At 66.5% G+C, this 57,671-nt stretch carries 45 protein-coding genes (1 of these 45 running past the window's edge); 14 read left to right on the plus strand and 31 right to left on the minus strand.

Translation table 11 applies throughout. The features are described from left to right. The first annotated feature begins 5 nt into the window (after nucleotides 1-5). From ACPUER_RS09320 to sctC, 6 genes are all read left to right on the plus strand, one after another. Nucleotides 6-1,568, plus strand: coding sequence for a GspE/PulE family protein (locus ACPUER_RS09320; protein WP_425130966.1), 1,563 nt, complete (start codon nucleotides 6-8; stop codon nucleotides 1,566-1,568). Continuing rightward, nucleotides 1,558-2,634 carry a type II secretion system F family protein gene (locus ACPUER_RS09325; protein WP_425130917.1) on the plus strand — a complete coding sequence of 359 codons (1,077 nt, stop codon included), beginning with the start codon at nucleotides 1,558-1,560 and terminating at the stop codon, nucleotides 2,632-2,634. Before ACPUER_RS09320 ends, ACPUER_RS09325 begins: the two co-directional genes overlap by 11 nt. 32 nt (nucleotides 2,635-2,666) lie before the next feature. Continuing rightward, complete coding sequence (locus tag ACPUER_RS09330) at nucleotides 2,667-3,218, plus strand: type 4 pilus major pilin (RefSeq protein ID WP_425130918.1); 552 nt, start codon at nucleotides 2,667-2,669, stop codon at nucleotides 3,216-3,218. Nucleotides 3,219-3,254: 36 nt separating this feature from the next. Next, the gene (gene pilM, locus ACPUER_RS09335) at nucleotides 3,255-3,734 is read left to right on the plus strand and encodes a type IV pilus biogenesis protein PilM (protein ID WP_072436839.1); all 480 of its coding nucleotides are present in this window, start codon (nucleotides 3,255-3,257) and stop codon (nucleotides 3,732-3,734) included. Continuing rightward, the gene (locus tag ACPUER_RS09340) at nucleotides 3,734-5,416 is read left to right on the plus strand and encodes a type II secretion system protein (RefSeq protein ID WP_425130919.1); all 1,683 of its coding nucleotides are present in this window, start codon (nucleotides 3,734-3,736) and stop codon (nucleotides 5,414-5,416) included. Before pilM ends, ACPUER_RS09340 begins: the two co-directional genes overlap by 1 nt. A gap of 117 nt (nucleotides 5,417-5,533) precedes the next feature. After that, the gene (gene sctC, locus ACPUER_RS09345; RefSeq protein WP_425130920.1) at nucleotides 5,534-7,354 is read left to right on the plus strand and encodes a type III secretion system outer membrane ring subunit SctC; all 1,821 of its coding nucleotides are present in this window, start codon (nucleotides 5,534-5,536) and stop codon (nucleotides 7,352-7,354) included. A gap of 72 nt (nucleotides 7,355-7,426) precedes the next feature. On the opposite strand, the gene ACPUER_RS09350 is transcribed toward sctC, so the two are convergent. From ACPUER_RS09350 to tssJ, 20 genes are all read right to left on the minus strand, one after another. After that, nucleotides 7,427-7,567, minus strand: a complete 141-nt coding sequence (locus ACPUER_RS09350) for a hypothetical protein (protein ID WP_208457402.1) — start codon at nucleotides 7,565-7,567, stop codon at nucleotides 7,427-7,429. A 295-nt stretch (nucleotides 7,568-7,862) separates the two neighbouring features. Continuing rightward, a complete protein-coding gene (locus tag ACPUER_RS09355) occupies nucleotides 7,863-8,360 on the minus strand; it encodes an Imm6 family immunity protein (RefSeq protein ID WP_425130921.1) in 498 nt (165 codons plus the stop codon). A gap of 10 nt (nucleotides 8,361-8,370) precedes the next feature. Further along, the gene (locus ACPUER_RS09360; RefSeq protein ID WP_425130922.1) at nucleotides 8,371-12,861 is read right to left on the minus strand and encodes an RHS repeat-associated core domain-containing protein; all 4,491 of its coding nucleotides are present in this window, start codon (nucleotides 12,859-12,861) and stop codon (nucleotides 8,371-8,373) included. Next, nucleotides 12,858-14,156: a hypothetical protein gene (locus tag ACPUER_RS09365; RefSeq protein ID WP_425130923.1), complete on the minus strand. Its 1,299-nt coding sequence runs from the start codon at nucleotides 14,154-14,156 to the stop codon at nucleotides 12,858-12,860. The genes ACPUER_RS09360 and ACPUER_RS09365 overlap by 4 nt, the downstream gene beginning before the upstream one ends. Before the next feature lie 17 nt (nucleotides 14,157-14,173). Then, a complete protein-coding gene (locus ACPUER_RS09370) occupies nucleotides 14,174-14,797 on the minus strand; it encodes a hypothetical protein (RefSeq protein ID WP_425130924.1) in 624 nt (207 codons plus the stop codon). Between the two features lie 55 nt (nucleotides 14,798-14,852). Next, complete coding sequence (gene tssI / locus ACPUER_RS09375; protein ID WP_425130925.1) at nucleotides 14,853-17,126, minus strand: type VI secretion system tip protein TssI/VgrG; 2,274 nt, start codon at nucleotides 17,124-17,126, stop codon at nucleotides 14,853-14,855. After that, complete coding sequence (gene tssH, locus ACPUER_RS09380) at nucleotides 17,123-19,774, minus strand: type VI secretion system ATPase TssH (RefSeq protein ID WP_425130926.1); 2,652 nt, start codon at nucleotides 19,772-19,774, stop codon at nucleotides 17,123-17,125. Before tssH ends, tssI begins: the two co-directional genes overlap by 4 nt. A 12-nt stretch (nucleotides 19,775-19,786) precedes the next feature. Beyond that, nucleotides 19,787-20,893, minus strand: coding sequence for a type VI secretion system baseplate subunit TssG (gene tssG / locus ACPUER_RS09385; RefSeq protein ID WP_425130927.1), 1,107 nt, complete (start codon nucleotides 20,891-20,893; stop codon nucleotides 19,787-19,789). Next, the gene (gene tssF / locus ACPUER_RS09390; protein ID WP_425130928.1) at nucleotides 20,890-22,761 is read right to left on the minus strand and encodes a type VI secretion system baseplate subunit TssF; all 1,872 of its coding nucleotides are present in this window, start codon (nucleotides 22,759-22,761) and stop codon (nucleotides 20,890-20,892) included. Before tssF ends, tssG begins: the two co-directional genes overlap by 4 nt. A gap of 4 nt (nucleotides 22,762-22,765) precedes the next feature. Next, a complete protein-coding gene (gene tssE / locus ACPUER_RS09395) occupies nucleotides 22,766-23,323 on the minus strand; it encodes a type VI secretion system baseplate subunit TssE (protein WP_310140073.1) in 558 nt (185 codons plus the stop codon). 26 nt (nucleotides 23,324-23,349) lie between these two features. After that, nucleotides 23,350-23,841, minus strand: coding sequence for an Hcp family type VI secretion system effector (locus tag ACPUER_RS09400; protein ID WP_425130929.1), 492 nt, complete (start codon nucleotides 23,839-23,841; stop codon nucleotides 23,350-23,352). A gap of 82 nt (nucleotides 23,842-23,923) precedes the next feature. Further along, nucleotides 23,924-25,432, minus strand: a complete 1,509-nt coding sequence (tssC, locus tag ACPUER_RS09405; protein WP_425130930.1) for a type VI secretion system contractile sheath large subunit — start codon at nucleotides 25,430-25,432, stop codon at nucleotides 23,924-23,926. Further along, entirely contained in the window at nucleotides 25,425-25,979 is a 555-nt protein-coding gene (tssB, locus tag ACPUER_RS09410) for a type VI secretion system contractile sheath small subunit (RefSeq protein ID WP_425130931.1), read from the minus strand. Before tssB ends, tssC begins: the two co-directional genes overlap by 8 nt. 91 nt (nucleotides 25,980-26,070) lie before the next feature. Then, nucleotides 26,071-27,186: a type VI secretion system protein TssA gene (gene tssA / locus ACPUER_RS09415; protein ID WP_425130932.1), complete on the minus strand. Its 1,116-nt coding sequence runs from the start codon at nucleotides 27,184-27,186 to the stop codon at nucleotides 26,071-26,073. After that, a complete protein-coding gene (locus tag ACPUER_RS09420; RefSeq protein ID WP_425130933.1) occupies nucleotides 27,173-29,512 on the minus strand; it encodes a protein kinase domain-containing protein in 2,340 nt (779 codons plus the stop codon). Before ACPUER_RS09420 ends, tssA begins: the two co-directional genes overlap by 14 nt. Before the next feature lie 40 nt (nucleotides 29,513-29,552). Next, nucleotides 29,553-30,245, minus strand: a complete 693-nt coding sequence (gene tagF, locus ACPUER_RS09425; protein WP_072436812.1) for a type VI secretion system-associated protein TagF — start codon at nucleotides 30,243-30,245, stop codon at nucleotides 29,553-29,555. Beyond that, complete coding sequence (gene tssM, locus ACPUER_RS09430; RefSeq protein ID WP_425130934.1) at nucleotides 30,242-33,868, minus strand: type VI secretion system membrane subunit TssM; 3,627 nt, start codon at nucleotides 33,866-33,868, stop codon at nucleotides 30,242-30,244. The genes tagF and tssM overlap by 4 nt, the downstream gene beginning before the upstream one ends. A gap of 1 nt (nucleotide 33,869) precedes the next feature. Further along, nucleotides 33,870-35,204, minus strand: a complete 1,335-nt coding sequence (locus ACPUER_RS09435) for a DotU family type VI secretion system protein (RefSeq protein ID WP_175959129.1) — start codon at nucleotides 35,202-35,204, stop codon at nucleotides 33,870-33,872. A 14-nt stretch (nucleotides 35,205-35,218) separates the two neighbouring features. Continuing rightward, the gene (gene tssK, locus ACPUER_RS09440) at nucleotides 35,219-36,652 is read right to left on the minus strand and encodes a type VI secretion system baseplate subunit TssK (RefSeq protein WP_425130935.1); all 1,434 of its coding nucleotides are present in this window, start codon (nucleotides 36,650-36,652) and stop codon (nucleotides 35,219-35,221) included. Further along, nucleotides 36,649-37,164 (minus strand): type VI secretion system lipoprotein TssJ, encoded by a 516-nt coding sequence (gene tssJ / locus ACPUER_RS09445; protein WP_034179516.1) that lies wholly within the window; start codon nucleotides 37,162-37,164, stop codon nucleotides 36,649-36,651. Before tssJ ends, tssK begins: the two co-directional genes overlap by 4 nt. A 628-nt stretch (nucleotides 37,165-37,792) precedes the next feature. On the opposite strand from tssJ, the gene ACPUER_RS09450 reads away from it, so the two are divergent. The 3 genes from ACPUER_RS09450 to ACPUER_RS09460 all read left to right on the plus strand — a co-directional run bounded on the left by ACPUER_RS09450 (nucleotide 37,793) and on the right by ACPUER_RS09460 (nucleotide 41,014). Further along, a complete protein-coding gene (locus ACPUER_RS09450) occupies nucleotides 37,793-38,179 on the plus strand; it encodes a TssQ family T6SS-associated lipoprotein (protein WP_425130967.1) in 387 nt (128 codons plus the stop codon). A gap of 48 nt (nucleotides 38,180-38,227) precedes the next feature. After that, nucleotides 38,228-39,694 (plus strand): type VI secretion system-associated FHA domain protein TagH, encoded by a 1,467-nt coding sequence (tagH, locus tag ACPUER_RS09455; RefSeq protein WP_425130936.1) that lies wholly within the window; start codon nucleotides 38,228-38,230, stop codon nucleotides 39,692-39,694. A 99-nt stretch (nucleotides 39,695-39,793) separates the two neighbouring features. After that, on the plus strand, nucleotides 39,794-41,014 hold the full coding sequence (locus tag ACPUER_RS09460; RefSeq protein ID WP_425130937.1) for a phosphotransferase: 1,221 nt from the start codon (nucleotides 39,794-39,796) through the stop codon (nucleotides 41,012-41,014). A 157-nt stretch (nucleotides 41,015-41,171) separates the two neighbouring features. On the opposite strand, the gene ACPUER_RS09465 is transcribed toward ACPUER_RS09460, so the two are convergent. The 8 genes from ACPUER_RS09465 to ACPUER_RS09500 form a co-directional block, all read right to left on the minus strand. Further along, nucleotides 41,172-42,617 (minus strand): NAD-dependent succinate-semialdehyde dehydrogenase, encoded by a 1,446-nt coding sequence (locus tag ACPUER_RS09465; RefSeq protein ID WP_425130938.1) that lies wholly within the window; start codon nucleotides 42,615-42,617, stop codon nucleotides 41,172-41,174. A gap of 156 nt (nucleotides 42,618-42,773) precedes the next feature. Beyond that, nucleotides 42,774-44,072, minus strand: coding sequence for a cytochrome c (locus ACPUER_RS09470; RefSeq protein WP_310140044.1), 1,299 nt, complete (start codon nucleotides 44,070-44,072; stop codon nucleotides 42,774-42,776). 12 nt (nucleotides 44,073-44,084) lie between these two features. Beyond that, complete coding sequence (locus tag ACPUER_RS09475; protein ID WP_425130939.1) at nucleotides 44,085-46,319, minus strand: molybdopterin cofactor-binding domain-containing protein; 2,235 nt, start codon at nucleotides 46,317-46,319, stop codon at nucleotides 44,085-44,087. Between the two features lies 1 nt (nucleotide 46,320). Continuing rightward, a complete protein-coding gene (locus ACPUER_RS09480; RefSeq protein ID WP_175959122.1) occupies nucleotides 46,321-46,776 on the minus strand; it encodes a (2Fe-2S)-binding protein in 456 nt (151 codons plus the stop codon). Nucleotides 46,777-46,915: 139 nt separating this feature from the next. Further along, on the minus strand, nucleotides 46,916-47,215 hold the full coding sequence (locus ACPUER_RS09485; RefSeq protein ID WP_072436800.1) for a putative quinol monooxygenase: 300 nt from the start codon (nucleotides 47,213-47,215) through the stop codon (nucleotides 46,916-46,918). 99 nt (nucleotides 47,216-47,314) lie between these two features. Next, complete coding sequence (locus ACPUER_RS09490) at nucleotides 47,315-48,373, minus strand: NADP-dependent oxidoreductase (RefSeq protein WP_310140037.1); 1,059 nt, start codon at nucleotides 48,371-48,373, stop codon at nucleotides 47,315-47,317. A gap of 236 nt (nucleotides 48,374-48,609) precedes the next feature. Then, nucleotides 48,610-49,230 (minus strand): TetR/AcrR family transcriptional regulator, encoded by a 621-nt coding sequence (locus ACPUER_RS09495; protein ID WP_425130940.1) that lies wholly within the window; start codon nucleotides 49,228-49,230, stop codon nucleotides 48,610-48,612. Between the two features lie 100 nt (nucleotides 49,231-49,330). Next, nucleotides 49,331-50,350, minus strand: coding sequence for a DNA-binding protein (locus ACPUER_RS09500; protein WP_425130941.1), 1,020 nt, complete (start codon nucleotides 50,348-50,350; stop codon nucleotides 49,331-49,333). A 402-nt stretch (nucleotides 50,351-50,752) separates the two neighbouring features. Here ACPUER_RS09500 and ACPUER_RS09505 point away from each other — a divergent pair, with 402 nt between their 5' ends. From ACPUER_RS09505 to ACPUER_RS09515, 3 genes are read left to right on the plus strand one after another with little or no spacing between them, the layout of a single operon-like run. Then, nucleotides 50,753-51,169: a helix-turn-helix domain-containing protein gene (locus tag ACPUER_RS09505; protein ID WP_072436796.1), complete on the plus strand. Its 417-nt coding sequence runs from the start codon at nucleotides 50,753-50,755 to the stop codon at nucleotides 51,167-51,169. 2 nt (nucleotides 51,170-51,171) lie between these two features. Further along, on the plus strand, nucleotides 51,172-52,512 hold the full coding sequence (locus tag ACPUER_RS09510) for a type II toxin-antitoxin system HipA family toxin (protein WP_425130942.1): 1,341 nt from the start codon (nucleotides 51,172-51,174) through the stop codon (nucleotides 52,510-52,512). Then, nucleotides 52,512-52,667: a hypothetical protein gene (locus tag ACPUER_RS09515; protein WP_310140029.1), complete on the plus strand. Its 156-nt coding sequence runs from the start codon at nucleotides 52,512-52,514 to the stop codon at nucleotides 52,665-52,667. The genes ACPUER_RS09510 and ACPUER_RS09515 overlap by 1 nt, the downstream gene beginning before the upstream one ends. A gap of 4 nt (nucleotides 52,668-52,671) precedes the next feature. Here ACPUER_RS09515 and ACPUER_RS09520 read toward each other — a convergent pair whose 3' ends face one another. Then, nucleotides 52,672-53,799, minus strand: a complete 1,128-nt coding sequence (locus tag ACPUER_RS09520; protein WP_175959116.1) for a 4-hydroxyphenylpyruvate dioxygenase family protein — start codon at nucleotides 53,797-53,799, stop codon at nucleotides 52,672-52,674. A 356-nt stretch (nucleotides 53,800-54,155) separates the two neighbouring features. Between ACPUER_RS09520 and shiA the strand changes: the two genes are divergently transcribed. Next, nucleotides 54,156-55,463 (plus strand): shikimate transporter, encoded by a 1,308-nt coding sequence (gene shiA, locus ACPUER_RS09525; RefSeq protein ID WP_425130943.1) that lies wholly within the window; start codon nucleotides 54,156-54,158, stop codon nucleotides 55,461-55,463. Between the two features lie 204 nt (nucleotides 55,464-55,667). After that, nucleotides 55,668-56,969: a UDP-N-acetylglucosamine 1-carboxyvinyltransferase gene (locus ACPUER_RS09530; RefSeq protein WP_047903294.1), complete on the plus strand. Its 1,302-nt coding sequence runs from the start codon at nucleotides 55,668-55,670 to the stop codon at nucleotides 56,967-56,969. A gap of 257 nt (nucleotides 56,970-57,226) precedes the next feature. On the opposite strand, the gene ACPUER_RS09535 is transcribed toward ACPUER_RS09530, so the two are convergent. After that, complete coding sequence (locus ACPUER_RS09535) at nucleotides 57,227-57,640, minus strand: PIN domain-containing protein (RefSeq protein WP_425130944.1); 414 nt, start codon at nucleotides 57,638-57,640, stop codon at nucleotides 57,227-57,229. After that, nucleotides 57,627-57,671: the 3' end of an AbrB/MazE/SpoVT family DNA-binding domain-containing protein gene (locus ACPUER_RS09540; RefSeq protein ID WP_175959113.1), read on the minus strand. The gene runs 189 nt beyond the window's last position; 45 of the gene's 234 nt are visible here — the last part of the coding sequence; its start codon lies off the right edge, out of view; it ends in the stop codon at nucleotides 57,627-57,629. Before ACPUER_RS09540 ends, ACPUER_RS09535 begins: the two co-directional genes overlap by 14 nt.

Here is a 57,671-nt window from a genome sequence, read left to right on the forward strand (position 1 = left end):
CGCCGCTGCCCGCCAGCGGCGATGCCGCGCCGCCGCGCGGCCCGCGCGCCGTCAGCGAAGCGGGCGACTTCGCCGCGAGCGTCGAGGAACGCAAGTTCGTCTGCCTGTTCGACGACGGGCGTCTCCTGATTGCAGACGGCCACGAGATGAATCCGTTCGTGCTGTCGTATCGCGCGCGGCTTGACCGGATGGGCCGGCCGTACCGGCCGACGCCCGCGACGCTGATGCAGGTGCGCGAGGCGTACCGGCAGAACGCCGCGGGCGGCGGCGAGCGGCTCGATCACACGGTGATGCAGGTGCTCGCGAAGGAGCTGATCGGCCGCGCGTGCCGCGAGCGCGCATCGGACATCCATATCCGCGTGCGCCGCTTCAGCACCGAGGTCTACTTCCGGATCCACAACGAGCTCATGCGCGTGAACGAGCACACGCGCGAGCACGGCGAGCGGTTGCTCGCGACGCTGTACGGCGCGATGACGACCGTGTCGGACAACAGCTACCGGCCGAGCGAACGTCAGGACGCGAGCATTGGCGACCGCGACAAGCTGCCGGACGATCTGTACGGCGTGCGGATCGCGACGACGCCGACCAACGAAGGCAGCCTGATGGTGCTGCGGCTCCTGTACAACGATGCAGGCGACGCGACCGATCTCGCGGCGCTCGGCTTCGCGCCCGAGCACGTCGCGGCGTTCCGTGCGCTACGCGCACAGCCGCACGGGATGAACATCATCAGCGGCCCGACGGGTTCCGGCAAATCGACGACGCTGCAGCGGATGCTCGCCGCGCAGATCGACGAGTCGCGCGGCAGCCTGCACGTGATCACGGTCGAGGACCCGATCGAATATCCGATCGACGGCGCGGTACAGACGCCCGTCGCGAACGCGCCGACCGAGGACGCGCGCGCGCTCGCGTTCGCGGCGGCGATCACGAACGCGATGCGGCTCGATCCGGACACGATCATGATCGGCGAGGTCCGCGACCGCGCGTCCGGGCAGACGGCGCTGCGCGCGTCGATGACGGGCCACCAGGTGTGGACGACGGTGCACGCGAACAGCGCACTCGCAATCGCCGACCGCCTGATCGATCTCGGCCTGCACGCGCGGATGGTCACCGATCACACGGTGATCTCCGGGCTCATCAGCCAGCGTCTCGTGAAGCTGCTGTGTCCGCATTGCAAGCTGCGGCTCGTCGATCATCCGGACCGGATCGAGCCGGGCCTGTTTGCGCGGCTGCGGCTCGCGCTCGACAGCCGGATGCACGACGTGTGCATCGCAGGCGACGGCTGCGAGCACTGCCGCACGGTCGGCACGATCGGCCGCACCGTCGTCGCCGAAGTGATCCTGCCCGATGCGCGGCTGTTCGAATTCCTGCGCGACGGCGACAAGGTCGGCGCGCTCGAGTACTGGACCGGCACGCGCGGCGGGATGACGCTTGGCGAGCACGCGCTGCGCAAGGTCGCGGCGGGGCTCGTCGATCCGCGCGGCGTCGAGCGCGTCGTCGGCACGCTCGCGCCGGTTGCGGGCGAAGCGCGACAGCAACTGTCGCTCGTCGGATTCAGCTATGGCACTTGAGCTGAATCGCCGCTGGGCGAAGTTCTGCCTGAATGCCGACGAGCGGCTGCGCGTCTACCGGAAGATCGCGAAGATGCTCGGCAACGGGCTGCCGCTCCTCAAGGTGCTGGAGGAACTCGAATGGCGCGCGTCGCGCGAAGGGCGCAAGCCGCGCGAGCCGCTCGCGATCGTGCTGTCCGACTGGCGGCTCGCCGTGCAGAACGGCCGGATGCTGTCGGAGGCGATGGAGGCATGGGTACCCGCGACGGAGCAGATGATCGTCGCGGCGGGCGAGCAGGCGGGGCGCATCGAGGACGCGCTCGTATCGGTTGCCGACATCGTGCAGTCGAGCCGCAAGATCCGCCGCGCGGTCACGGGCGGCGTAGCGTATCCGGTCGGGCTCGTCGTGATGGTGATCGGCTATCTGTACCTGTTCGGCACGCACGTGATCCCGAAGTTCGCGCTGATCGCCGATCCGACGCACTGGCGCGGCGCCGCTCGCTCGCTGTACCTGATGTCGCTGTTCGTGCAGGGCTGGATGTTCGTCGTCGTCGCGGCGCTCGTCGCGGTGCTCGCCGCGCTCGCGTGGTCGCTGCCGCGCTGGCGTGGGCCGCTGCGCATCTATGCGGATCGCGTGCCGCCTTATTCGATCTACCGGCTCGTCACGGGCAGCGGCTTCCTGATCGCGTTCTCGGCGCTGCAGGCGTCGGGCGTCACGGTCGAGAGGGCGCTGCTCAAGATCGGCGCGGTCGCGGAGCCGTGGCTGCGCGAGCGGATCGACGACACGCTGGTCGGCGTGAAGTCGGGCCTCAACGCCGGCGAGGCGCTGCTCAACGCCGGTTATCAGTTTCCGTCGCGCGAGATCGTCGAGGATTTGTGCATCTACGCCGAATACGGCGGCTTCGACGCGGCACTCAAGATGCTCGCCGATGAATGGCTCGAAGAGGGCGTCGCGCGGATTACCGCGCAGATGCGCGTGCTGAACGGCGTCGCGATCGTCGCGCTCGCGATGGTGATCGGCTGGCTCGTGACGGGCTTCTTCGGCATCCAGCAGGAAATCGCCACGATGACGCGCGCGATGCATTGACGTCGCGCATTTTCAATTCAGGAGAACACACTATGAAACCACTCGCCAACCCTCCCGCCTATCGACATGCACCGGCGTTCTGCCGGAGGCACCGCAAGGAGCGCGGTGCGTCGCTGCTCGAGAGCATCGCGTATCTGGGCGTCGCAGCGATCGTGATCGTCGGCGCGATCGCGCTGCTCGGGTCGGCGTTCTCGAGCGCGAATACGAATCGGCTGACTGAGGATCTGAATGCGATTCAGACGGGCACAAAAAAGCTTTACATGGGGCAGGTGAACAACTATGGCTCGGATTCGATGAACGCGAATTTGAGTGCGGCGAAGGTGTTTCCGGGGACGCTGACACCGGACGGCAACGGCGGTGTTTCGAATACGTGGGGAGGGACTGTGACCGTGACCGGTGCGAACCAGACTTTCACAGTCACTTACACGCAGGTGCCGAGAGAAGTCTGCGTCAACACGTTGACGGCCGGCGGAAACTGGAAATCGGCGAAGATTGGCCAAAAGTCCGTCGATTATCCAGTCTCGCCGAGCGACGCGACGGGCGCTTGCACCGATGACGCCACCATTATCTGGACGTCGAACTGACGCCACCAGACTCATTCGTCATCACCCACTTCACTTATGTACGCCCTCGCCGCCGCACTGGCCTTCGCATCGATCGCCGCTGTCTATGCGACGCTGCAAGACCCGTCCGCCATTCCCGCGCTGCAACCGGCGCGCACCGCGCAGGCGCTCGCCGAAAACCTCGCCATCTACCGGCAGGCGACGCTCGACTACGCGCGCGTGCATCCCGGCACGCGCGGCGCGGTGCCGAATACGCGGCTGCCGTTTCCGACGTGGTATCCGGGCGCGAACCCGCTATGGCGCAACTACGTCATGGACGGCACCGTTGTCGCGTATGCGTCGGCGGCGCCGTCCGTCAATATCACCGGCGAAATCACGACGCTCGCCGACGGTTCGCTGTTCGCGGGCGTCGCGTATCGCAATGCGGTCGTGCGCCCCGGCAACGCGAATCCGAACGCGCCGGTGAGCGGCGTGCCGCTGCCAGCCGGGTTGAAGATTGCGAACGGCATGCCGGTCTGGATGGGGCAAGCGTACTGATGCATTTCAAGTCTTCCCGTCGCCGCGCGCGCGGCATCGCGCTGATCGAGGTGCTCGGCGCGCTGGCGATCGCTGCAGTGATGCTCGCCGGCATCGCGATGATGATGGATTCGTCGCTGGACGACGTGCGTGCGGAGCAGGCCGCGCAATACCAGGCGCAGGTGACGGCCGCCGCCACGCGGGCGTTGAAGCGCGATTACGATACCTGGCTGCAGCGCGCGAACAAGCAAACGCCCATCGTGATGAAGCTTGCCGATCTGCAGGCGACGAATGATCTGCCTGCAGCACTTCGGCCAACGAATGCATACGGCCAGAACACGTGCGTACTCGTCAAGCGGAGCGCGCTCGGCACCGGGCTCGACGCGCTGGTCGTGACGACCGGCGGCGAGACGATCGGCGACAAGGAACTCGGGCTCGTCGCCGCGAGTGCGGGGCCGGGCGGCGGTTCGATCAGCAGGGCGTTTCCGAATGAAGTGCGCGGCGCATTCGACGCGTGGCGGATGCCGCTCGGCACGTTTCTCGGCGGCAGCTCGCCAACCTGCGGTCCGAACGGCGCCACGCCGCCGAATGTGGGACACCTCGCGAACGAGATCTTCTTCAACGGCCCGGGCCAGCAGATCAACAGCGATTACCTGTACCGCGTTGGCGTCGGCGGCCATCCGGAGGCGAACGCGATGCAGGTGCCGATCTGGCTCACGCACACGTTCACGGACGGCAACCCCGACGCGGCGAACTGCGGAACGGCCGGCAACTTCACGAACGGCAAGCTTGGCGCGGACGCACTCGGCAATCTGCTGAGCTGCAAGAGTGGCGTGTGGCGCGGCGCGGGCGGTCACTGGAAGGATCCTGTCAAAAGGACCAACGATCTGCCCACCGATGCATCGAACGAAGTCGGCGACGTGCGCCTCACGCTCGACACATTCCGCGCCTATGCGTGGACGGGCGCCGCCTGGCAGGCACTCGCGGTCGATCAGAACGACAACCTGATCGTGCCCGGTGTCGTCTCCGCGAACCAGTACGAGATTACCGGGCGCGTCGTCGTCAACACGCCGTGCGCGCCCGGTAACGATCGTCCAACTGCCGGCCTCATATCGATGGGCCAGGACGGACAAGTGTTGTCATGCCAGGACGGCAAGTGGCTGCCGCAGTCAGGGATCAAGATCGGCGGCACCGAAACGGCATGCGCGATCCTGATGGAGACGCCTGGCGCGAGTGATTTTTCGTGCGGGTTCACCTACCGTGGCGGGTATCCGAATCCGCCGCTCATCACCTACGAACGGGACGGCACGTACACGTACACGATCGACCGGCCGGTGAAGCTCGACAACAACGGGCTGATCGCGGTGAGCGCATACATGCACATGAGCTATGCGACCTGCGACCTGAAGGGACGGGAAGGGCAGATGCGCCTGGTCGTCGAAGTCATCGACCGTCAGGGCGACAAGGTGATCGCGCACAACGAGGCGCAGTCGCCGAAATTGCGCGAAGACGCCGCGACGATCAACGTCACGCTGAACGTGGCCGCCGAGCCGCGCAGCGGATACACGGTCAGGCTTTCGAGCAAATGGGCGACGTACGACAGCTACGCGAAGACGCCGTGGACGTCCTCTTATTGCGGCGGCGGCCAGACCTTCCTCCAGACGCCGCTCGCAACCGGCTGGACCATCAATTCGTTCTATTGAACGGACCTTCGCCGCGCGCGGCCGCCGCCGCGGCCGGATGCGGTTAACTGCACGGGTCTCCCATTCGCGGCGCGCGCCTGTCCGACCGACGGCCGCGCGTCCTCACCGGACGGACCCATGAAGGCCAAGATTTCCATTTTGCTGTCCCTGATGTGCTCGCTTGCGAGCCTTTCCGTCGATGCCGCGCCGATCCGCTGGCGCAGCACCGAAATCCAGTACGCGGCGGAAGGCAAGGACGTGAAGGACGTCCTGCGCGACCTCTCCGCGAGCCAGAACATCGCGGCGAACGTCGCGCCCGGCGTGAGCGGCGCCGTCAGCGGCAAGATGAAGATGTCGCCTCAGCGCTTCCTCGACACGCTCTCCGCGTCGTTCGGCTTCGTCTGGTACTACGACGGCACCGTGCTGTACGTGACGCCCGCGAGCGACATGAAGAGCACGCTCGTCAAGCTCGATCACGCGAACATGGGCGACCTGCGGGACCTGCTCGAGCAGATGAAGGTCGCCGATCCGCGCTATCCGGTCACCTACAACGCGCAGCAGCGCACCGCGCTCGTCGCGGGGCCGCCGCGCTACGTCGAGCTCGTGACGAGCGTCGCCGCGCGGCTCGACGAGAATTCCGCGCGCACGGGCGGCACGACGATCCGCGTGTTCTCGCTGAAGCACGCGTGGGCCGCCGACCGCGACGTCAACGTCGACGGCACGACGGTGACGATGCCGGGCGTCGCGTCGCTGCTGAACCGGATGTATCACCCGGGCGACGGCAAGCGCGCGTCGCAGACGACCGTCGGCAAGCCGATCAGCCGCGCTGCACCGATGACGGATCTCGGCGGCGGGCGCGGCGGCGTGCCGCAATTGCCGCCGCTGCCGCCGTACATGCAGGGCGCGCAGTCGGGCGATGGCGCGGGCATGCCGGCCGGCGGCCTCGGCGGTCAGGGCGGCGATCCGCGTCCGAGCGGCATGGTTGCCGCCGCGATCGCCAATCCGGGCGCGGCGCGCGTGTCGGGCGCCGGCTGGCCCGACGCGAGCGGCGGTGCGAACGGCGTACCGGTGGGCGCGAGCGATTCGACCGACCTGCCGGTGATCCAGGCCGATCCGCGCACGAACTCGATTCTCGTGCGCGACGTGCCGGAACACATGGCGCAGTATCCGGACCTGATCGCGCTCCTCGACGTGAAGCCGCGCTTGATCGAGATCGAGGCGCGCATCATCCAGATCGACGAAGGCGCGCTCAAGCAGCTCGGCGTCGACTGGCGCGCGCACAACAGCCATATCGATCTGCAGACGGGCACGGGGCTCACGTCGCAGAACTCGTATGCGAACGGTTCGCTGAATCCGACATTCGGTTCGATCACGCTGCCTGGCAACGATTCGGTTGGCCTGCCGGCGAGCCCGCTCGGTTTGTCGCTGACGGCCGTGCTCGGCGACGCGGGCCGCTATCTGCTCGCGCGGATCAACGCGCTCGAATCGTCGAACCAGGCGCGCACCGACGCGAGCCCGAAAGTCACGACGCTCGACAACGTCGAAGCGGTGATGGACAACAAGAAGCAGTTCTTCGTGCGCGTCGCGGGCTACACGTCGGCCGACCTGTACAGCATCTCGACGGGCGTGTCGCTGCGCGTGCTGCCGATGGTCGTCGAGGAGGGCGGGCGCACGCAGATCAAGCTCGACGTGCGGATCGTCGACGGCGAGCTGTCGCAGCAAACGGTCGACAACATTCCGGTGATCGTATCGAACGAGATCAGCACGCAGGCGTTCATCGAGCAGGGGCAGGCGTTGCTGATCGCCGGCTACAAGGTGGATGCGCGCTCGAGCACGCAATCGGGCATACCGGTGCTGTCGAAGCTGCCGCTCGTCGGCGCGCTGTTCCGCTCGACCGACAGGCAGGACGGCCATAGTGAGCGGCTCTTTCTCGTGACGCCGCGTGTGATCGAGCCTTGAACGGGCGGCGGCCGGCTGCTTCGTGGCGGTCGGCGAGCGTGCGCGTGGGCGGGGTGCCGGCGCGCAATGCGTTCACCGGTCGATCTGCCGGACCGTCAGGCCCAGCCGTTCGGCCGCGCGGCCAGGCTTCAGGCCCAAATCCACTACAGCCTGGATTACCTTCAGACGGTCGAGTTCTCGCATGTTCAATGTCACCAGTGCTGTTCGGTGCATCGCAGGCTCCATGATCTGACGGGGAGCCGGCAAGCTTACCGAGGTCCAAACACGACATTTCTAAAAAGCTACTACACCATGAAAGTTCGATAATTCACGTTATGTAAAATAAGATGTGCGCGTTACGATTGCTCGTCACGTCTCGAGATTCCTCGACTGATGCATGGTTTTGCTTGAAGCGAGCCAATCGTCGTGGATCACTCGTCCCGATGATCACCTTCTGTGCCTGGGCTTACATCGATTCGGGCGTTGAGGAAGGCGGCGAAACTTGGCATCCGAAAAACTTTAGGTCTGATCAAGCACTCGTAAGATCCGACCTTGCAAGCGGACGCCCAAATTGTCCAGCCTCTGATGCAGTTTGATCGATTAGATACCATCCGACCTGGGCCACGCGTGCTTGGTCTTCTGGGTTGAGTAGATCCGTCATGTCCATCAAGCAGTCGAACTCATCATCTCCAAAATTATCAACACTTTCTGATGGGGGGGCATTGGCCTCATTGCAACTGTAATTTGCAGCAATTCCGATCGATAAGTATGATGCAATCATTGCGTTTCGCTCTGCGGTATTTTCTACATAAAGCGTTGATCGATATGGCAAACATATATCCCCATCGATGTAATTGCAGATCGTCTCCGAGTCCACCATTTTGCCCTCTACCCACGCCCACCCTATTTCGATGCCGTTTTTCGCAAGAAGGCGATCCTCCTCTGAAATTTTAGAGTTTTTCAAAAAAACCTCTGCTATTAGAAGGCATAAAGCGGCCTCTGCTCTCGAAGAAAGATCGCGGGTCATATCTGTTCTCCTAGCTTAAAATCTTCCCGCCCAAGACGGTGATTGTTTTTCCTGGGTGTCCGTCTGTTTCGAATATAAATTTCACATTCGGAACCTTTTGACTCAACTGCTTTACCACACCTACATTCTTTCCGGAAGACCGAAGATCAAGCAAGCATATGCTGCAACAGCCTACTGGAGATGCATTCATAAGAAGTCTCGCGGTTCCGATAGGGTCGTGAAAAATTCCGTTTTTATCTTCAGTATATCCGACTTCTTTTAGAGCGGCAATGAATTGATTCCCAAACTCCTCTTCTGCATGCTCCTTAAATGGGTGGCTGTAAGGTGAGTGGATGGGGCCAGGCGTCGTCGTCATGCCGAGTGCACGGCGAACTCGAGGTGACCAAACTTCAAATACCCAACGCTGCAAGCCAGGCACATCTGAAATTGCCTCAAAACCCGGTACGTCAGATACTCCTACGCCTGCAGTCCTTATTTCCTTGTTTATTTTGCGCTTGAGTCTGTCTCTCAGTGCCTGGAGACCACGCTCCAGATCGACAGGTGGTTTAGTCTTTGGGGTTTCGGCCTCGGGATCAGGGATTGAGTCGTGTGTTCCACAGGACTCCTTCAAACCCAGTACGTCGACCACTACCACAGGGTTCGTTGGATATGCGTAGAGATTGATTCCGCCTGATTGGCCGATGGGATCCGATTGCAAGTAACGACCGAACTCAGGACAGTATGAGCGAAATCGGTTGTAGTGCAATCCCGTCACGGCGTCGAAATAGTGGCCAGGAAACCGAAGGTTGTAATCGACCGAATTTCCTTCGGCCACCTGCACCTTTCCGTATGGATCGATGTCTGCCGCAACCCAAGCCACAGATCCCGAGCAGTCTTCGATCCATTGCGGTAGCCCCACCTGGTTGGAGCAAACAAGGTACGCTAAGCCCTCGTCGGGAGGTGCATCGGCCGATGGATAGTCGATGAAGAGAAACGGTACGAGAGACGATTCGTTCGGATAGATGTAGAGTCGCAACGATCCATTGATTCCGAGTTCGGCGGCAAGCCTGTCGCCATCCCAGTAGTAATTTGTTTTCTTCCCGTCATATTCTTGACGAATACGCCGACACAAACCATCATAGCTCGCTGTCCATTCTTCAGACCGATCGCTCCAGCTAACCTTCGTTAGAAGGTCCTTACTGTTGTATTTGTACGTAGTGCGAATACCACTAATGCTAGTGAATTCAGTGAGATGATTTCGTCTGCTATAGCGAAAAGTACCTACGGACGAACTGGCCAGTCTGTTCCCTTCGCAGTAACGCATCCATGGTACTGCCGGCGTCGATAACAAGTTGCCGCCGCGGTCGTATTCGTACTTCCTTACAGGCCAGTCGTTGTGGTATTCCCCAATCAGCCGGTGAGCTGCATCGTACTGATATTCCTTCGTGTCACCAATATCGCTTATAACTCTGCGTAACTCCCCGGTAGCACTATATTTGTATCGAACACAGCGAGCCTGCTCTTCACGTTGCCGGATCCATACGATTTGTCCAATGCATCGTTTCGCGCCGTCGAAACCACTTAGGATGGTCGTGCCGTTTGCGGCTTCGAGCAGCACTTTTTTATCCGCACTCCATTGCAATCGGTGGCAGTGCCCTTCTGGTGTATGAATTCTTACTTCACTGGGACTAACGGTTTCGTAGCGCACGGTAAAGCGCCCGAAGTAAGTCGTGCGTGTTAGGTGCTCACCTGAAAATGCATGCTCCACACCTAAGCCGGATCGCTTATCGCTAGTGCGTCGATTCGTGAGGTCATACGTTAATGTGACATCATCCGTTTCGGTTGAGGCCCTGATCGTATTTCCTCGTGTGTCGTAGTCGTAGGTATGAGTCTCCCCGCTGGCGAGTATTCTCCGGCGGTACAGGCCATTGTTTCCGGCCTCGTATCTGATCAATAGGTTGCCAGTGCCATCGCGTTTTTCGGTCAACAGGTTTGCTGCGTCATAGGTGTATGTTTCACGCACGACACCGTGACGTACGACGCTTGTGATTCGCCCCTTATGATCGTACGCGTACAGACTTTCGTTTCCATTGGGATCAACGATTGCCTCAATCTGTTCCTTGGATGTGTAGCGATGACGAGTTACATTGCCTAAGGGATCCGTCTCAGCCACTGGGATGTTCCACGATGCAATTTCGTAGCTGTAGTCATGTCCATCTCCATCTCGCCAAGCTATAACATTTCCCACTGCATCGCGATGGAAGAGTTCCGTGTGACCGTCTTTCCCCGTGCGTTCGACGATTCGCCCGGCAGCATCGCGCTTTTCGACAGGTCCGGCCGTCGTCGTGACGACATGGCCAAACACTGTCGCCGCGACAGTCTCAATTTGAGGGGGAAGCAATATTTCACTGACTGCGCCTGGTAAATCGATTTCTCCCCAGAGCAAGTCCATAGGCGCGCCAGGCACGGTATGAAGAGGTCGGTCTGGCAGAATCGGTGTCACGTCTTTTATCGGCCAGAGGTTGCCCCATCTGTCCATGCGCCCAGTGTTACGCCCACTTCCGTCGTAGAGCCACCGGATGATTCGCGCGCTCGAATCTATTTCGCTCTCTATGCGTCCATCCGCGCCAAGCACGTATTCTGCGGCGTCGCCAAAAGGATCGACAACGCGGGTAATCGTTCGTGCCTCGTTGTAAAGCACGGTCCATTTGCCTGAATCGGCTTCGGTGACGATCGTCCGTCCCGGGTAGTACTGGAGTTGTATGTGCCATAGGCCGTCCTGTCCCCGGCTTTCTACGCAGCGCCCTTCTGAGTCATAGCGGTAGAAGAACGAATAGTCGTTCGCATTGGCAAGTTGCACCATGCGCCGCTGGACATCGTATTTACAGGCCGATAACGCGTCGAGCGCATTGCGATGGCCTATTAGGCAACCCTTCAAATCGTATTCATACCGAGAGATCGGGGCATCGCGCCCGTCTACGTTCGTCAGTACAACCTCGACGATTCGCCCAAACTGGTCGTACCGCAGCGCGATCAAACGGCGAATCTGACCACTTCGATCGAACTGCGTGATCTTTCCGATGCGGTCGTTGGGATGCCAATGCAGACGGCTGCGTATGCCGTTACGCATGTGGCTAACGCAACGAGCTATCGAATTGGATCTTTCGTCACGCTCGAATTCAGCGTCGCCTTCGACGCCATGGTGTACGATGAATTGCAGACTGTTCTGCTGCCCGAGTACGTAGCCCTGACAAGATCCACCGTAAGTGCCATCCTCGAGCCTGGGGAACGTGTACTCCGTACCTCGTGGATCGATATACACTGCGCGTGTCCGGAGCAACTGCAACTCATGCTGCCATGTATGCCGGAATCCATACCCCATCACTCCGTCGCGGTCGTGCCAACCACTGCTGTAATGACGCCCCCACCGGAATGGCACTACGTCATCGGTTTCGTAGTCCGTGAAATCGTTCTCGACCTCTCCAGTGACCGCGCTAACCGGCTCACCAAACATCTCACAGGCCAGTTTCTGCGCCCACTTCGGCAACTTCGGCCTTACCTTCTTCCCGATCCCATGCTTCGCCCCATGCCACATCATCTGCGAGTCCGGCATCGGAAACCCGCCGATCAGCACCGACGGATCACCCACGAGCAGCGTGCCCATACTCGGCTCGATACCCGGATCCTTGCCCATCAGATTGCTGAGCATCATGAACGCGAGATCCGCAGCCGTCTGCGCGGCCATCATCGCCGCCGCGGCGATCTCCCCTTGCGATACGTCATCGGCAGCAGTCGCCACCCCTGACGCCGGCCCGAGCGCCGCATTACCAGCTCGCCACGCCTTCCCCGCCCGCCCCAACAATTTGGCTCGCCCCGTCACCTGCGCCGCCTCACTCGCCACCTCCTCGCTTTTCTCTGCGGCGCTCGCCGCTTCGCCGCCAGACTTCCCCACATGCCCCATCGGATTGCAATGCCGTGTGATGTCGACACCCATGCGCGCGGCACGCATCCCGCCGATGAACGTATTGCTCGAACCCGTCTGAATATCGAAGTAAGGCGTCAACCCGCCACAAGTAGGAGCGATGCCGATGTCGAGTACGCGAGCCGCCGGAATCCCGCCGATCAACACGCTCAAACATCCGCTGCCGATCGTCGCGCCGACACTCGGCAGCGGAAAGCCATTGCTCGGCGGATGACTATGCGCATGGGGCGTGCCGAGATGAGGAACGCCGATGGTGGCCGCCGGCATCCCGGGCATCTTGTCGAGCAGCGGGATCTGCGCAATGCCGGTGTTGAGCAACTGAGACGGCATGCTCTGCAGCGACGCAAGTGAATTGACGGCCTCGCTGACGTGATGAACCACGCTGCCGTCCGACGAGAATGTCTGCTTGAACGGATCGAAAGTCGACTTGACCGTACCGAGCAGCGAATCGCACGCGGTGTCCGACTTCGATTCCGATTGCGCTGGATGGCTTTCGGCGGGCTCGGATGCGCGTGTCAAACGGTTTGCCGTTTCACTCATTGGCGCGCCCGTTCATATCCGGCCATCGGAGCATGTGTGATCGGCAGTGCGTCTCTACGCAGGCGAGCCATGTAGAGCGGGTCCTTTTCCAGCTCATACGCCCTCGCCTCGGTTTTCAGGCCGGCGTTTCCGTAAAGCGACACGAGCCGATCGAGAATGCTGATGCGTTGTCGTTCGCAGCCAAATTGCTCGCACAGCCCCTTCGCTGCAATCCAGCTTTTCGCGGCTTCCGCCGCCTTGCCGCACGCCAGCAGTGCGACACCGCCCTTCTCCATCGCCTCGATCTTCGTATGCACGAGCACCAGCCTGCCAGCCGCGCCGCTCGCGAGATCGAAATACACCGCCGCCTTCGCATGGTCACCGAGCGCGTTGCAGCAGCTACCCGTCGCCATCAGCGCATTGAGCACGACCAGCAGATTGCGGCCATCGAGCGCCGCCGGCAGAGCGCGCACGTACCAGTCCTTTGCATCCCGCGGCGACCCGTGGCGCAATGCCACATCGCCCAGGCCATGCAACGCGACTGCGCAACCCGTGGAATCCTTCCGCTCCGCATGAAACGCAAAGAGCGCGTAGTACTTGCGCTGCGCGTCGGGCAGCCTGCCGTGCGCAAGGTCGATTCCGGCGATCTGCATCAAGGCCCCCATGCGTTGCTCGATCGGATGCGCCGCATCGTTTGCGATGTCGACCAGATTGCGGGTCGACTTTTCCGACGAGAAATCGACCGGAAGAATCAACACATGCTCTGCTTTTTTCTCGCGAGCGAGCGGAATCAGGCAGGGCTGCTTCCGGTCATCGCGGATGCAGAACCGATGCCCTTCCATCCAGTCTTCAAAGCCGTTCAGTGCCAGGCATTGCAGAACGATCTTTGCGAAGCCGCCGAAGTCACCCATCGGCGAAGGCAACCATGCCCAAACGACTTTCACACCCTCCGGAACCAGCGTACGCGTATGAGCGACGGCGTCACGCAACCGTTGCGCAGGCGCGCGCCTCGGATCGGTACACGTCAGCGGCAACGGCGGCCAGCGTTCTTCACCACGCGCGACGCGCGCCGTGCTTTCATCGTCGATCTGACGAGCAAGCACCTCCATGCACGTCTGCAGATACGCGTCGGCCGAGTCGCAGGGAAACGGAAAGATCAGGAAAATCGCATCGCCAACACGTTCGTCGAGCGATTGCATCATTTTCAGAACCGGCACGAGGTCGTTGTCGGTTGCTTCGAGCAACAGCGTCGGATCGTCGGGCTGATCGATGAACGCTTCGATCGACGATTCGATGGCAGAGAATTCACGATGCATGACGTCGGTCCGCCTTCTCAGTTCAGACGAACGTACCGGCTGCGCACGACGGTGTCCGCTTCGGTCCGGATGTCGACACCACCTCGCCCGCCTTCCAGTTCGAGCGTCTGCGCGCTCAACCGCAACTTGCCGGCGACTTCGATGTTCACGTTCCGGTTCAGCAGCGTCACAACAGGTCCGTCAGGCGATGCACGCACCTGCAGTAGCGGGCAGCCCGACGCATCCGCTATCTGAACGCACTTGTCGGCTTCAAGCGAAAGCGCCATCGCGGGTTCGACAACCGGCTCGGCCGGTTCACCGTGCCCTTTCCGCGTCAGCAGCCCGGCGATCAGGTACTCGGGCCAGTTCGCTGGCGATTGCAGCAGCACGCGATCGCCAATGCGCGGCTTCACGCCGTCCACGCATTCGAGCCAGCGTTCGCACGTGGTGTCATCCTGCAATGTCCACTTCACGCGAATGAGTCCCATCGCGTCGGGATGGTGCGTATCGGTCACTTCGCCGATCAACGTCGATGATTCGCGGCGTTCGTCTGGCGGCGTGCGATCCGGCGTTGCATCATTGGCAAACAACCGGCGCAACGCCTCGACCGTTTCCGCTTCGAGAACTTCGTCGACCATCATCTGATCCGATTCGTTTTCCATCGAATGTCTCCCATGCTTCGAATGCAACCAGGCAACCAACAGGCGCCGGTCGAAGTCAATTGATGTGGGCAATCGTTCCCTGGATCGTCACGCCCGAACCGTCGAGCGTGATGGAGCCGCCACCGGTCGCCAGGACGATCTTCGTCGCATTGACATTGACGGTGCAGCTACTCTTGCCGTTGTCGATGTTGACCGTCGGCGCCTGAAGATTGGCTGTCGACTTGCCGGAAAGATTGAGATCGTTCTCGCCGTAAATCGTCACGCCCGGTGCATAGCCTGCAATGTTGACGCCCTTGCCGTATCCGGCGATGACCACACCGCCATCCTGGCCGCTGATCCCGACACCGGTATCGCTCGCGGTTCCGCCGATGGAGACGCCGATGTTGTTCTTGTTGATCGACACACCGCTTTTTCCTGCACCCATGTCGATGTATTTGCCGGCTGCCAATGAAGCGACTTTGTTAACGTCCACGGAATGGTCTCCGGCATTGACCTTTGTCACATACGACCCGGTACCGACGACATGCGTGCTGTCTCCCTTCACGAAAACGTCATGCGTGCCGGTTATCACCGCGAGGCTATGATTACCTTTCGCGACGGTATGCGAACTGTCGCCCTCGACGGATACGCTGCGATTCCCCCCCACCCCATGCGTCTCATCCACCCCGATCTGCGCGACCCGGTTCTTGCCGATATTCACCGTCTCGTTCTGCCCGACACTCCGTTGCCGGTTGTTCTTCACCTGCATCGTTTCGTCGTTGCCGACCGTATGCGTATGGTTGTTCCCGACGGAAAGCGTGTGATCGGCCTCCGTCTCCGCATCGAAATTCCGTTCCGCGTGCATCCAGAGTTGCTCCGCGCCCTTCTTGTCCTCGAACCGGAACGCATTCGCATGCTCGGTCGTCCCGCCCGGCGACGACCGCGACAGCAGCCCGCTCTGCGTCGCACTCCCCGGCAGCCCCCACGGCGGCATCTTCTCGCCGTTATAAACGCGTCCCGTCACGATCGGCTCATCCGGATCGCCGTTCAGGAAATCCACCACGACCTCATCGCCCACACGCGGAATCTGCACGCCTCCGAACCCGCCACCGGCCCACGGGCTCGACACACGCACCCAGCACGACGAATCCTGATTGCTCTGCCCATACCTGTCCCAGCGGAACTGCAACTTCACGCGCCCATACTGATCGGTCCAGATTTCCTCACCCGGCGGCCCGACGACAGTCGCCGTCTGCGGCCCGTTGGTGCGCGGCCGCGGCGTCTCACGCGGCGACCGGTAAGGCAGACTCGACGGCTGCACGAGCATCATCGTCTGATGCACCACAGCCTCCGCACCCTGATCGCTCGCATAAGCGTTCTCCTGAAAACGGTACTGACACCGCACGATCAGGTACTCGCGGTTCTGATCGGCCCGCGGGCAATGCGCGAGCGTGAACAGATACCCCGGCGCGGCACCGCGCACATCCGTATCGGCACTCGCACGCTCGTGCTCGGCCTGCTGCTCCTCGAGCCTTACGCGGCTGTAATGCGCGCCCGGCGCATCGTCGCGATAGCCGCCCGGCCATTCGAACGACGCGAAGCCGTCGTGATCATGCCCGCGCGGATCGACCTTCTGCGCCGAAAGATCGGCGCGCGGCTTCGTATAGTCGTAGTCGCTGGTCTGGTGCTTGCCGACGCTCACCTCCTGCGCAGGCAGCCAGCCGTCGATGTGCTCTTCGTCGGCGATCGCGGTGCGGTCGCGCGCGATGTACGGAATCGTCTCGTAGCCGGGCAGCGCCGTGTGCGACGACATCGCGTCGCTCAGCGTCAGCGTATGCGTGTCCTCGGCATGCCGGAACCAGTAATAGATGCCCTCGAACTCCATCAGCCGCGACACGAACGCGGCATCGGTCTCGTTGTACTGCACGCAGTACTCGCGCGGCACATACGATTCGGCGAGGTGGTTCTCGATCGGAAAGCCGTACGTCGACAGCACCTCCTGCACGATCTCGGGCACGGTCTTGTTCTGGAAGATCCGGCAATCGGAGCGGCGCGTCGCGAGCCACAGCCACGGGCGCACGACCAGCTCGTAGCCGTAGTACCGCTCGGCACGCCGGCCGGAAAGCGATGCGCGCGCAACGATGCCGTTCAGGTAGCGCGTCGACTGGTCCTGCTGTTCGATCCGGACGGTCACCGGCTTGCCGAGCATGTCCTTCAGCGACAGGCTGTGACTGTCCGCAAGCGCCTCGATCCGGAATTCGAACAGCCGGCCGAGTTCGTCGCTGCCGTCGAGCGTGTGGAATTTCAGGTCGTCGCCGTGCGGGCTGTCGAGGGTGAATACGCGATTCACGTCGTTGCCTCCTCGTCGAACCGGTAAGCGAATTCCCCATCGGCCGCGCTCACTTCGATCGACGACAGCGCGCGGCCTTCGAGCGTGGCCTGCAGGATCGCGCGGCTGATGCGCGGCATCACGGTGTGCGTGAGGATCGCGTCGACCATCCGGCCGCCGGATTCGATCGTCCTGCAGCGCTCGACGATCAGCGCGGTCGCCGCGTCGGTGCAGCGCAGCCGGATGCCGTGATGCGCGTCGATCCGCTTCTCGATCCGCCGCAACTGCAACGCGACGATCCGCGCGAGCGTCGCATCGGTGAGCGGGTAATACGGCACGACGGTCAGCCGACCGAGCAGCGCGGCCGGGAACACGTCGAGCAGCGGCGCGCGCAGCGCATCGGCAAGCGTCTGCGTGTCGGGCAGGTGCTCGGAGTCGCGGCAGAGCTGCATCACGCGATCGGCGCCGACGTTCGACGTCAGCAGGATCACGGTGTGCCGGAAATCGATGTCGCGCCCCTCGCCGTCCTCCATCCAGCCCTTGTCGAACACCTGGAAGAAAATCTCGTGCACGTCGCGGTGCGCCTTCTCGATCTCGTCGAGCAGCACGACGCTGTACGGCCGGCGGCGCACGGCTTCGGTGAGTACGCCGCCCTGCCCGTAGCCGACATAACCGGGCGGCGCGCCCTTCAGCGTCGATACGGTATGCGCTTCCTGGAACTCGCTCATGTTGATCGTGATCGCGTTGTGCTCGCCGCCGTACAGCGTGTCGGCCAGCGCGAGCGCGGTCTCGGTCTTGCCGACGCCGGACGGGCCGCACAGCAGGAACACGCCGTGCGGTTTCGTCGGGTCATCGAGCTTCGCGCGAGCGGTCTGGATCCGCTGCGCGATCAGTTCGACCGCATGCCGCTGGCCGACGACGCGTTCGCCGAGCGTATCGGCTAGCTTCAGCACGGCCTGCGTCTCGTCGCGCACCATCCGGCCGAGCGGAATGCCGGTCCAGTCGGCGACTACGGCCGCCACCGCGTGCGTGTCGACGGCGGGCAGCACGAGCGGCGCATCGCCCTGCACGTCGGCCAGCGCCTGTTGCGCGGTCGCGAGGTGCGCCTGGATTTCGGCGCGCGTGGCGGCATCGAGTTCGCGCGACGGATCGTCGTCGAGCAACGCGGCGCGTGATTCGACGATCGCCGCCAATGCGTTGCGTTCGGTTTGCCAGCGCACGTCGAGCTGGTCGAGCGCGGCTTGCGCGGCGGCAATGTCGGTGTCGATCGCGTCGCGTCGCGCGGCGTCGCCGGTGCCGAGCGCGCACTCGCGCGCGATCCGCTCCTGTTCGACGCGCAGGCTGTCGATGCGACGGCGCGCGTCCTCGATCGGCGCGGGCACCGCGTGCTGGCTGACGGCGACGCGCGCACAGGCCGTATCGAGCAGGCTGATCGCCTTGTCCGGCAACTGCCGGGCGGGGATATACCGGTGCGACAGCGTGACGGCGGCCTGCAGCGCGTCGTCGAGCACGAGCACGCGGTGATGGGCCTCGAGCTTCGCGGCCAGGCCGCGCAGCATCGTCAGCGCGGCCTCTTCTTCCGGCTCGAGCACGTGGACGAGCTGGAAGCGCCGCGTCAACGCGGGGTCCTTCTCGATGTACTGCTTGTACTCGGACCACGTGGTCGCGCCGACCGTGCGCAGCAGGCCGCGCGCGAGCGCGGGCTTCAGCAGGTTCGCGGCGTCGCCGGTGCCGGCCGCCCCGCCCGCGCCGACGAGCGTATGCACTTCATCGATGAACAGGATCGCCGGCCGCTCGGACGACATCGCTTCGTCGATCACGCCGCGCAGCCGGCTCTCGAACTCGCCTTTCACGCTCGCGCCGGCCTGCAGCAGCCCGATGTCGAGCAGGTACAGCGCGACGTCGCGCAGCGACGGCGGTACGTCGCCGGCGGCGATCCGCAGCGCGAAGCCTTCCGCGACGGCTGTCTTGCCGACACCGGCCTCGCCGACCAGCAGCGGGTTGTTCTGGCGGCGCCGCAGCAGGATGTCGACGATCTGGCGGATCTCGGCGTCGCGCCCGACGACGGGATCGATCTCGCCGGCCCGCGCGCGCTCGGTCAGGTCGACAGCGAAGCGCGCAAGCGCCGAGCCGTCGGCGGGCGCGGCGCGCAATGCGTTGCCAGCCTTCGTAGCCTGCGCGGCCGGTTGCGCCTCGGGCGAGCCGGCGACGATCGATTCGAGTTCGTCGGCGAGCAGATCAGGCACGATGCGCTCGAATTCGCGCGTGATCGCAATCAGCACGTTGCGCAACTGCGGCGTCTTCAGGATCGCGAGCAGCAGCACCGCGCCGCGAATCCGTGTCGCGTCGTACTTCAGCGTCGCATAGACCCACGCGCGTTCGACGGCGTCGTCGATGTGCACGGACAGGTCCGACACCGAGCCCGCGCCACGCGGCAGCCGGTCGAGCGCGGTGACCAGCGCGCGGTCGATCACATCCGTGTCGATGTCGAAGCGGCGCAGCACGCGCTGCAGGTCGCCGTCGGGCCGCTGCAGCATCTGCTTGAACCAGTGCGCGAGTTCGACGTACGGATTGCCGCGCAGCCGGCAGAACCCGGTCGCCTGCTCGAGCGTCTCGTAGAGGAACGGATTCAGTTTTCCGAACAGGTTGACGCGGCCGATATCGGACATGACGGCTCCCGTTTAGGCGGTTTCGCGATGAAGGGGGGCACCGCCACGCCGCACGTCGTAGCGGACGACGAGGTCGCGCGCGGGGCCCGGTTCGAGACGCTGCCCGAGCCACGCGGTGCGGCCGATTCCCTGCCGCCCGCCGAGCGCGATCGCCGGCACCGCGTCGGCGGCCAGTTCGAGCTGCAAGTCCCAGTCGAACTCGATGCCGACGTATTCGCGCACCCATTGCGCAAGCTGCCGCGCATGCGGGCCGCCCGGCAGGAAACGGCGGTAGGCGTCGAGCGACAGCGGGCCGAGCACGATCCGGAAGCGCGACTGCGCGTCGCGCACCGCGACGCCGAGCGCGACGGCGCCGACACGCAACGTCGGCCGCGTCGCGCGGATCGTGCAACGCTGCGAGCGTTCGATCGCGACCCACTGCGGCACGTGCTCGACGATGCGCGCATCGACGCCGAAATGTTGGCGCAGGATCTGCACGAGCCCTTCCGGGTTGCGTGTGTGCCGCACGAGATGGCCGGCATGGAAATAGCGTGCATGCGGCGCGAGCGTGTCGGCGGTTGCCGTGGCCAAGGCACCGGCTTGAGCGGCCGGCCTGTCGCCGCGCGCCGCGCGCCCGATCAGGCTCGCGATATAGCCGTCGAACCGTGCGCGTTCCGGGCGATCGAGGCTCACCGTCGGCTGCGCGTCGGCCCACGCGCGGTAGAACAGCAGGATCAGCCGGTGATGGAACAGGTCCGCGAACGCGGCGAACGTCGGGTCGTCGTGCTGGGCCGCGCGCTCGTGCGCGTATTCGGTCAGGTGCGTCGGCAGCGGCCCGTTCGGCCCGAACAACCCGAAACCGTGGATCGCGATGCGCGGCGGCGCGGTGCCGTTCTCGTGCACGCCGGCCAGCATCGACGCCGCGAATGCGAGCGACGGCTGCTGCCCGAGCCGCACCGGCTCGTCGCGCGGTCGCGCGGCATGGCCGAGCGGCGCGCGGCCGGGCGACAGCGCGTCGAGCCAGCGCAGCGCCTGGAACAGGTCGTAGCCGTGCGGCGCGGCCCGCAAGCGAGCCCACCACGCATCGCGGCGGGCGTCGGCGGTGGTCGGCTGCACGCCGGGAGTCGTATCGCGTTTCATATCGCGGGCCGCCTGCCGATGCGCGCGGGCCAGTGCGCGAGCGTGCCGCGCTGCGCACTGGTCAGCACGCATTCGGCGAACGCGTTGATCGACACATGGCGCGCGAAGAACTGTTCGAGCACCGCGCCGAGCAGGAACGGGCTGTCGCCGGAGAACGCATGGTCGTCGACGGTCACGTCGACCTGCACGCCGCGCCCAAACATCAGCGGCCCGAGCGCCGGCAGCCGGCGGAACACCGGCGAGAACGCGACGCGCTGCACGCCGTCGATCTGCCGACGCATCGCGGCGTCGGCCGGGTCGGCATGCAGGCCGAGCAACTCGCGCAGCGCATGCGCGCCCTCGTCGTCGTCGAGATCGGTCAGCGTGTGGCGTGCGAGTCCGAGATGGCGGATCAATCGCCAGGCCGTCTGCGCATCGGCGATCGGCGGGCGCGGCCGTGACGGGCCGCGGATCGCGACGATGCGCTCGACCGGGGCCGATACACGCAACGTGAACGTGTTCGCGTCGCCGGGCGGCTGCAGCAGCACGAGATCGCGGTTCGTGCACAGCGTATCGGCGGACAGGTAGCGCATCGTTTCGTCGTACGGCGCGCACTGGCTGTCGACCAGCGATACATAGGTCTCGCTGCCGACATAGCCGGTGCGCGTGCCGTTCGCGCGCGCCTGCGCGGACACCAGCCGCGGCTCGCGCCGCACCGTGTAGTACGCGCCGTGGTTGCCGTCATCGCCGGCGAACGATGCGTGAAACGGCCGGAATTCGCGCGACTGGCCGTCGTCGCGCTGCTCGCTTGCGAGCCGCTGCACCGCATAGACCTCGTAGTCGAGCGGCCGGCTGCGGTCGACGACGACATGATGCTCGCGCGCGCCCGGCTGCAGCGGAATCCGATCGGCGCGGCGTGCGAACAGGTTCACGGCCGGCGTGCAGTTCAGCGCGAGATGGCGCGCATCGACGGCCGCTTCGAGCGCCGCGTCGTGGCGATCGAACAGCACGGTCAGCTCGCACTCGTCGCCGGTCGCGCGCGCCAGCGCGGCACGCAGCCCGCCGATGCTGAAGAACAGGAAGCGCGCCGGAAACGCGAAATACTCGCGCAGCAGCCGGTAGCCGTGGAAGCTGCGGCCGTCGTCGGGCAGGATCGCCTGCGCCGGATCGAAACCCTCGTGGACGATCGCGTCGGCGTCGAGCGTATGCAGCCAGCGCGGCGGCTGCGCCGGGTCGTGACACACGACACCGAGCGCATGCGCGGCGATCAGTTCGAGCAGATGCAGCGCGTCGCGCTCGGGGCCCGCGAGATGGAACGTCAGCCGGTCGAGCGGCAACTGCGATAGTTTGGCGCCGCCGCGCGCCTTCAGCCGGATGCGCAGCGCGCCGCGCACGTCCTGTCGCGCCGCGACGGCACCGCGCGGCAGCCACGACGGCGCGCCGGTGACGGTCGCATCGGTCAGTTCGAGCGGCCACAGCGTCAGGTCGTGCGCGGTACGGAATTCGCACGCGGTCTGCTCGGACGCGGCCGGCCGCGCGCGCAGCGCGGTGCCGGTCGGCAGCCGCCAGCCCTGCGCAAGGCTGCCTTCGTTCATCAGCGGCGCGAACCGGACGATCGCCATCGACGGTAACGGCGAGATGTAACCGGGATACACGGCATCGAGCAGCGCCTGCGTGAAGCGCGGGAATTCGGCGTCCATCTTCAGCTGCACGCGCGCGGTGAGGAAGCTGAAACCCTCGAGCAGCCGTTCGACGTACGGGTCGGGCGGCCCCGATTCATGCAGCCGCAGCCGCGCGGCAACCTTCGGGAACTGCTGCGCGAATTCGCCGCCGAGCTCGCGCAGATACGCGAGTTCGCGATTGTAGTAGTCGAGCAGGCGCGTATCCATTGCGTCAGGCCCCCGCCACGGATTGCAGCGACATCGCGCCCGTTTCCAGATCGAGGTCGGAGCGCAGCACGAATTCGAGCGGATGCGGGATCGACCACAGCGTGCCGCGGATCTCGAACAGCAGCACGTTGTGGCGTCGCTCGCCGGCCCGGCCGCCCGGCGCGTCGATCACGCTGCGCACCTCGACGCTGTCGGGTGCGATGCGCGGCTCGAAGCGAACGATCGCATCGCGGATCGACGCCTCGACCGACATCCGCTCGACGCCCGACATCGGCTTGCCGACGAGCGGCCGCATCCCGTAGTTGAGCACCGACGCCTGCGCGTGCGCGAACGCCGACCAGTCGACGAAACCGTCCTCGGCGTTGCGCGTGTTGAGCAGCCACGCGAGATCGCGCAGCACGGCCGCGCGCAACCGCTCGGTGCCGATCCATTGCGCGCCGGGCGCTTCGGTCGCGCGCTGCGGCGCGTCGTCGGTGAGGCGGTCGAGCAAGGCGGGCTGCAGCCGGTCGCGCAGGCTGCCGTCCCGGCCCTCGCGTCCGTCACGGGTTCGCGGGTCGTCCATCGTCGTCTCCGTGCCTGCCCGGCCCGTCACATCTCGGTGTTTTCCTTGATGTTCCAGCCGACCGTCACCTCGGCGCCCTTGCCGCCGTTGTCGTTCTGCTGCCAGTACTGCTTCTTCACCTTCGCAGCCTGGAAGGCGTAATGCATCATCAGCCGGTCCGCGACGTCGCCCGGATCGACGCCCGCCACCTGCGCGGACGTGACGAGCACCTCCTGCAGCGTCACGCGCATGAACTCGACCTGCGTGCCGCCCGTCTTGCACGCGGAAATCTCGACCGACGAAAGGTGCTTGCCGTTCGCGCAGTTCTTGATGATCGCGGGCGCGCCCTTGTCCATGTACGCGGCGACGACGAGATCGTTGAAGCTCGCCTTGCCCGCGTTGCCGCCGCTGCCGCTCGCCATCGCGCCCGGCTGGCTCGCGCCCCACGTGAACGACTGGATGTCGGTCCAGCCCTTGTGCTGCGCGTCCGCCGATTCGCCGGTCACGCCGTCCACCTTCATAAACATTGCTACGCCCATTGCCGTCTCCGTTTCGGTTCGAGGTCAGGTTGAATGCCGTGTTGAAAGCCGGTTGCTGCTCATTTGTTGCTCACTTCTTCGCTCATTCGTTCGCCGCTTTCGCGGTCGGCAGCCGCGAGATCAGCCGCAGCGATACCGTGAGCCCTTCGAGCTGGTAGTGCGGCCGCAGGAAGAATTTCGACGTGTAGTAGCCGGGGTTGTCCTCGACCTCGTCGACGACAACCTGCGCGGCCGCGAGCGGCTTGCGCGCCTTGGTTTCCTGCGACGAGTTCACGGGGTCGCCGTCGACGTAGTTCATGATCCAGTCGTTCAGCCAGCGCTCCATGTCGTCGCGCTCGCGGAACGAGCCGATCTTGTCGCGCACGATGCACTTCAGGTAATGCGCGAAGCGGCAGCACGCGAACAGGTACGGCAGGCGGCCGGACAGCCGTGCGTTCGCGGTCGCGTCGGGATCGTGGTATTCGGCCGGCTGGTACAGCGACTGCGCGCCGATGAACGCCGCGAAATCCGAGTTCTTCCGGTGTACGAACGGCATGAAGCCGTTCTTCGCGAGCTCGGCCTCGCGGCGGTCGCTGATCGCGATCTCGGTCGGGCACTTCTGGTCGACGCCGCCGTCGTCGGTCGGGAACGTGTGGCTCGGCAGCCCTTCGACCGCCCCGCCCGATTCGACGCCGCGGATCGACGAGCACCAGCCGTACTGCTTGAACGAGCGGTTGATGTTCGCGGCCATCGCGTATGCCGAGTTTGCCCACGTGTAGCGGTCGTGGTTCGCGGCGTCGGTGTCTTCCTCGAAGTCGAATTCGTCGACCGGATTGGTGCGCGCGCCGTACGGCAGCCGCGCGAGAAACCGCGGCATCGCGAGGCCGACGTAGCGCGAATCCTCCGACTGCCGCAGGCTGCGCCACGCCGCGTATTCGGTGTTCTGGAAGATCTTCGTCAGGTCGCGCGGGTTCGACAGCTCCTGCCACGAATCCATCTGCATCAGCTCCGGCGACGCGCCGGCGATGAACGGCGCGTGCGCGGCCGCCGCGATCTTCGACAGCTCGCCGAGCATCTCGACGTCGGGCGGGCTGTGGTTGAAATGGAAATCGCCGACGAGGCAGCCGAACGGCTCGCCGCCGAACTGCCCGTATTCCTCCTCGTAGATCTTGCGGAACAGCGGGCTTTGATCCCACGCGACGCCCTTGTAGCGCTTCAGCATCCGCGCGACCTCGTTGCGCGACGCCGGCAGCGCCTTGATCTTCAGCAGCTCGTCGGTCTCGGTATGCGTGACGAGGTAATGCAGGCCGCGCCACGCGCCTTCGAGCGTCTGGAACTCCTCGTGATGCAGGATCTGGTTGATCTGGTCGGACAGCTTCCGGTCGATCTCCGCGATGATCTGCTTCACGCTGCCGTACGCGTCGGTCGTCATGCCGACCGTATGTTCGAGCGCCTGCTGCGCGAGCGTGCGCACCGCGCGCTCGACCGATTCGCGCGCCTCGGCCGTCTTCGGCTTGAATTCTTTTTGCAGCAGCGCGGCGAACTCGTCGTGCGCGACGGCCGGCTGCGCGGCGTCGCGCGTGTCGGCGCGGGTTTGGACGGGGTCATTCATCGCGGGCCTCCGATTGGGTCGCATCGCCGCGCTGCGCGGATTCGTGCGGATTGCGCACGAGCGTCTTCAGCAGGTCGGGATCGTTGATCGCGCGCTCGATCAGTTGTTCGGCACCGTGCTTGCCGTCCATGTACGACAGCAGGTTCGACAGCTCGGTGCGCGCTTCCAGCAGCCGGCGCAGCGCGTCGACGTTGCGCGCGATCGCGGCCGGCGAGAAATCGTCGATCTGCTCGAACGTCATGTCGACGTTGAGCATCCCTTCGCCCGTCAGCGTGTTCGGCACCTGGAACGCGACGCGCGGCGCGACCGACTTCATCCGCTCGTCGAAGTTGTCGACGTCGATCTCGAGGAACTTGCGCTCCGGCAGATCCGGCAGCGGCTCGGCGCGCTTGCCCGCCAGGTCCGAAATCACGCCCATCACGAACGGCAGCTGCACCTTGCGCTCGGCGCCGTAGGTTTCGACGTCGTACTCGATCTGCACGCGCGGCGCCCGATTGCGCGCGATGAACTTCTGTCCGCTGCCCGCTGCCTTGGTTCTGTCAGTCATCGTCCACTCCTTCACGTCGATCAGGTTGCGCGGTACGTTGCCGCCGCCCGCGTGGCGGCTTCCCTCGTTCGCTTCGTTCGCTTCGTTCGGTTCATTCGCTTCGCTCTCCGCTCAGCAGGTCCAGCTTCGGCAGGCTCTCCGGCGCGAGATCGCGGATGATTTCGTAGAAGTCGAGCGCGAGCAGCCGCTGCGCGCGCCGCAGCAGCAGCGGCGCCGGATGGCTCGGCTCGTGCAGCTCGAAATAGCGGCACATCTTGTCGAGGCCGAGCCGGACGTCGTCGCGGCTCGTTAGCTCGGCATCGCGCCATGCGTGCGCGTTCGGCATCGCAGCGGGCGCGGCCGGCACGGTGCCGGCCTGCGATGCGTCACCGGATGCGGCCTGCGGCGTGGAGTTCGCTCCATCCGACGCGCCCGGCTGCGATTCGGGCACCGGCACTTCGCGCACGATCCGCTGCAACGCCTTCTCCGCATCGCCCGGATCGGGTGCCCACTCGCGGCCGAGCTTGTCGATCACGCACGCGCGGATCGTGTCCAGCGCTTGCAACGCGGCGCGCGCAGCGTCGAGCGGCGTCGTGCCGTCGCCGCGCACGGCCGACAGCGCGGCAATCAGGCTTGCGCGGCCGCCGGCTTCATCGCGGCCGTCGAGCAGCCGTTCGGCATCGCGCACGCTCGGCCCGCCGTCGAACAGCGGCTGGCGGCGCGCCGCACGTGCGCAGTCGTGCGCGCCGGCCAAGTCGGCGAGCGCGTTCATCCGCGGTGTCGGGTCCGGTTCGTCGTCGGCGTCGAGCCTTGGATGCAGGTCGTCCCACCGGCGCTCGAGCAGGTTCGCGACGACCGCGAGCGCGTCCGCATAGCCGGGCAGGCCGTGTTGCTCGATCCAGCTGCGCGCGAGGTGCGCAACGACGCGCAGGTCCTTCGTGCGTGCGGACAGCGCCAACGCCAGCCGCTCGACCGTGCCCCAGTCGGGCGCCTCGGCCGGGATCACGGTGTCGCCGTACTGCTGCTCGGCGCGCGGCGTCGCGCGCTCCTGCAACTGCAGGAACTCGGCGTCGTATTCGAGATTCGCGCCGCACGGCGCATCGGGCGCGACGTCCGCGAGCAGCCGGCCGATCAGGTCGGCGCGCGGCGACGCCGCCGGCAGACCAGGCGACCCAGGGGAAAGCACGGCGACAGCGAGTGCCGCCTGGCTGATGTCATTCGAATGCATAGTCGATGTTGATCGGTTTGCTGCCGAAATCGACCGCCACGGTGCGGTGCAACGGCGGCAGTGAGCCGTTGCGGATCTCGATCTGGTAGACGCCCGGCGTCAGCGACACGGAGCGCAGCGGCGGGCTCGCGCCGCGCCGCGCGCCGTTCACGTACACGTCGCCCCACGGCCGCACGTTGAAGCGCACCTGGACGGTTTCCTGCGTCTTCGGCGGACGTTGCTCGGCAGGCAGCACGTTTACGGCGGCGACGGCCGTCTCGGCTTCCGACGGCAGCTTCGGGGCCGGCGTCGTCGCCGGTCGCGCGGCCGCTTCCGACGGCGGCACGCTGACGACGCGCTCCGACGTGTCGAGGCTGCCGGCGGGCGCGATGGCGGAACTGGAGCCGGATTGCGACGGGGCCGGGTTCGTGACGGTGGTCGCGACCTGCGGTGTGGGGACGGTGGCCTCGACGGCCGGTGTGCTGGCCGGCGCGGCGGCAACGGGCGGCGGCGGAACCTGAGCCGACGATCCGGCCGGCAGGCTCGACGGCGGCACGACGATCGGCGTCGGTCCGTGCTGGGCCAGCGTGGTGTCCGGCGTACTGGCGGGCGACGACGTGCCGGCCTGCGGCTGGCTCGCGCCCGGTGCGGCCTCGTCGGCGACACGCGCGGGACGCGACAGATAGCTCGCGGCGAGGCCGACGGCGATCAGCGCGACGAGCGCGCCACCGACGTAGACCGGTATGCGGCGGCTGCGCGATCCGGTCGGCACGGGGCTGCGTTGGGTGCCGGACGGCGCGGATGCCCGACTCGATGCCGATGCGGCGGGATGCGGTGCAGTCGTATCGGCGGCACCGGCAGCCGCATACGCGTTCCCGTTCGTGTTCCCGGAATCCGCTGCGCTGCGCTTGCCGATGTCTGCGTCGGCACGCGTGGATCGTGTATCCGCTTCGTGGTGCGTATCGGTTCTGGCAGCGGCTGGCTCCGTTGCACGCTCGGCGTTTCCATTCGGCGCACCGGATTCAACCGGCTTCGCCGCGGGCTGCGAAGCATGCGAGGCCGACGATGCCAGCGCGCCCGTTGCCGCAATCGCGGCGCCCTGCGCAGGGGTCTTCGACGTTGAAGGCGCACCCACCTCCGGCTTGGCACCGAACACGGCAGATGCAGCAGATGCGGTGTCCGTCGGTGTCGACATACCGTCCTGACGCTCAGGCGTTGACGACTGCACATCCGACACAGTCTTGCCAGAAGCCGTCCCGCCCTCGCCGATCGCAGCAGCAGCAGCCGACGCGATGCCCGCCGCAGCGGAACCCACCGAAGCCTCCGTCTTCCCTTCCCCGCCGCTGCCCGCGTCACCCGTCGGCGGCACGACCGCCGCGCCATACCCGGCGCCCGTCCGGTCGAAGTCCCGCAACCCGAGCTCCGCCGCGAACGCCGCGACCGATTCCGGCCGATCCGGAATCCGCAGCTGCAGCGCATGATCGACGGCCGCGAGAAACGCCGGGCTGTATACCTCGCCGGCCGGCAACTCGCGCGACGCGAGCGGCCGGTACGTGTCCTTGATGCTGCGCACGACGGCCGCGGGCGGCAGTTCGCCGGTAATCATCGCGTGCATCACCGCGCCGAGCGCATAGAGATCGGTCCACGGCCCCTGGCTGAACGCGGGATCGTCGGTGTACTGCTCGATCGGCGCGTAGCCGGGCTTGATCATCATCGCGCCGTCGTCGACGAGATCGCCGATCCGTTTGCGCGCCGCGCCGAAGTCGAGCAGGATCGCGCTGCCGTTCGGGCGGATCAGCACGTTGTCGAGCGCGACGTCGCGATGGAAGCATTGCGCGCGATGCAGCGTGTCGAGCGCGCCGAGCAGCGCGCCGACGATGTTGCGCAGTTGCGTCTCGCTGATCCGCATGCCGCCGTCGAGCAGCTGCTTGAGCGTGCGCCCTTCGTAGAACGGCATCACCATGTACGCGGTGCCGTGGCTTTCCCAGAAGTGCAGGACCTTGACGAGCCCCGGATGATCGAATTGCGCGAGCAGGCGCGCCTCGTTGAGGAACGCGCCGCGCCCCGCGTCGAACGCCTGCGCGAATCGCTCGGAACGCAGCGACACCGTGTAGTCGCCGCCGCGCGTGGCGAGCATCGACGGCATGTATTCCTTGATCGCGACCGCGCGCCGCAACGTCCGGTCGAACGCGCGATAGACGATCCCGAAGCCGCCGATCCCCAGCACCTCGTCGAGCTGCAGCTCGCCCAGGCGATGACCGAGCGGCAGCGGCCGCACCGTGAATTCGGATGCGTCGCCGCGTGTCGCCGTGTCGTGCTCGTTGTCTCTCGATCCAGGGTCCTTCATGTCCACCTCATGAAACCGTGTGTCTTCTGCCCGCCGCGCTTCAGCCGGGCTGCTGACCGCCGCCGAACAGCGTCAGGAACAGCGCGTTGTCGGGCGTGCCCGTATGCGCATGCGTGCGCAGCGGCGATCCGTCGGCACGGTTGGTCCACCAGAAGCTGGTGCCGCCGTGCGGATCGAAATAGCCGGACAGCCCCGGCCACGCGGCCGGCGCCGGCTGCTCCGGCAGCGCGGCCGGCATGCCGTCGACGCGTTCCGCGTACCTGCCGCTGCCCGGTACGAGCCGCACGCGTTCGAGTGTCCGTTCGAGATCGCCCGGCGCGCGTGCATGGCGGATCGCATCGAGCAGCGCATGGCCGACCTGCCAGTAGAACGCGTCGGCGGTGTCCGGCAGCCCGTTCCAGTAATCGGCCGCGCGCATCGGCAGCGTGACGATCACCGGGTAGTAGCGCCCCACGCGGTCGCAGCTCGGCGCGAGGCAGCCCGGCTGCACGCACGACGCACCGGCGCCTGTCGGGATCAGGAAATTCCAGACCGGCGCGACCGTGTAATGGCGTTCGATCTCGTCCGCGCCGCGCTGGCGCATCGCGGCCATCCCCTGCTGGAGCCAGCGTTCCCACCACAGCGCGAGCGCATGCGGCAGCCGGCTGTTCACGAAGTCGCCGGCGCCGGGAATCTTCCCGTACCAGGCCGGCGCGTCGCCGGCGGTGCTCGTGAGCGGCGGTGTGGGGCTCATTGCTTCGGAGGGCATGTAAAGGACTCCATCTGGGCCAGCCTGAACGGGTTGCGGACGCTGCCCGCGTTCACCTGCAGCACGATCGGTTTGCCGTCGACCGTGAAGCGCGCAATCATCTGGTCCGAGCCGCGCCCGGCCGATACGGCCGCGCGGTCGAACAGCCGGTGCAGCGCCCACGGCCCGCCGGTCGTGAAGCCGTCGGCCGCGCCGGCCTGCGCCGACACCTGCAGCCGCACCTGGTTGCTGCCGCGCGGGCCCGGCCAGTCCACCGCGCTCTGCACGAGCGGGCCGTGCGCGTAGCGGACGATCTGCCCGTCGACGTCGAGCACCATCTCCGTGATCGACGGGTCCATTTCGAGCGGCTGGATCTGCACCTTCAACTGTGCGGTGCGCGCCCCGCCGCCGAAATACGCGTCGCGGATCACCGCGGCCTTCTCGAACGACGCGAGCATCGCGGCCGCCGCCGGATCGGCGTCCGCATTGCGGTTCGCGAAGCGCCATGGGTGCGACGTCGTATCGACGATCGACTGCAGGTTCTTCTGGAAGAAATCGTCCATCAGGCCGCCCGGCGCGAACATCTGCGCGAAATCCGCCGGCGCGACGTCGCGCGACGATCCGCGCGCGAACGGATAGCGGCCCGCGATCGCCTGCCGGCAGAAATCGCCGACATTCGCGCCGGCCCGCAGCGCGACGCTGCGCTGCTCGACGGTCGCGACGCTGCCGTTCGCGACGTTCGACAGGTCGTCGAGCACTTCGCGGAACGGCGTCGGCAGGCGGCCGGCCTGCGCGCGCAGCCGCGCGGGCGCGTCGGATGGCGGCGGTTGCGCGCCGCTGCGCAGCGCGTCGTCGGTGGCCGTCAGATACGTGTACAGCGCGTCGATCGACTTCAGCACCGTGTCGAATCCCTGCGCCTGGTCGCCGCTGCCCGGCGCGAACGCGCGCAAGCCGGCGAAGTGGCTGTCGACGATCTGCTCGGGGCTCGCGGGCGCCGCCGCGGACGGAGTCGCGTCGCCTGCCTGGCCCGCGAAGATCTGCGACAGCGAGCTGCGCGCCTCGTCGACCTTGTCCTGCGCACGGGCCGCGAGATTGCGCGCCCCGCCCGGCGCATCGCCGAGCGCCGTGTCGCGCGCGAGCGCGACCATCAGCCGCGTGAGCGGCGAATCGGCCGACGACAGCGCGCGCGCCACCTGGATGCTCTGCGCGAGCGTGGCCGTGCGCTGCAGCTTGATGTCGGCAAGATAGTCGTCCCAGATCTTCAGGTAGTCGTTCAGGTAGAGCTGGCGGATATCGCGCGCCCACGCGGCCGCGTCGTTCGGCCCCGGGATTTCCGACAATCCGAGGTTCAGCACCCACACTTCCTCGCGCCCGTACGCTTCGACTTCGCCGGCCAGGCGCGGCGCGAACACGTTGCGATAGCCGTTGCGCGTATAGAGGCCCGGCACGCTTTCCGACAGCGGCTTGCCGCCCTGGCGGCGGAACACCAGCGACGCGTCGGGGCCGACCGCGCGCGCGACGCTGAAGTCGAACGCGGACGTCGCCGGGCGCAGCGTGCGCGTGAGCTGCCGGTACAGCCGCTGCGAGAACGGCACCTGCCGCAGCCGGTCGCGCACGTCGGCCACGAGCCGCTCGTTCATCGGATACGGCGACACCGCGACGCGGTTGCCGAACAGCGCGGCGAGATGCGCGCGCAGCGCGGACCGTTCGGCCGGCGAGAAATCGGGCGGCAGCGAGCGCTCCATTTCCAGATCGACGACGGCCTGTACGAACGCGGGATCGTAGTGCGCGCTGTCGTACAGCATCAGGTACGCCTTCAGCGCCGCATACGCGTAGTCGGTTTCGTCGGGCCGCGCGTCGCGCAGCGCGGCCTCCATCCGGCTCGCGGCGATCGGCAGCAGCACGTCGTCGAGCGCGCGCCGGTACACGGCATCGACGGCTTCGTCGATCTTCTTGCCCTGGAACAGCCCCCACCGATACGCGAGCGGCGGATGCTGCAGGTCGACGCCGCCCGCATTCGCGAGCCCGCCGAGCGCATCGAGCACGGGCAGCAGCCGCGCGATGTCGGCCGCGTCGGAGAACTTCGCACCGGCGATCCGTGAATCGACGGCCGGCACGCGCGCGGCGATCTGGTCGAGATACGCGCGGTTGTTCGAATAGCTGCGCAGCCACGCGGCCAGCACGGCCACGCATGCGAGCGCGAGCAGCGCGTAGCCGGCGATCCGCAGCACGCGCCGCTTCTGATGCCAGCGCAGGTCGCTGCCGGCGAGCGCGGCTTCGCGGAAGATGTGCTCCTGCAGCAGCGACTTCAGGAAGAAGCTGCGCCCGGTCGAGCCGACCTGCGCGACCGGCGGCACGCCCTCGATCTTCAGGAAGCGCTTGATGCCGCTCATCACGCGATCGAACGCGGTGCCCTCCTGCGTGCCGCTCGTCAGGTAGACGCCGCGCAGCATCGGCATCGGCTCGAAGCTCGATACGGAAAACACCTCGGCGACGAACTGGCCGAGCATGTCCTGCAGGTCGGCGATCTGCTGCGGCAGCAGGTACGTCATCTCGCGCTGGCGTGCATCGGTCTGCGCGGCGAGCAGTTCGGGCAGACCGTCGTTCAGCCGCTGGTGCAGCAGCCGGTATTCGCGGTCGAATGCCGCGCGCAGGTCGAAGCCGGGCGCCTCGCTCTGCGCGAGCGGGAACGTGAAGCCCCACACCTGCGCGCATTCCGCGCGGCCGTAGCCGCCGAAATACTCGGCGAAGCCCGCGAGCAGGTCGGCCTTCGTCACGAGCAGGTATACGGGGAAACGGATGCCGAGCTGCGCGCGCAGTTCGAGCAGCCGCTTGCGCAGCACCATCGCGTGCTGCGTGCGTTCGGCTTCCGACGCGCCGAGCAGGTCGGCCACGCTGATCGTCAGCATCGCGCCGTTCAGCGGCTGGCGCGTGCGGTATTTCTTCAGCAGGTCGACGAAGCCTTTCCATTCGGCTTCGTCGAGCGCGCGGTTGCCTTCGTGCGTCGTGTAGCGGCCGGCCGTGTCGATCAGCACCGCGTCGTTCGTGAACCACCAGTCGCAGTGCCGCGTGCCGCCCACGCCGCGAATCGCCGCGCGGCCGAACTGCTCGGCGAGCGGAAAGCTGAGCCCGGAATTCACGAGCGCGGTCGTCTTGCCCGAGCCCGGCGCGCCGATGAACACGTACCACGGCAATTGATACAGATACTGGCGCGACATCCGGTCGAACCAGCGCGGCAGGCCCTTGCGCACCGTATCGGCCTGCCCGAAGCGGACCTTCTTCAGCAGCGTCGCGGCTTCGTCGAAGCGGCTGCGCAACTCGTCGAGCTGCGCCTTCGCCGGATCGTCGGCGGTGGCCGGCCCCGGCGCAGCCTCGCGCAACTGGTTCAGCAACTGCGCATTGAGGCGGCCGGCACGCCAGCTTCGCCACGCGACGCGCGCGCCCCACGCGGCGAACAGCACCGCGATCGTCAGCCCGCGCGCCCAGCCGCTTTCGAGCGGCCGGACCTCGGCGAACGCGAACAGCGGGCCCGCGAGCCACACGAAGCACGCGAGCACGACCAGACCGGCGAAGGTCCAGATCTCCCGCGACGGCAACGGCCGGACGAAACGCGCGACAGCCTGGTTCATGTCAGTTGGCCCCCTGCGTCGCGCCGACGGCGGCGCTGCCGGGAGCCGGCAGCAGCGTGATCTCGACGCGCCGGTTCAGCGCGCGGTTCGCGGGCGAATCGTTCGGCGCGACCGGATCGAGCGTGCCGCGCCCTTCCGCCGCGAGCCGTTCCGGATGGTCGAGCCGCGCGGCGATCATGCTGCGCACGGCTTCCGCGCGTTCGCGCGACAGGTCCCAGTTCGACGCGAAGCGTGCGGTATGCACGGGCGTGTCGTCGGTGTAGCCGGTCGCGCGCACGTTGCCGGGCACCTTGTTCAGCGCGTCGGCGACGCGCGCGAGCACCGGCACGTAGCGATCGATCACCGAGGTCGAACCGGACTTGAACAGCCCGTCGCCGCGCAACACGATCACGCTGCGATCGGCATCGTCGCGCACCGATACGAGGCCGGCCGCGATCTCGGGTGCCAGGAACTTCGCGATGCGCGGCGCCGGCGCCGGGCGCGGCGGCGCTTGCGCGGGCTGCAGTTTCGGCACGTGCAGCGCGTCGATCGACGCGAACAGTCGATCCGAATGCCCGGCAAGCGCGATGCGCAGCCCGACGAACACGCCGAAGCCGATCAGCAGCGCGAGCGCCACGCACACCCACAGCGGCACGGTGAAGCGGCGCGCGACGTCGCGCGTGACGACGTCGCGCCAGTGCGGCGACAGCGCGGGATCGAATTCGCCGCGCACCGAGCGGATCGTCTGCGCGAGCTGGCGGCGCAGCGCATCGAGTTGCGCGTGGCCGTTGTCGAGCACGCGATAGCGGCCCTCGAAACCGAGCGCGAGACAGAAATACAGCAGCTCGAGCAGGTCGAGATGCTGGCGCGGCTGCTGCGACAGGCGTTCGAGCAGGTGGAAGAACTTCTCGCCGCCCCACGTCTCGTTGTGGAACGACACGAGCAGGCTGTGCGACGACCATACGCTGCCGCCCCACGGCGTCAGCGCGGCCGCCTCGTCGAGCGCCGTGCACAGACAGTAGCGCGCGCCGATGATCGCCTCGGACGGCACGCCGGCTTCCTGCGCGCGCGCCTCGAACTGGCGGATCTCGACGACGAGATGCTCGCGCAGCCACGCCGGGTTCGGATGATGGACGGTCGAGCGGATCTGCGGCACCAGGTTGAGCAGCGGGTTCGCGGCCGCGACGAGCGGGTTCGTGCCGCTCGCGGCCCAGCGGCCGGGCCGCGGCTGCGTGGCCGTCGGCCCGGTCGCGCCGGACGCGCCGGATGCGGCGGCCGGATGCATGCCGCCCGGATTCGGCGGCACGAAGCCGCCCGCGCCTGCGCCGGTGGCGATCGAATCGGAGGAACTATTCATCGCGATGCCCGCCCTCACCCGCGGATCGCCCAGAACTCCATCGAGAGCCCAGGGAATTCGCCGGCGAAATGAAATGCGAGACCGCCGGAGCGCGCCAGTTGCTTCCACAGGTCGCTGCCCTTGTCGATCTCGAAGTACGTATGACCCGCGTGATACGGGATCTGCCGCGGCGCGACCGGCAACTGGCGCATCGTGATGCCCGGCAGTTGCAACTGCACCAGATCGCGAATCCGCTCGACCGGCCCGAGCTTGGCCTGCGCGGGAAAGCGCGCGCGCAGGCTGTCGGCCGGCACGTCCGCGCGCACCGCGAGCACGAAGCCGGCCGTGTCGCGCAGCGCCGGATCGGCCAGCGTCGCGACGCGGATGCCGTTGCCCGCGTCGCGCAGCTCGATCTGGATTGCGTTCTGTTCGAGCACCGTCGACAGCGACCGGCGCAGTTCCGTCAACAGTTCCGCGAAGCTCGTGCGCAGGTCGTCGTGCACGTAGACCGCGAGCGACTGCGGGCGCCGGCCGGCCGCCGTGAACGTGCTCAGGTCGCATGCGAGCTTCAGCCAGTCGCAGAACAGCGCTTCCGGATGCGTCGACACGTGCTGCTGCGCATGCCAGGTCAGCGCGAGATAACGATTCACGAGCTGCAGCAGCAGGAAGTCCGCGACTTCCGACACGCCGCCGCGCCCCGGCTCCGACAGCCGTTCCGCGAGCGCTTCGCTGCGTTGCGTGAGCAGCCCGTGCAGCTCGCGCGCATACGCCAGCAACACCGCATCGCGCTGCGCGACGAGCCGCGGCGGAATGTAGCCGTCGTCGACGAGCAGCCGCGCGTCGGTGCGCCGCTCGACGATCCGTGCGACGCCGAGCGCATGCCAGTCGCCGGTCAGCTCGGCTTCGAGCATCAGCCGCACGTTCAGGCGCCCCGTCTGCAGCAGCGCGGGGCCGAGCGCGACCGCGTTCGCGTCGGCCACTTCGTATTCGCGCACGACGTAGCGTGCGACGTCGGCGTTGCCGTTTGCGCCGTTGCCGCCGTTCGCGTTGTTCGCGACGTTTCCGGCGCCTGCTCCTACGCCTGCACCTGCACCGAACGACACCTCCTCGCCGCCGCCGCGCCACAGCGGCAGCGCGAGCACGACGAGCTGATCCTTCGCGTCGGCCGGTACGTCGAGCGGTTCGGGGAGATCGTCCGGATGCGACAGGTCGAACGGCGTACCGTCGCGCATCACGCCCGACGCGGCGCGCAGCGCGACCTTGCCGAGCGCGAGCTGCTCGCGATCGATTTCCAGCGCATCGAAGCCCCAGTAGAACCCCTGCAGCGGCAGGCAGCGCAGCGCGACGTAGCGTTCCCAGTGCCGTTCGAGCTGCTGGAAATGCTGCGGCCGCAGGAACATCCCCTCGGTCCACACCACGCGCTGGCGGAGGGCCGCGACCGGCGTCGCGGACATCGTCGGTTCGGTCATGGGCGCCCCTGCGCGTCGTTCAGTGCGATGCCGCCGTTCCGTACCGCGATCGACAGCTTCAGCTCGCCCGGCGACGTCTGCCAGAACTTGTAGAGGTTGAGCTGCTTCGCGCGCGGCAGCGGCACCGTCAGCCGCCAGCGGTTCTTTTCGAGCATCCGGTATTCGGCGACGACGCCGATCGCGCCGGCCTCGACGTTGCCGCGATAGTGCAGCGTGCGCGATTCGCCCGGCCGCAGGATCACGCGGTCGGTGCCGAGCAGATCCGCGCCGAGCACGTTCCCGGGCTTGTCCTGCAGCGAGAAGAAGTCCGCGCTGTCGAACGCCGACGCCGCGCGAAGCTGGAACACCTTCAGCACGATCGGCGAAGGCTTGCGATTCATGTCAGGGTTGACGTCCGGCGCGACGTCGACCGTGATCGCATACGGCACCGCGGCTGCGTGCTCCGTCGCGCCGCACCCCGGAAACAGCAATACGCATCCCCATACGATGAAACTGCTCGACCGCCATTGCATATTCCACCCTCGCCACCCAATAGCCATCCGCCGGTTTTCGAGTTCGAAACCGGTTGATTGGATTAAAAAAGGGACAATTAATTGACCGGTAATTATGTGGCTGGCATATCCTTCCGCTGAAATTTTTTCCGGAAAATTTTATCGTAAAAACCGGGGCAAATCATCCTGGGTTTATGAAAGTTGAATTGTCGAGGTGAAAGGTAATTGAATCGAGATTGGTTATTAATCGAAAAAGCTTACCCGACCGGTTCGCCGTGGCGGTCCGGTTCTATTGCATGGACACCTGTCGGATGGGCGCGGGGCGCAAGCCAGCCGGCCGCCGGGCAAGGGATGCTCGCGACGCTGATGGTGTGCCAGGCTGTTCGTGCCGCCCGAACGGACGGTCCGGTTTTTTGTGCATTGCCGAGCGCTGACAAAACAACTGACGAATCCGAAAAACACAGCGAACTATAGATCGTTTTCCTAGATTAACAAGTGATGAAATTCGTAGTCCATTTTCAGATTAAAATGGAATCGGATCGCCCAGTTGAAACAAAACGTAACAGCGGCATCGATGCCGATGATTGGCACTAGAATCCAACAGCGCTTGTGCGCCACCTTCCAATTACGCCGAATTTTCATTTCAAAAATGAAAGGCCGTTCATTGCTCGTTATTTTCCTCGGCGCCTTGTTGCTGGGGGTCGGCGGGTGCAGCACGTCCCCGACCCGGTCGGCCGCGCATGCGACGGTCGACAGCGCGCGCGCCGCGTACGCCGCCGGCGACTACGGGCGCACGATCGCGCTGCTGAGCCGCGCGAAGGAGATCGACGGCGCCGACACCGACACGCAGGTTGCCGCGCACAAGCTCCTCGCATTCAGCTATTGCGTGACGAACCGCGTCACGCAGTGCCGCGCCGAGTTCTCGAAGATCCTCGACCTCAACCCGCGCTTCGACCTGTCCGCCGCCGAGAAGGGGCATCCGGTCTGGGGGCCCGCGTTCGAGTTCGCGCGTCGCAGACATGCGTCGTCATCCTGAACGAACCGGTTTCCACGCGAGCGCTTCATCCACCGAGCGACGTATGACATGCAACTGATCGTGATCGAACATGCCGGCGAACCGGTCGAAAACGACTCCTACGACGCCGTCGTGTTTCACCCGCCGGGCGGCACCATCGGCCGGGCCAGCGACAACCATCTGGTGCTGCGCGACGACACGCGGCAGATTTCGCGGCTGCAGGCGCTGCTGCAGGTGGGCGACGACGCGTGCCTGCTGAAGAACCTGAGCAGCGTGTCGACGATCGAGGTGAATCGCGAGCCGGTCGGCTATGCGCAGGAACGCCCGCTCAACACCGGCGACATCATCCGCATCGGGCCGTACGTGCTGAGGGCCGAACGCGATGATGGCGACGACGGCAGCGACGCGCCGGTCATCGACATGGCGCCCGATACCGGCGTGCACGTCGACAGGCGCGGCGCGCCGGAGGCCGCCGGATCGGCTCAGCCTCTGCACCCGCACTCGCCTTCGCGCGACGACACGAAAGGCGCCGGCAACCGGCTATGGGGGCTGCTCCAGGATCGTCTCGCCCCGCGCGGCAAGGCGGCGGACGCTGGCAGCAGGCCGGGCGGTCCTGCCCGCGCCGACGCGGCGCGGCCGGCGAACCGTGCCGCGCAGCAGGCCGGGCCGTCCGCACCGTCGCAGCGCGACCTGAATCAGCTATCGACCGATCCGCTCGACCTGTTCGCGCAGTCGTCCGGCGATATCGGCGCGCCGGGCACGGCGCCGTCCGCCGATCGCGGCAATGCGGATCGCGCAGCGTCGTCCGCGACGCAGGCCGACCACGCTCCCGAGTGGACGCAGCACGTGCGCGTGCAGCCGGCGGCCGCGCGCACCGATGTGCGTCCGGCCGACGAACCGGCGCCGCATGCCGCGCGTGCACCGGCGCCGCCGACACCCGACGAACTGCTGAACGCGTTCTTCGAAGGCGCGGGGCTCGATACGGCCGCCGAATCGCATCAATGGTCGGCCGAACAGCTCTATATCGCGGGCCAATTGCTGGCGCTGTTCGCCAACGGCACGGTCGAGCTGCTGTCGTCGCGCAGCATCCTGAAGCGCGAGGTGAAGGCGCACATGACGATGCTGCTCGATCGCGAGAACAATCCGCTGAAGCTGCTGCCGGACGGCGGCGCGGTGCTGCGGCAGATGTTCGGGCTGCCGCTGCCGGGCTTCATGTCGCCGCAGAGCGCGGTCAGCGATGCGTTCCAGGATCTGCACGCGCACCAGATCGGCATGGTCGCCGGCATGCGCGCCGCGCTGATGGATCTGCTGACGCGTTTTTCGCCGCAACGGCTGCGCGAACGCGACGATGCGATGCGCTGGTACGAGAAGCGCGTGCCCGCGCTGTACAAGGCGCGGATGTGGGATCGCTACGCGGCGACCCATCGCGATACGGTGTTCGCGATCGAGGACGATTTCGCATCGGTGTTCGGCAAGGCGTTTCTGGCGGCGTACGACGCGGAAGTGGAAAGCTATCGGGGGAGCGGCCGGCATTGAGCCATGTAACCGCATAACCCCGTAGCCGCGCATTCGCGAATTGGGATACGCTGCGCCCTGCACCGGCAATCGACGCCGGTCGGGAGCGAAATGAGCACGATGACGGGGACCCTCGATCCGGCGGCACCGCCGCCGCGCGTCGCGCGGCTGGTGCTGGTGACGCCGGATGGCGCGGTGGTCGGCTGCCTGCCGCCGATGCCTGTCGCCGTCCCGTGGTGGCAGGAAGTCGAGTCGGTCGTGCGTGCCGCGCGCGAACGCCATGGCGTCGACGTGACGATCCTGCGCCTGCTGGAAACCGTGCGCGACCGCGCGCCCGGCGGCGAAGTCACCTATCTGGCCGAGATTGCGAAACCGGTTCCGGCCGAATCCTGGGCAGGGAACATCGAGCCCCATTCGCTGCGCCGAAGTTACGCGCGCCCGGGCGGCCCGGCGGCCGATCTCGGCTGGGCGGCGCGCGTGCTTGCCGGTCGCGGCCTGTCGCCTACCGCCAGACCCGTGCAGGTGCGAACCTGGAATCTGTCCAGTGTCTGGCGTATCCCGATCGGAGAGCAATCGGCCTGGCTGAAAGTGGTGCCGCCGTTCCTCGGCCACGAGGCGCGCGTCATCACGGCGCTGGCCGGCCGGCGCGTGCCGACGCTGCTCGGGCATGACGAATGCGGACGCATCCTGCTCGCGGAGATCCCCGGCAGCGACCTGTTCGACGCAGCGCTGCCGCAACTGCTCGGCATGGTGACGCTGCTGGTCGATATCCAGGCCTCGTGGATCGACCGCGTCGACGAATTGCACGCGATGCAGCTACCCGACTGGCGCGGCGCGGATCTGGCTGCGGATATTGCCGACGTCGTCGAACGGACCGGCGAAGGACTGTCGCGCAACGAACGTGCGTCGCTACGGCATTTCGTCAGCGGTCTCGCGGCACGGTTCGCCGGGATCGATGCATGCGGATTGCCGAATACGCTGGTTCATGGCGACTGCCATCCCGGCAATTTTCGCGGCACGCGATCGGAACTCACGCTGCTGGATTGGGGCGACAGCGGAATCGGCCACCCGTTGCTCGACCGGTCCGCGTTTCTCGACGCGGTTCCGCGCGATTACGCGGCGGCGATCAAGGATCACTGGAATCGCGAATGGCTGGCGAAGCTGCCCGGCAGCGACCCGGTGCGAGCCGCTGCCCTGCTTGCACCGATCGCCACGGCCAGGCGGGCGGTGATCTACCAGCGATTCATCGACAATATCGAGCCGTCGGAGCACATCTACCATCGCGGCGATCCGGCCGACTGGCTGGGCCAGACCGCGGCGCTGGTCGCGACGCAGGGCTGAACGCGGCATTGTCGTCGCCGATGCCGTGAATCGTGAATCGCCACGGCATGGTGATCGGAAAACAAAAAAAACGGCGCAGGCCGGGCACGATACCCGACCTGCGCCGCTCACGCGTGCCGCACCAGCGACGGGCGGCGCGCATGCTGACGATCGACCGTCAGACGGCCATCACCGTCACCGACTTCGTCACGAGGTACGGCTCGAGCGCTTCCGGCCCGCCTTCCGACCCGTAGCCCGAATCCTTCACGCCGCCGAACGGCATTTCCGGCCATGGCGTTGCCGGCTGGTTGATCCACAGCATCCCCACTTCGAGGCGCTGCGTAAGCAGGTGCACGTTCGCGAACGAACGCGTGAACGCGTAGCCGGCCAGCCCGAACGGCAGACGGTTCGCTTCGGCGATCGCATCGTCGAGCTTGTCGAAGCCGCGAATCGCCGCGACCGGGCCGAACGGCTCGTTGTTGAACACGTCGGCTTCGAGCGGCACGTTCGCGATCACGGTCGGCGCGAAGAAGTTGCCTGCCGAGCCGATCCGCTCGCCGCCCGTCTCGATGCTCGCGCCGACCTTGCGCGCGTTCTCGACCACCGACGCCATCGCGGTCAGCCGGCGCGGGTTCGCGAGCGCGCCGAGCGTCGTGCCTTCCTCTAGGCCGTTGCCGATCTTCAGCCCTTCGGCATGCTTGACCAGCGCGCGCGTGAATTCGTCGCGGATGCTGTTGTGCACGAGGAAGCGCGTCGGCGAAATGCAGACCTGCCCCGCGTTGCGGAACTTCGCGCCGCCGGCGGCCTTCACCGCGAGCGCGACGTCGGCGTCCTCGGCGACGATCACCGGCGCGTGCCCGCCCAGTTCCATCGTCGCGCGCTTCATGTGCTGGCCCGCGAGCGCGGCGAGCTGCTTGCCGACCGGCGTCGAACCCGTGAACGTGACCTTGCGGATCACCGGGTGCGGGATCAGGTACGACGAGATTTCGGCCGGATCGCCGTACACGAGGCCGATCACGCCGGCCGGCACGCCTGCGTCGACGAACGCGCGCAGCAGCGCGGCCGGCGATGCGGGGGTTTCCTCCGGCGCCTTCACGAGGAACGAGCAGCCGGTCGCGAGCGCGGCGCTCAGCTTGCGCACGACCTGGTTGACCGGGAAATTCCACGGCGTGAACGCCGCGACCGGGCCGACCGGCTCCTTCACGACCGTCTGCTGCGCGCCGAGATTGCGCGGCGGCACGATCCGGCCGTACACGCGGCGGCCTTCGTCCGCGAACCATTCGATGATGTCGGCCGCCGACAGCACTTCGACGCGTGCCTCGGTGAGCGGCTTGCCCTGTTCCTGCGTCATCAACTGCGCGATCGTGTCGGCGCGCTCGCGCACCAGCGCGGCCGCCTTGCGCATCGTCGCCGCGCGTTCGTGCGCGGGCACCTTGCGCCACGTTTCGAAGCCGCGCTGCGCGGCGGCGAGCGCGCGGTCGAGGTCGGCGATGCCCGCGTGGGCCACCTTGCCGATCGCGTTGCCGGTCGCCGGGTTCACGACGTCGATCGTCTTTCCGCTCGCGGCGTCGACCCACTCGCCGTCGATCAGCAGTTGCGTATCCGTATAAGTCACGTTAGCCATCCAGACACCCCTACATTGCGTCGATAAAACGCGCGCTGCCGCGAACGGCCGCGCGCCGGTTGACAGAAAGAGCAAAGCCGCCGGGAGCATCGTGCAACCGGCAGCGGTGCAGACGGCAGGCTCGCCGGCCCGCCGTCGTTCCGCATGGGGCCGCGCTCAGTGCGCGGCCGCCGTCGCCTTGCGGAGTTTCGCGACGTCCGCCGCCTGCACGGCCGGCGCGCCGTTGTTCCAGCCGGCGCGCATGAACGTCAGCACGTCGGCGATCTGCCGGTCGTTCAACTGGTTCGAGAACGCCGGCATCGGATACGCGGAAGGCACGCCGTCGATCACAAGCGTGTCGCTGCCGTTCAGCGTCACGTTGATCAGCGACGATGCATCGGTTTCGAGCACGTTCGGATTGCCGGCGAGCGGCGCGAGCAGCGGCGCGTAACCGCGCCCGTCCGCGCCGTGGCAATGCAGGCAGTAAGCGTTATACACCTTCGCGCCCGGGTCGGCTGCCGGCCGGCCCAGCACCACCTGCGTCGGCTTCGGATCGTAGTTGTACGGCGGCGCGCCCGTGCCGCCCGCGGCCGGCAGCGATTTCAGGTAGCGGGAAATCGAGGCCAGATCGTCGTCGCTCAGCGCCTGCGTGCTGTGGTTGATCACGCTCACCATCGAGCCGAACGCGGTCGCGTGCCGGTTCGCGCCGGTCTTCAGGAACTGCGCGACGTCGGCCTCGTTCCAGCGGCCGAGCCCCGTGTTGTGCTCGCCGGTCAGGTTCGACGCGAACCAGTTGTCGATCGCCGCCCCCGACAGGAACGCCGAGCCGCCTTCGTCGAGCGCCTTCTCCTGGAAGCCGACACCGCGCGGGGTGTGGCACGACCCGCAGTGCCCGAGCCCCTGCACGAGATACGCGCCGCGGTTCCACGTCGCGTCCTTTCCGGGCTTGTCGGCATACGGCGTCGTGTCGAGGAACACCGCGTTCCACAATGCGAGCGGCCAGCGCATGTTGAGCGGCCACGGGATGTCGGCCGCCCGGTTCGCCTGCTTCACCGGTTCGACGCCGTGCATGAAGTACGCGTACAGCGCCTTCACGTCGTCGTCCTTCAGCTTCGCGTACGACGGATACGGCATCGCCGGATACAGACGATGGCCGTCCTTCGCGACGCCCCGGCGCAGCGCGCTCGCGAATTCGGCTTCCGTGTACCCGCCGATGCCCGTATCCGGATCGGGCGTAATGTTGGTCGTGTAGATCGCGCCCATCGGCGTGACCATCTTCAGGCCGCCCGCGAACGGCGTGCCGCGCGGCGCGGTGTGGCACGCGACGCAGTCGCCGGCTTTCGCGAGATACGCGCCGCGCGCGACGAGCGCGCTGTCGGCGGGCGCCGTCGGTGCGGCGTGCGCGGCCGTGCCGGCCAGCAGCGCGGACAGTGCGAGCAGCGATGCGCCGAGCGAGTTCAGGGTGAGGTTTCGCATGTTCGTCTCCCCTCAGGCCGTCTTCAGCTGGTTGCCGACCGGCAGCTTGCGCAGCCGCTTGCCGGTTGCCGCGAAGATCGCGTTCGACAGCGCCGCCGCGGTCGCGGCCGTGCCCGGTTCGCCGATCCCGCCCGGCGCTTCGCCGCTTTTCACCAGATGGACTTCGATCGGCGGTGTCTCGTTGATTCGCATCATCCGGTAGTCGGTGAAGTTGCTCTGCACGACGCGGCCGTCCTCGATCGTGATCTCGCCGTACAGCGCGCCCGTGATCCCGAAGATGATGCCGCCCTGCACCTGCGCCTCGATCGTGTTCGGATTGACGAACATCCCGCAATCCACCGCGCACACGACGCGCTTGACCTGCACCTCGCCGTCGTCCACCGCGACGTCGATGACGATCGAGAAGAAGCTGCCGAACGCGTGCATCACCGACACGCCGCGCCCTTGCCCCTTCGGCAGCGACGGCCCCCAGCCGGCTGCCTTCGTTGCGACGTCGAGCACGTTGAGCGCGCGCGGCGTCTTGCCGAGCAGTGAGCGGCGGTATTGCACGGGGTCGGTCTTGGCCTGCGCGGCCAGCTCGTCGATGAAGCTCTCGACGACGAAGGTGCTGCGCGTCGGCCCGACGCCGCGCCAGAACGCGGTCGGCACATGGCGCGGCTCCTGCCGCACGTAGTCGATCAACTGGTTCGGCAGGTCGTACGGCAGGTCGGTTGCGACCTCCACCGCGTCGGGATCGACGCCGTTCTTGAACGCGGGCGGCGCGAAGCGCGCGAGGATCGACGAGCCGACGATCCGGTGCTGCCACGCGACCGGCTTACCGTTCGCGTCGAGGCCGGCCGAGATCCGGTCGTAGTAGTACGGCCTGTACATGTCGTGCTGGATGTCTTCCTCGCGCGTCCAGATGACCTTCACGGGCGCGTTGACCTGTTTGGCGATCTTCACCGCCTGGCCGATCATGTCCGTTTCGAGCCGCCGGCCGAAACCGCCGCCGAGCAGGTGGTTGTGCACGACGATCTTCTCCGGCGGAAAGCTCGTGAGCCGCTGCACGGTGTCGACCGCGCGCGTCGGCACCTGCGTGCCGACCCAGATCTCGCAGCCGTCGCCGCGCACGTGCACCGTGCAGTTCACGGGCTCCATCGTTGCGTGCGCAAGGAACGGCTGCTCGTAGACGGCATCGACGCGCGTCTTCGCGTTCGCGAACGCCTTGCCGACGTCGCCGTCCTTGCGCGCGACCGCGCCCTTGCCGTTCGCGGCGGCCTGCGCGAGATCGGCGACGATGTCCTTCGTCGACACCTTTGCGTCCGCGCCTTCGTTCCACTTCACGACGAGCGCCGACGCGCCGCGCTTCGCGGCCCACGTGTGATCGCCGACTACCGCGACCGCGTTGTCCGCGCGCACGACCTGGCGCACGCCGGGGATCTTCTTCGCGGCCGTATCGTCGACGCTCGCAACCGTGCCGCCGAACACCGGGCTGTTCACGATCACCGCGTACAGCATGCCGGGCAGGCGCACGTCGAGCCCGAACTGCGCGGTGCCGTCGACCTTCTCCGGCGAATCGAGCCGCTTCGCGGGCGTGCCGATCAGCTTGAAATCCTCGGGCTTCTTCAGCACGACATCCTTCGGCACCGGCAGCTTCGCCGCGGCGTCGGCCAACTGGCCGTACGATGCGCGCCGGCTGCTCGGCGGATGCTGCACTTCGCCGTTCGCGGCGCGGCACGATGCCGGATCGACATTCCATTGCTTCGCGGCCGCCGCGACCAGCAGCGTGCGTGCCGTTGCGCCCGCGCGGCGCAGCGGTTCCCATGCGTAGCGCACCGACGTCGAGCCGCCCGTGAGCTGGCCGCCGAGCAGCGGATCGAGGAACAACTTCTCGTTCGGCGGCGCATGATCGAGCGTCACGCTCGACAGCGGCACTTCGAGTTCCTCGGCGATCAGCATCGGCAGCGCCGTATAGACGCCCTGTCCCATCTCGACCTTCGGCATCACCAGCGTGACCTTGCCGCCGCGGTCGATCTGCACGAACGCATTCGGCGCGAACACGCCCGCACGCGCGGTTTCATCGCCGTCGCCGCCGATCACCGAACGGCGCGTGTCGTCGCCCGCCGCCGGCAGGCTGAAGCCGAGCAGCAAGCCGCCGCCCGCCGCCGCGCCGAGCGACATGCCGAGTTTGAGAAACCCGCGGCGCGACACGCCGGCGCTTGCCGCTTGTCCGGCGGCCTTGCCTGCTTCGATCAGTCCTCGCGACATGTCAAACCCCCTTCGCGGCCTGCTTGACCGCCGCGCGAATCCGGTTGTACGTGCCGCAGCGGCAGATGTTGCCGGCCATCGCCGCGTCGATGTCGGCGTCGCTCGGGTTCGGGTTCGCTGCGATCAGCGCGGTGGCCGCCATCACCTGCCCCGACTGGCAGTAGCCGCACTGGACGACGTCGAGCTCGCGCCACGCCTGCTGGACCTTGTGGCCGGCCGGCGTCGCGCCGACGGCTTCGATCGTCGTGATCCTGCGGCCCGCGACGGCCGCGACCGGCAGCACGCAGGAGCGCGCGGCGACGCCGTCGAGATGCACGGTGCACGCGCCGCATTGCGCGATCCCGCAGCCGAACTTCGTGCCGGTGAGGCCCACGACGTCGCGCAGCACCCAGAGCAAGGGCATGTCGTCGGGGGCGTCGACCGTGCGGGTTTCGCCGTTGATGTTGAGGGTGACCATTCAGCCTCCGGGGCCGTTGTATTGTGGAAGCGGCGCGCATGGCGCGCCGCGCGGGGTCGTCGTTGTCATCGCCGTCGCGGGTGCGCAACGGATGCCGCGCGGCCCGGGAGGAACGAGCCGCGGCGGTGGTCCTGCGTCGTTACTCGGCCACGTCGATGCCCGACAGCACCTTGATGACCGGCGGTGCCGTGAACCAGTCGGCCGACTTCGTGCGGAATTCGCCGAAATACGGGCTGGCGAGGTGCGCGTCGAATGCGGCCTGGTCGTCGTAGATTTCGTACAGGTGCAGGTTCGGCGAACCGTCTTGCTCGCGGAACAGGTCGTAGCGCCGGTTGCCCGGTTCGGTGCGCGTCTTGACGACCAGGCTGCGCAGTTCGGCCTCGGCAGCCTGAGCGTGTTCCGGTTTCACGAACAGCGAAGCAATCACGTGAAGCGCCATCTTGTCACTCCTTTCGAAACGGAATCGAGCATGCCACAAGCCGGCGTCGCGTGACGCCAGCGTGCAACCTCGGTGTGTTTGTGTTGCCGTGCCGCGGCATCAGGCCAGTTCGTCCGGGCCCACGCGCACGACGACCTTGCCGAAATTCTTGCCGGCCAGCAGGCCGATCAGCGCTTCCGGTGCGTCGGCGAGGTCGGGGACGACATCTTCCCGCGTCTTCACCTTGCCCTGCGCGACCCATTCGCTCATCTCCTTCAGGAACGGCGCATAGCCGGTCGCATAGTGATCGAGGATGATGAAACCCTGCACGCGGATGCGCTTGCGCAGGATCGTACCCATCAGCGCCGGCACGCGATCACGGCCGGTCGACACCGCGGTGTCGTCGTATGCCGCGTCGTTGTAATGCGCAATGATTCCGCACACCGGCACGCGCGCGTGATCGTTGAGCAGCGGCCAGACCGCGTCGAACACGGCCCCGCCGACGTTCTCGAAATAGACGTCGATGCCGTTCGGACAGGCGTCCTTCAGCTTCGCGGCAAACGCCGGATCGTGATGGTCGACGCACGCATCGAAGCCGAGTGTGTCGGTCACGTACGCGCACTTGTCGGCGCCGCCCGCGACGCCGATCACGCGGCAGCCCTTCAGCTTCGCGATCTGGCCGACGACCGAGCCGACCGCGCCGCTGGCTGCCGCGACGACCACGGTTTCGCCGGCCTTCGGTTCGCCGATCTTCAGCAGCCCGGTGTACGCGGTGAAGCCCGGCATGCCGAGCACGCCGAGCGCGTAGGACGGATGCGCGAAGTCGCGGCCGAGCGGAATCAGGTCGCGGCCGTCGGACAGCGCATAGTCCTGCCAGCCGGCGCCGGCAACGACGAGATCGCCTTCGCGAAACGCGGGCAGGTTCGACGACACGACGCGGCTGACTGTGCCGCCGACCATCACGTCGCCGAGTTCGACCGGCGCGGCATAGGACGGCGCGTCGCTCATCCGGCCGCGCATGTACGGGTCGAGCGACAACCAGACCGTGCGCAGCAGCACCTGGCCGGCGCCGGGCGTCGGCACGTCGCCGGATTCGGTGCGGAAGTTGCCCGGCGTCGGCGCGCCGACCGGGCGCGACGTCAGGATGATCTGGCGGTTTGCGGTTTTGCTTTGCGGCATAAGAGTGTCTCCGTCAACAGGAATAAACGTGCTTCGTGGGCACGATCGGATCAGGGATGGACCGACAGAAGGCGCGCACGCGTGGCAGCGTCGGCGGTCAGGCCGGCGTGGTTGCACGCGTGCGGTTGGAACAATCGGGACAGCGTAACGCGGAGCGAGGTATTCGTCATGCGCGGATAAGTAGACCAGTCGTCTAGAATCGGGGCAAAAACAAGGCGCGCCGATGCGCGCCCGGGTTACGACTGCGCTCCGTCATGCGCGGCCGGCGGCAGGTTCAGCATGCGCCGCGTTTCGATCATCGCCCTTTCGAGCGGTTTGCGGTTGCGGTGAATCTTTTCCAGCAGCGTTGCACCAAGCCACAGCTCGTAAAGGATCGCGGCCGTGTGCGGCGGATCGTCGACCGCACGCAGCGAGCCATCGGCGAGCCCTGCCTCGATGCCGCCCGCGAGCCGTTCGATGATCTGGCTCGTGCCATGCCGCAGCACCGCGCGCATTGCTTCAGACAGGTCCGACACTTCCGCGCCGAGCTTCACCGCGAGGCACTTGCCCTCCGGATCGTCCGCGCATTGCGTGTGCAGCCAGTTGCCCCAGTACGTCATCAGGCGTTCGGCGCCCGTGCCGGCCTGATGCTTGAGCAGGTTGTCGAGATGCGCGAGATAACCTTCGAAATACGCTTCGAGCAGCGCTTCGCCGAATGCTTCTTTCGAGCCGAAGTAATGGTAGAACGAGCCCTTCGGGATGCCCGCCGCAGCGAGAATCTCGTTCAGACCGACCGCCGAGAACCCCTTGTGGAGCATGATCGGCTTCGCGATGTTCAGGATGTGCTGGCGGACTTCCGCGCCTGAAGATGCATTCATGATGGCGTATGGTAGCAACGATTAGACCGGTCGTCTAGTAACGCCGGGCCGGCATGTTGAGCGGCACTTTACCCGATCGCGACCGGACAATCGACCGCCGTCAGCGCGCCGCTTCGTCGGCGCGCTTCCTCGTGCGCGCCCGCCGCTCGCTTCGCTGTGCGGCTGGAGCCGTCTTCGTGCCGCGCACCGGTGCCCGGCGCGCGAGCACCGTCATCTCCCGCCTCAACGCATCGAGTTCCTTGACGCGCGCCGCATCGGTCGCCTGCGCGCCGTCGAGCTGCCCCTGAAGCACCCCGCATCGATGCAGTGCATCGCCGAGTTGCGCCTGCAGCGCGGCGACATCCTTCCGCTGCTGCGCATCGCGCTGCTCGGCGCGCGATGCCGTCGCGTCGAGTTCCTTTTGCAGCCGTGCGGCGGCGAGCCGTTCGCGATCGATCTCCTGAAGTGCCCGCTTCTCCGATGCGCGCAAGCGTTCCTCGGCCCGGCCTGCGTCGTCGCGCAGCCGGTCAAGTTGAGTCGTGAAATCCGCACGCGCCTGCGCGAGCGCGCGGTCGCCTTCCGCGTTGTCGGCTTTCAGGCGTTCGATCTCCGCTTGCATCGCGCGCCTCGATGCGTCGTCGGCCGCCCTTGCCTGTTCCAGTTCCTGGATGCGCACCTGCGCGGCCAGCAGCGCGGCCGTGCGTTGTTCGAGCGCGGTTTCGGTGCGGGCCAGCTCGGCCTGCAGCGTAGCGACTTCCGCTTGCGCCGCCGTTCGTTCGGCTTCGACTTCCTCGCGCAGTACGTCGAGCGCGGCGGCCGCGTCGGTGCTCGAACGATTCCACAACGCCGCGACCAGCTCGCCGGCTGCCGCCTGCAGATCGGCCGGCAGGTCGGGATGTTCGATCCGCGCGCGACTCTTTTCCCGCAGCTCGGCCCAGAACTCGCCGAGGACAGCCGTCGGCGTGCTCATGCTGCCCTTGCGGACGAGCTGGTACAGGCGGTTCGCGGTAGGCGTGATGCCGAAGCGGAAGAACAGCAGCGCGCAGACCTCGCGGTATAGCTCGCGGGTTTTCGGGAAGTCGGCCTTGAGGCGCTCGATTTCGGCGGTCAGGCGGGGTTCGTCGGCGGCGAGATCGGACATGGTGTGGTTTCGTCGGGAATTTCGTAAATAATATAACGTAAACCGTTATATATCCAATTCCAGCAGTCTATTTATTTGACATTATTTCTATAATGTCGAGATGGCCGAAGATCGGTGTGGGCGTGTGGAATCGAAGCGCGCGCCGGCCCCTCCTTGTCTCCATTGCGCGCCGGGTTGGCGATGAATGGGCCGAGCCTGGGTTGCCAACCAGCCCGCCGACGATCGAATCGATACGGCCGGCTGCGGGGTCGCGGTGCCGGCAGGAGGGTTGGTCCGGTTTTCGCGTAACAGGCTATCGTTTGTTTTAACGAAATACAGCCTCAGGTTTGTATTTTTACAATACATGCCATAGACTGTATTTTCAGATTACAAACGATCGCCTGTCATCCTGCGGAGCGCCCGATGGCCTTTCCTGTCCAGACCCTGACCCAGTTGCGCCCGATACTCGTCGGTTTCCGGAAATCCGCGGGGCTCACGCAGGCGCAATTGGCCGCCCGCCTGGGCGTCACGCAGCAATCCTATGCGCAGCTCGAAGCCAATCCGTCGGCGGTGAGCATCGAACGGCTTTTCAAGGTGCTGAACACGCTTGGCGTTCGTATGACGCTCGACCTGGGCGCGCAGGACGAATCGGCGGGACCAGCCAGTACCGATGCACGGCCGGCGGCTCCCAAGCCGGCCGCGAAAAAGCGCATGCCGGACCCGGCGCGCGGCGCAACGGCAGCAAAAGCTCAAACCAAAACCACGACCGGCGCCGCGCGCAAGCGGCCGGCGACAGCAGCGCCGGGCAAGCCACGGGTCTCGAAACGGGAGGACTGGTGACGATGGCGTCGCGCGCCCGCCACGACCGGCTCGACCTGTGGATGAACGGCATTCCGGTCGGCTATTGGGAAATCCGGCGCGGCGTCGAGCGCCTCGTCTACCTGCCGGGCTGGCTCGACGATCCCCAGGGGCGGCCGCTATCGCTGTCGCTGCCCTTTACGCCCGGCAACCAGCCGCACCAGGGCGCGATCGTCGCCGACTACTTCGACAACCTGCTGCCGGACAGCGAGCCGATCCGCCGCCGCATCGCGCAGCGTTACCGGCTCGGATCGACGGCACCGTTCGAACTGCTCGCGTCGATCGGCCGGGATTGCGTCGGCGCGATCCAGATGCTGCCGCCCGGCGAAATGCCCGTTGACCTCGAGACGATCGACGGCGTGGCGCTCGACGACGCAGCCGTCGCCGACGTACTGCGCCACGCGACCGCCGCTCCGCTGCCCGGACGCGCGGAGCCGGACGGCGACCTGCGCCTGTCGATCGCCGGCGCGCAGGAAAAGACCGCATTGCTGCGTCAGGGCAACCGCTGGTTGCGGCCGTCGGGCAGCACGCCGACGACACACATCTTCAAGCTGCCGCTCGGGCGCGTCGGGAACATGCAGGCCGACATGCGGACGTCCGTCGAGAACGAATGGCTGTGCTCGAAGCTCGTCGCCGCATACGGCCTGCCGGTCGCGCCGTGCGAGATCGGCCGGTTCGACGACCAGAAGGCGCTGATCGTCGAGCGCTTCGACCGGCGTCCTTCGCGCGACGGCACGTGGATCCTGCGATTGCCGCAGGAGGACATGTGCCAGGCGACCGGCACGCCGTCCGGCGCGAAATACGAATCCGACGGCGGCCCCGGCATCGAGACGATCATGGGCATCCTCGCGAATTCGACCGACGCCGCGCACGACAGGATGAATTTCTTCGTCACACAACTCGTGTTCTGGGTGCTGGCGGCGATCGACGGCCATGCGAAGAACTTCAGCATCGCGCACCTGCCCGGCAATACGTACCGCAGCACGCCGCTGTACGACGTGCTGTCCGCGCATCCGATCATCGGTACACGCCGCAACCAGTTGCCGCCGCGCCGCGCGCGGCTCGCGATGGCCGTGTGCGGGAAGAACCGGCACTACGTGATCGGCGAGATCCAGCCGCGTCACTGGATCACGCAGGGGCGGCGCGTCGGCCTGACCGAAGACGACGTGCGCGTGGCGATGGCGGCTGTCGCCGCGCGCACGGAACCCGCGATTGCCGAAGTCGCGGCGCAGATCCCGGTGGAATTTCCGGCGGATGTGGCGGACGCGATCTTCGAAGGAATGCGTCGGCAAAGCCGCAAGCTCGCAGCGGCCGATCCGGCGTGATGAATCGACGGCGCGCAACGGGGCTGAGGTATCCGCTGTGGCACGTCGATGCTTCCGGCCGACAAGCCGGGCTCGACACGCCCGGCGGCACCGCGTGCTTGCTGCGCGAGCGGAATGACCCGGTGCAGAACCGCGTGCCGGCCGCCGGCGCCTGATCGTTCAGCCGGCGTCGCGCGCGCGGGCGAGTGCCGCCAGATTGCCCTCGCCGAACCCGTGGTGCCCCTTGCGCTGCACGATCTCGAAGAAGATCTCGCCGGGCCGGCGCTTGACGAAGGTCTGGAAGAACAGCCTCGGCACGCCGTCGCTGCCGATCTCGCCGTCGACCAGCACCGCGCGGCTGCGCAGCGCGTCGAGATCGACGCCGTGCCCGGGCAGCCGCGCATCGACGTCGTCGTAATACCGTGCGGGCGGCTCGATGAATTCGACGCCGTTCGCGCGCAGCGCGTCGACGCATGACAGGATGTCGTCAGTCGACAATGCGACGTGCTGCACGCCCTCGCCCGGATGGTCGGGCAGATACGCGTGCATCAGCTCGGTACGCCGCGTGCCTTCCTCGTAGACCGGAATCCGCACCGCGCCGCACGGCGACACCATCACGCGCGATTCCTCCGACACGTGCCAGTGCGCGTCGATCTGGTGGATCTCGCGAAAATGCAGCAGGTCGTGGTAGAAATCCAGCCACTCCTGCATGCGGCCTGCGCCGACGGTTTGCGTGAAGTGGTCGACCTGCTGCAGGCCGACGCCCGCGCAGTCGAGATCGGTATGCGCGGTCGCGATGTCGATCGGCCGGAAATCGATGTCGAAGATCGAGATGTCGCCGACGCCGCCGCGCTGGCCGTCCCGCCCGCGCCAGCGGTCGACGAAATACAGGTGCGAATCGCCGATGCCCTGGATCGCGGGGATCTTCAACTCGCCGACACCGACCTTTTCGCCTTCGAACGCCCACGCGCCGAGCTGGATCGCGCGCTCGAACGCGCGCCGGGCATTCGCCACGCGCAAGCCGATCGCGCAGACGCCCATCCCGTATTCCTCCGCATAGCGTGCGGCGAACGAATCGGGCTCGGCGTTGATCAGGAAATGCATCTGCCCTTGCCGGTACAGCGTGACGTTCTTGCTGACATGCCGCGCGATCGCCTTGAACCCGAGCTGCTCGAAGCGTTGCGCGAGCGCGTCCGGCACGGGCGCCGCGAATTCGACGAATTCGAGGCCGGCCATCCCGAGCGGATTGGCGGCCGGATCGACGACGGGCGGCGTATCGCTGGACAGGGGGTGGGAATTGCCGGGCATTCCAGTCTCCGGGGGCATGCGGTCGAGGGGGATGGCGCCCGGCGCGGGCGGCATGCGCGGCCGATGTGGCGACCGGGCATCCGCCCCGAGCGGGCGAGTTTTCATGCTGCAGATTTTAACCAGATCGTTCACGGCGGCACACCCTGGCCGAACGGGATATCGTCGCGCCGCCTAGTGCAAACCCGAAAAGCGTTCGATAATCGCACGATATTGAACGATAATCGCGCACTTTGCCCGATTGGCCAATTGCCGCCGTGCGGCGCGCACCCTATTCTCCGTTCACTCATCGACTTCAATGCAGCATCGGACGCGGCGCCGCCACGATTCCACGATGCGCCGTACCAGGAGACACCGCCATGACCCCAACCTTCGACACCCTCGACGCCGCCGCCGGCACCCGCGCGCGCAGCCAGGCGCGCAAGGCCGCGATCGGCAGCTTCGTCGGCGCCGTCGTCGACTGGTACGACTTCCTGCTGTACGGGATCGTCGCCGCGCTGGTATTCAATTCCGAGTTCTTCCCGAAAGTCAGCCCGACGATGGGCACGCTCGCGGCGTTCGCGACGTTCGGCGTCGGCTTCCTGTTCCGGCCGCTCGGCGGCGTCGTGTTCGGCCACTACGGCGACCGGCTCGGCCGCAAGCGGATGCTGGTGCTGACGGTGATGCTGATGGGGCTGTCGACGGTCGCGATCGGCCTGCTGCCGACCGTCGCAACCATCGGCTGGTGGGCGCCGGTGCTGCTGGTGCTGATGCGTGCGATCCAGGGTTTCGCGGTCGGCGGTGAATGGGGCGGCGCGGCGCTGATGGCCGTCGAGAGCGCGCCGAAGCAAAAGAAGGCGTTCTACAGCAGCGGCGTGCAGGTCGGCTATGGCGTCGGGCTCGTGCTGGCCACGGGCATCGTGTCGATCCTGAGCCACACGCTCGGCGAGGCCGCGTTCAAGTCGTGGGGCTGGCGCCTGCCGTTCGTGTTCAGCATCGTGCTCGTGCTGGTCGGGCTGTGGGTGCGCAAGAGCATGGACGAATCGCAGGAGTTCGTCGAGAAGGTCGAGCACGGCAACCGCAAGCTGCGCCTGCCGGTGCTGGAAGCGCTGACGCGCCATCCGAAGGCGTTCCTGCTGATCATCGCGCTGCGGCTCGCCGAACTGTTCACGATGTATATCGTCACCGCGTTCGCGCTCAGCTATTCGACGACGAACCTCGGCATGTCGCGCGACCTGTTCCTGAACGTCGGCCTGCTGGTCGGCGCGGTGAGCTGCGTGACGATCCCGTGCTTCGCGTGGCTGGCCGACCGCTACGGCCTGCGCCGCATCTACCTGATCGGCGCACTGATCGGCCTTGCATCCGCGGTGCCGTTCTTCATCGCGCTGGAGGCGCGGTCGATCGCGTGGATCGTGATCTTCTCGATCCTGCTCGCGAACGCCGCGCACGACATGGTCGTGAGCGTCCAGCAGCCGCTGTTCACCGAGCTGTTCGGCGCCGAATACCGCTATAGCGGCGCGGGCGTCGGCTACCAGTTCGCGAGCGTCGTCGGCGGCGGGTTCACGCCGTTCATCGCGGTCGGCTTGGTCACCCTGGCCGGCGGCTCGTGGCACCTCGTCGCCGGCTATCTCGCGGCGGGCTGCCTGATCTCGCTGGTGGTTGCCGCGCGGATGCGGGCGGCGCAGTGACGAAGTGAGCGCGTGGCCGGCCCGATCCTCGGCCGGCCATTGCTCCGCGTCGGCCGCCAGCCGAACGGCGGCACCTCTCCGCCCAACGTCAAACACCGTCAATCACGCGCGCCGATCCCCCTTTTCCTTTCCGAACATTCCACGCCGCCCACCGACCAATGGCATCATATGGGCCTACGTCAGTTACCGATACGCCCCCATATCATGTCGAATCTCATCGTCCACGGCGGCACTCCGCTGCGCGGGGACATCAAGCCGTCCGCGAACAAGAACGCCGTCCTGCCGATCCTGTGCGCCACCCTGTTGACCGATCAACCGCTGCGCCTTGTCGGCGTGCCGGACATCACCGACGTGCGCAAGATCCTCGACATCTTCCGCACGCTCGGCAGCGACGTGTCGGTCGACTTCACGACCGGCCTGCTCGAACTCCACCATCGCAACACGAAGTTCGATCCGGCCGTCCACCGGCTGCCCGAGGCGATGCGCTCGTCGATCATGCTGATTCCGCCGCTGCTCGCGCGTTTCGGTGTCGCGCGCCTCGAGAACGACGTGAAAGGCTGTACGCTCGGCGTGCGCGAGATCGATCCGCACGTCGAGGTGTTCGAGCGCTTCGGCGCGCACATCGAACGCACGCCCGATTCGCTGATCGTTCGCACCGACGGCCCGCTGACGGCCAACGATCACTGGTTCGACTACGCGTCGGTGACGACCACCGAGAACTTCGCGCTGTGCGCGACGGCCGCGAGCGGCACGTCGACGCTGATGAACGCGGCATCCGAGCCGCACGTGCAGGAGTTCTGCCAGTTCCTCGCGATGATCGGCGTCACGATCGAGGGCATCGGCACGTCGCGGCTCTGCGTGACGGGCGGCGGCAAGCTCGGCGGCGGCGAATTCCGCTTCGCCGAGGATTTCCACGAGATCGCGACGTTCCTCGCGCTCGGCGCGATCACGGGCGGCGACATCACCGTGCGCAACTCGTCGCCCGAGCATTTCCCGCTGATCGACCGCACGTTCGCGAAGTTCGGCGTCAACGTCACGCACCGCGACGGCTGGTCGCGCGCGGAACGCGATGGCCCGCTGCGCGTGCGCCGGCCGTTCACGCAGAACATCCTGACCAAGGTCGAAGCCGCGCCGTGGCCGTACCTGCCGGTCGACCTGCTGCCGATCTTCATCGCGCTCGGCGTGCGCGCGGAAGGCAGCGCGATGTTCTGGAACAAGGTCTACGACGGTGCGCTCGGCTGGTCCGGCGAGCTGTCGAAGTTCGGCGCGCACGTGCTGCTGTCGGATCCGCACCGGCTGATCACGTTCGGCGGTCTGCAACTGACGCCGGCACGCGTCGAGAGCCCGTACATCATCCGCGTCGCGATCGCGCTGCTGATGGTGGCCGCGAGCATCGAAGGCCGCTCGGAAATCATGAACGCGCTGCCGATCCGCCGCGCGCATCCGCATTTCGTCGAGAACCTGCGCTCGGTCGGCGCGAACGTCGAGTGGACGAGCAGCGAATAATTCCGCTCCGGCGGGTGCGGCTCGCGTGAAGTCGGCGCCGCATCCGTCTTCCCTCCTTCCCCGGCCGGCGTCGGCAAACTGCCCGGCAAGCGGCGCGCGTTGAAGGATCGCCGCTTCGCTTCCGGCGTTACTTTCCCTCCCCGCACTCGACGTCGCCCGCTCCCATGTGGTCGAAGCCGTACAGCATCACGGCGGTCGTCCCGTGCACAGCGCTCCACCAGCGGGCCTGTCCGTAGCACACCCGGAATTCCCGACGTTCAGGCGAACGGATTTCGCAGCACCGGACCGCCGTCCACGCGCAGGCCGTCGTGCATGTCCTCGGTGTACAGGTATTCACAGCCATCGAGCGACGCGGCGGCGACGATGCACGCGTCATAGAAGGACAAGCCATGCCGTTCCGCCAGCCTTCGCGCCAGGTCATGCGTATCGATCGTGACCGGTACGACATGACACAAGCTCCTGATCGGTTCCAGAAACTGCCCCACGTCGCTCCACGGCATCCGCAATTTTCGACTGCAAACGCTGGCGACTTCGTTCAGTACCTGGACACTGATGGTCGGCCGCCGAAGGAACAGCGCCTCCGCCCGATTCGCTTTGGTTTCGTCCCCGGACAACAGATAAAGCACGACATTGCTGTCAACGAACGATTTCGCCGACTCAATCCCGCTCATTCGCATCGTCCCGGCCGAACTTGAAATCGGC

The organism is Burkholderia sp. DN3021, from assembly GCF_049805555.1.
Taxonomy (GTDB): Bacteria; Pseudomonadota; Gammaproteobacteria; order Burkholderiales; family Burkholderiaceae; genus Burkholderia; species Burkholderia pyrrocinia_C.

Coding starts and splice junctions, on each gene's coding strand:
- ACPUER_RS09325 (WP_425130917.1), top strand. CDS start 1,558: ATGGCACTTGAGCTGAATCGCCGCTGGGCGAAGTTCTGCCTGAATGCC.
- ACPUER_RS09330 (WP_425130918.1), top strand. CDS start 2,667: ATGAAACCACTCGCCAACCCTCCCGCCTATCGACATGCACCGGCGTTC.
- pilM (WP_072436839.1), top strand. CDS start 3,255: ATGTACGCCCTCGCCGCCGCACTGGCCTTCGCATCGATCGCCGCTGTC.
- ACPUER_RS09340 (WP_425130919.1), top strand. CDS start 3,734: ATGCATTTCAAGTCTTCCCGTCGCCGCGCGCGCGGCATCGCGCTGATC.
- sctC (WP_425130920.1), top strand. CDS start 5,534: ATGAAGGCCAAGATTTCCATTTTGCTGTCCCTGATGTGCTCGCTTGCG.
- ACPUER_RS09350 (WP_208457402.1), bottom strand. CDS start 7,567: ATGCACCGAACAGCACTGGTGACATTGAACATGCGAGAACTCGACCGT.
- ACPUER_RS09355 (WP_425130921.1), bottom strand. CDS start 8,360: ATGACCCGCGATCTTTCTTCGAGAGCAGAGGCCGCTTTATGCCTTCTA.
- ACPUER_RS09360 (WP_425130922.1), bottom strand. CDS start 12,861: ATGAGTGAAACGGCAAACCGTTTGACACGCGCATCCGAGCCCGCCGAA.
- ACPUER_RS09365 (WP_425130923.1), bottom strand. CDS start 14,156: ATGCATCGTGAATTCTCTGCCATCGAATCGTCGATCGAAGCGTTCATC.
- ACPUER_RS09370 (WP_425130924.1), bottom strand. CDS start 14,797: ATGGAAAACGAATCGGATCAGATGATGGTCGACGAAGTTCTCGAAGCG.
- tssH (WP_425130926.1), bottom strand. CDS start 19,774: ATGTCCGATATCGGCCGCGTCAACCTGTTCGGAAAACTGAATCCGTTC.
- tssG (WP_425130927.1), bottom strand. CDS start 20,893: ATGAAACGCGATACGACTCCCGGCGTGCAGCCGACCACCGCCGACGCC.
- tssF (WP_425130928.1), bottom strand. CDS start 22,761: ATGGATACGCGCCTGCTCGACTACTACAATCGCGAACTCGCGTATCTG.
- tssE (WP_310140073.1), bottom strand. CDS start 23,323: ATGGACGACCCGCGAACCCGTGACGGACGCGAGGGCCGGGACGGCAGC.
- ACPUER_RS09400 (WP_425130929.1), bottom strand. CDS start 23,841: ATGGGCGTAGCAATGTTTATGAAGGTGGACGGCGTGACCGGCGAATCG.
- tssC (WP_425130930.1), bottom strand. CDS start 25,432: ATGAATGACCCCGTCCAAACCCGCGCCGACACGCGCGACGCCGCGCAG.
- tssB (WP_425130931.1), bottom strand. CDS start 25,979: ATGACTGACAGAACCAAGGCAGCGGGCAGCGGACAGAAGTTCATCGCG.
- tssA (WP_425130932.1), bottom strand. CDS start 27,186: ATGCATTCGAATGACATCAGCCAGGCGGCACTCGCTGTCGCCGTGCTT.
- ACPUER_RS09420 (WP_425130933.1), bottom strand. CDS start 29,512: ATGAAGGACCCTGGATCGAGAGACAACGAGCACGACACGGCGACACGC.
- tagF (WP_072436812.1), bottom strand. CDS start 30,245: ATGAGCCCCACACCGCCGCTCACGAGCACCGCCGGCGACGCGCCGGCC.
- tssM (WP_425130934.1), bottom strand. CDS start 33,868: ATGAACCAGGCTGTCGCGCGTTTCGTCCGGCCGTTGCCGTCGCGGGAG.
- ACPUER_RS09435 (WP_175959129.1), bottom strand. CDS start 35,204: ATGAATAGTTCCTCCGATTCGATCGCCACCGGCGCAGGCGCGGGCGGC.
- tssK (WP_425130935.1), bottom strand. CDS start 36,652: ATGACCGAACCGACGATGTCCGCGACGCCGGTCGCGGCCCTCCGCCAG.
- tssJ (WP_034179516.1), bottom strand. CDS start 37,164: ATGCAATGGCGGTCGAGCAGTTTCATCGTATGGGGATGCGTATTGCTG.
- ACPUER_RS09450 (WP_425130967.1), top strand. CDS start 37,793: ATGAAAGGCCGTTCATTGCTCGTTATTTTCCTCGGCGCCTTGTTGCTG.
- tagH (WP_425130936.1), top strand. CDS start 38,228: ATGCAACTGATCGTGATCGAACATGCCGGCGAACCGGTCGAAAACGAC.
- ACPUER_RS09460 (WP_425130937.1), top strand. CDS start 39,794: ATGACGGGGACCCTCGATCCGGCGGCACCGCCGCCGCGCGTCGCGCGG.
- ACPUER_RS09465 (WP_425130938.1), bottom strand. CDS start 42,617: ATGGCTAACGTGACTTATACGGATACGCAACTGCTGATCGACGGCGAG.
- ACPUER_RS09470 (WP_310140044.1), bottom strand. CDS start 44,072: ATGCGAAACCTCACCCTGAACTCGCTCGGCGCATCGCTGCTCGCACTG.
- ACPUER_RS09475 (WP_425130939.1), bottom strand. CDS start 46,319: ATGTCGCGAGGACTGATCGAAGCAGGCAAGGCCGCCGGACAAGCGGCA.
- ACPUER_RS09480 (WP_175959122.1), bottom strand. CDS start 46,776: ATGGTCACCCTCAACATCAACGGCGAAACCCGCACGGTCGACGCCCCC.
- ACPUER_RS09485 (WP_072436800.1), bottom strand. CDS start 47,215: ATGGCGCTTCACGTGATTGCTTCGCTGTTCGTGAAACCGGAACACGCT.
- ACPUER_RS09490 (WP_310140037.1), bottom strand. CDS start 48,373: ATGCCGCAAAGCAAAACCGCAAACCGCCAGATCATCCTGACGTCGCGC.
- ACPUER_RS09495 (WP_425130940.1), bottom strand. CDS start 49,230: ATGAATGCATCTTCAGGCGCGGAAGTCCGCCAGCACATCCTGAACATC.
- ACPUER_RS09500 (WP_425130941.1), bottom strand. CDS start 50,350: ATGTCCGATCTCGCCGCCGACGAACCCCGCCTGACCGCCGAAATCGAG.
- ACPUER_RS09505 (WP_072436796.1), top strand. CDS start 50,753: ATGGCCTTTCCTGTCCAGACCCTGACCCAGTTGCGCCCGATACTCGTC.
- ACPUER_RS09510 (WP_425130942.1), top strand. CDS start 51,172: ATGGCGTCGCGCGCCCGCCACGACCGGCTCGACCTGTGGATGAACGGC.
- ACPUER_RS09515 (WP_310140029.1), top strand. CDS start 52,512: ATGAATCGACGGCGCGCAACGGGGCTGAGGTATCCGCTGTGGCACGTC.
- ACPUER_RS09520 (WP_175959116.1), bottom strand. CDS start 53,799: ATGCCCGGCAATTCCCACCCCCTGTCCAGCGATACGCCGCCCGTCGTC.
- shiA (WP_425130943.1), top strand. CDS start 54,156: ATGACCCCAACCTTCGACACCCTCGACGCCGCCGCCGGCACCCGCGCG.
- ACPUER_RS09530 (WP_047903294.1), top strand. CDS start 55,668: ATGTCGAATCTCATCGTCCACGGCGGCACTCCGCTGCGCGGGGACATC.
- ACPUER_RS09535 (WP_425130944.1), bottom strand. CDS start 57,640: ATGAGCGGGATTGAGTCGGCGAAATCGTTCGTTGACAGCAATGTCGTG.